The organism is Rhodococcus sp. 05-2254-5 (assembly GCF_002258575.1).
In the GTDB taxonomy this organism is placed as follows: Bacteria; Actinomycetota; Actinomycetes; order Mycobacteriales; family Mycobacteriaceae; genus Rhodococcoides; species Rhodococcoides fascians.
Genome location: NZ_NOZG01000008.1, coordinates 1 through 57,671 on the forward strand (window position 1 = coordinate 1; position 57,671 = coordinate 57,671).

46 protein-coding genes, 3 tRNA genes and 1 riboswitch (1 of these 50 running past the window's edge) are annotated in these 57,671 nt (G+C 64.8%); of the genes, 23 read left to right on the forward strand and 26 right to left on the reverse strand.

Translation table 11 applies throughout. The annotated features are described in order from the left end of the window. Positions 1 to 64 precede the first annotated feature (64 nt). The 4 genes from CH278_RS09125 to CH278_RS09140 form a co-directional block, all read right to left on the reverse strand. Positions 65 to 853, reverse strand: a complete 789-nt coding sequence (locus CH278_RS09125; RefSeq protein ID WP_032389467.1) for an ABC transporter ATP-binding protein — start codon at positions 851 to 853, stop codon at positions 65 to 67. Then, positions 850 to 1,875 carry a FecCD family ABC transporter permease gene (locus CH278_RS09130; protein WP_032373568.1) on the reverse strand — a complete coding sequence of 342 codons (1,026 nt, stop codon included), beginning with the start codon at positions 1,873 to 1,875 and terminating at the stop codon, positions 850 to 852. The genes CH278_RS09125 and CH278_RS09130 overlap by 4 nt, the downstream gene beginning before the upstream one ends. Beyond that, complete coding sequence (locus CH278_RS09135) at positions 1,872 to 2,900, reverse strand: ABC transporter substrate-binding protein (RefSeq protein WP_032400908.1); 1,029 nt, start codon at positions 2,898 to 2,900, stop codon at positions 1,872 to 1,874. Before CH278_RS09135 ends, CH278_RS09130 begins: the two co-directional genes overlap by 4 nt. Beyond that, a riboswitch (cobalamin riboswitch) is annotated at positions 2,888 to 3,084 on the reverse strand. Its footprint overlaps the gene before it by 13 nt. Then, positions 3,076 to 4,275, reverse strand: a complete 1,200-nt coding sequence (locus CH278_RS09140) for an MFS transporter (protein WP_094621742.1) — start codon at positions 4,273 to 4,275, stop codon at positions 3,076 to 3,078. It overlaps the preceding riboswitch by 9 nt. Positions 4,276 to 4,321: 46 nt before the next feature. Here CH278_RS09140 and CH278_RS09145 point away from each other — a divergent pair, with 46 nt between their 5' ends. From CH278_RS09145 to CH278_RS09160, 4 genes are all read left to right on the forward strand, one after another. Next, positions 4,322 to 5,368, forward strand: a complete 1,047-nt coding sequence (locus CH278_RS09145) for a substrate-binding domain-containing protein (RefSeq protein ID WP_256991930.1) — start codon at positions 4,322 to 4,324, stop codon at positions 5,366 to 5,368. A gap of 83 nt (positions 5,369 to 5,451) precedes the next feature. Continuing rightward, positions 5,452 to 6,807 carry a putative bifunctional diguanylate cyclase/phosphodiesterase gene (locus tag CH278_RS09150; protein ID WP_052060782.1) on the forward strand — a complete coding sequence of 452 codons (1,356 nt, stop codon included), beginning with the start codon at positions 5,452 to 5,454 and terminating at the stop codon, positions 6,805 to 6,807. 10 nt (positions 6,808 to 6,817) lie between these two features. After that, positions 6,818 to 7,237, forward strand: a complete 420-nt coding sequence (locus CH278_RS09155) for a TIGR03668 family PPOX class F420-dependent oxidoreductase (RefSeq protein WP_032373384.1) — start codon at positions 6,818 to 6,820, stop codon at positions 7,235 to 7,237. A 226-nt stretch (positions 7,238 to 7,463) separates the two neighbouring features. Beyond that, positions 7,464 to 8,018 carry a GNAT family N-acetyltransferase gene (locus CH278_RS09160; protein ID WP_032407765.1) on the forward strand — a complete coding sequence of 185 codons (555 nt, stop codon included), beginning with the start codon at positions 7,464 to 7,466 and terminating at the stop codon, positions 8,016 to 8,018. Here the strand turns inward: CH278_RS09160 and CH278_RS09165 are convergent. Then, positions 8,000 to 8,971 carry a hypothetical protein gene (locus tag CH278_RS09165; protein ID WP_032367600.1) on the reverse strand — a complete coding sequence of 324 codons (972 nt, stop codon included), beginning with the start codon at positions 8,969 to 8,971 and terminating at the stop codon, positions 8,000 to 8,002. The two genes, CH278_RS09160 and CH278_RS09165, sit on opposite strands and share 19 nt — an antisense overlap. Before the next feature lie 304 nt (positions 8,972 to 9,275). On the opposite strand from CH278_RS09165, the gene lysX reads away from it, so the two are divergent. From lysX to CH278_RS27955, 5 genes are all read left to right on the forward strand, one after another. Then, positions 9,276 to 12,587, forward strand: a complete 3,312-nt coding sequence (gene lysX, locus CH278_RS09170) for a bifunctional lysylphosphatidylglycerol synthetase/lysine--tRNA ligase LysX (RefSeq protein WP_094621743.1) — start codon at positions 9,276 to 9,278, stop codon at positions 12,585 to 12,587. Between the two features lie 109 nt (positions 12,588 to 12,696). After that, complete coding sequence (locus tag CH278_RS09175) at positions 12,697 to 13,593, forward strand: alpha/beta fold hydrolase (protein WP_179274541.1); 897 nt, start codon at positions 12,697 to 12,699, stop codon at positions 13,591 to 13,593. A gap of 100 nt (positions 13,594 to 13,693) precedes the next feature. Beyond that, positions 13,694 to 14,698 carry a beta-ketoacyl-ACP synthase III gene (locus CH278_RS09180; RefSeq protein ID WP_027494965.1) on the forward strand — a complete coding sequence of 335 codons (1,005 nt, stop codon included), beginning with the start codon at positions 13,694 to 13,696 and terminating at the stop codon, positions 14,696 to 14,698. Positions 14,699 to 14,877: 179 nt separating this feature from the next. Next, positions 14,878 to 15,279 (forward strand): PPOX class F420-dependent oxidoreductase, encoded by a 402-nt coding sequence (locus CH278_RS09185; RefSeq protein WP_032367602.1) that lies wholly within the window; start codon positions 14,878 to 14,880, stop codon positions 15,277 to 15,279. A gap of 50 nt (positions 15,280 to 15,329) precedes the next feature. Further along, entirely contained in the window at positions 15,330 to 15,830 is a 501-nt protein-coding gene (locus CH278_RS27955; RefSeq protein WP_094621744.1) for a DUF4190 domain-containing protein, read from the forward strand. Here CH278_RS27955 and CH278_RS09195 read toward each other — a convergent pair. Next, the gene (locus tag CH278_RS09195) at positions 15,816 to 17,048 is read right to left on the reverse strand and encodes an MFS transporter (protein WP_094621745.1); all 1,233 of its coding nucleotides are present in this window, start codon (positions 17,046 to 17,048) and stop codon (positions 15,816 to 15,818) included. The two genes, CH278_RS27955 and CH278_RS09195, sit on opposite strands and share 15 nt — an antisense overlap. Positions 17,049 to 17,130: 82 nt before the next feature. Between CH278_RS09195 and CH278_RS09200 the strand changes: the two genes are divergently transcribed. From CH278_RS09200 to CH278_RS09210, 3 genes are all read left to right on the forward strand, one after another. Beyond that, positions 17,131 to 18,042, forward strand: coding sequence for a LysR family transcriptional regulator (locus CH278_RS09200; RefSeq protein ID WP_094621746.1), 912 nt, complete (start codon positions 17,131 to 17,133; stop codon positions 18,040 to 18,042). 4 nt (positions 18,043 to 18,046) lie between these two features. Continuing rightward, positions 18,047 to 18,661, forward strand: coding sequence for a histidine phosphatase family protein (locus CH278_RS09205; RefSeq protein ID WP_027494969.1), 615 nt, complete (start codon positions 18,047 to 18,049; stop codon positions 18,659 to 18,661). Positions 18,662 to 18,757: 96 nt separating this feature from the next. Beyond that, entirely contained in the window at positions 18,758 to 20,254 is a 1,497-nt protein-coding gene (locus CH278_RS09210; protein ID WP_230595160.1) for a phage infection protein, read from the forward strand. On the opposite strand, the gene CH278_RS09215 is transcribed toward CH278_RS09210, so the two are convergent. Beyond that, positions 20,189 to 20,482 (reverse strand): putative quinol monooxygenase, encoded by a 294-nt coding sequence (locus CH278_RS09215; protein WP_176458028.1) that lies wholly within the window; start codon positions 20,480 to 20,482, stop codon positions 20,189 to 20,191. The two genes, CH278_RS09210 and CH278_RS09215, sit on opposite strands and share 66 nt — an antisense overlap. A gap of 102 nt (positions 20,483 to 20,584) precedes the next feature. Here CH278_RS09215 and CH278_RS09220 point away from each other — a divergent pair, with 102 nt between their 5' ends. Further along, positions 20,585 to 22,111 (forward strand): MFS transporter, encoded by a 1,527-nt coding sequence (locus tag CH278_RS09220; protein ID WP_094621748.1) that lies wholly within the window; start codon positions 20,585 to 20,587, stop codon positions 22,109 to 22,111. Here the strand turns inward: CH278_RS09220 and CH278_RS09225 are convergent, their stop codons facing one another. The 4 genes from CH278_RS09225 to CH278_RS09240 all read right to left on the reverse strand — a co-directional run bounded on the left by CH278_RS09225 (position 22,112) and on the right by CH278_RS09240 (position 29,824). Then, on the reverse strand, positions 22,112 to 23,014 hold the full coding sequence (locus CH278_RS09225; protein WP_094621749.1) for a cutinase family protein: 903 nt from the start codon (positions 23,012 to 23,014) through the stop codon (positions 22,112 to 22,114). A gap of 266 nt (positions 23,015 to 23,280) precedes the next feature. Further along, the gene (locus CH278_RS09230) at positions 23,281 to 24,732 is read right to left on the reverse strand and encodes a glutamate synthase subunit beta (protein ID WP_027494974.1); all 1,452 of its coding nucleotides are present in this window, start codon (positions 24,730 to 24,732) and stop codon (positions 23,281 to 23,283) included. Next, positions 24,725 to 29,314 carry a glutamate synthase large subunit gene (gene gltB, locus CH278_RS09235; protein WP_032385264.1) on the reverse strand — a complete coding sequence of 1,530 codons (4,590 nt, stop codon included), beginning with the start codon at positions 29,312 to 29,314 and terminating at the stop codon, positions 24,725 to 24,727. Before gltB ends, CH278_RS09230 begins: the two co-directional genes overlap by 8 nt. 424 nt (positions 29,315 to 29,738) lie before the next feature. Beyond that, positions 29,739 to 29,824: transfer RNA gene (locus tag CH278_RS09240), tRNA-Leu, on the reverse strand. A 207-nt stretch (positions 29,825 to 30,031) separates the two neighbouring features. Here CH278_RS09240 and CH278_RS09245 point away from each other — a divergent pair. From CH278_RS09245 to pknB, 7 genes are all read left to right on the forward strand, one after another. Next, entirely contained in the window at positions 30,032 to 31,501 is a 1,470-nt protein-coding gene (locus CH278_RS09245) for a DUF3662 and FHA domain-containing protein (protein WP_094621750.1), read from the forward strand. Positions 31,502 to 31,681: 180 nt separating this feature from the next. Beyond that, on the forward strand, positions 31,682 to 32,146 hold the full coding sequence (locus tag CH278_RS09250) for an FHA domain-containing protein FhaB/FipA (RefSeq protein WP_027494977.1): 465 nt from the start codon (positions 31,682 to 31,684) through the stop codon (positions 32,144 to 32,146). Further along, positions 32,143 to 33,588, forward strand: a complete 1,446-nt coding sequence (locus CH278_RS09255; RefSeq protein WP_094621751.1) for a PP2C family protein-serine/threonine phosphatase — start codon at positions 32,143 to 32,145, stop codon at positions 33,586 to 33,588. The genes CH278_RS09250 and CH278_RS09255 overlap by 4 nt, the downstream gene beginning before the upstream one ends. Continuing rightward, positions 33,585 to 35,042 carry an FtsW/RodA/SpoVE family cell cycle protein gene (locus CH278_RS09260; protein WP_027494979.1) on the forward strand — a complete coding sequence of 486 codons (1,458 nt, stop codon included), beginning with the start codon at positions 33,585 to 33,587 and terminating at the stop codon, positions 35,040 to 35,042. The genes CH278_RS09255 and CH278_RS09260 overlap by 4 nt, the downstream gene beginning before the upstream one ends. Beyond that, entirely contained in the window at positions 35,039 to 36,523 is a 1,485-nt protein-coding gene (locus CH278_RS09265) for a peptidoglycan D,D-transpeptidase FtsI family protein (RefSeq protein ID WP_032367613.1), read from the forward strand. The genes CH278_RS09260 and CH278_RS09265 overlap by 4 nt, the downstream gene beginning before the upstream one ends. A gap of 6 nt (positions 36,524 to 36,529) precedes the next feature. Next, complete coding sequence (locus CH278_RS09270) at positions 36,530 to 37,906, forward strand: serine/threonine-protein kinase (protein WP_032373396.1); 1,377 nt, start codon at positions 36,530 to 36,532, stop codon at positions 37,904 to 37,906. Next, positions 37,903 to 39,837 carry a Stk1 family PASTA domain-containing Ser/Thr kinase gene (gene pknB, locus CH278_RS09275; RefSeq protein ID WP_032373397.1) on the forward strand — a complete coding sequence of 645 codons (1,935 nt, stop codon included), beginning with the start codon at positions 37,903 to 37,905 and terminating at the stop codon, positions 39,835 to 39,837. Before CH278_RS09270 ends, pknB begins: the two co-directional genes overlap by 4 nt. 3 nt (positions 39,838 to 39,840) lie before the next feature. On the opposite strand, the gene CH278_RS09280 is transcribed toward pknB, so the two are convergent. Together CH278_RS09280 and CH278_RS09285 are read right to left on the reverse strand one after the other, a co-directional pair. Continuing rightward, entirely contained in the window at positions 39,841 to 40,482 is a 642-nt protein-coding gene (locus tag CH278_RS09280) for an aminodeoxychorismate/anthranilate synthase component II (RefSeq protein WP_032371409.1), read from the reverse strand. A 13-nt stretch (positions 40,483 to 40,495) separates the two neighbouring features. Then, positions 40,496 to 41,242: a DUF881 domain-containing protein gene (locus CH278_RS09285; protein ID WP_032373398.1), complete on the reverse strand. Its 747-nt coding sequence runs from the start codon at positions 41,240 to 41,242 to the stop codon at positions 40,496 to 40,498. A gap of 203 nt (positions 41,243 to 41,445) precedes the next feature. Here CH278_RS09285 and crgA point away from each other — a divergent pair, with 203 nt between their 5' ends. Together crgA and CH278_RS09295 are read left to right on the forward strand one after the other, a co-directional pair. Next, entirely contained in the window at positions 41,446 to 41,709 is a 264-nt protein-coding gene (gene crgA / locus CH278_RS09290) for a cell division protein CrgA (protein ID WP_027494985.1), read from the forward strand. 36 nt (positions 41,710 to 41,745) lie between these two features. Then, positions 41,746 to 42,231: a PH domain-containing protein gene (locus CH278_RS09295; protein ID WP_094621752.1), complete on the forward strand. Its 486-nt coding sequence runs from the start codon at positions 41,746 to 41,748 to the stop codon at positions 42,229 to 42,231. Positions 42,232 to 42,450: 219 nt separating this feature from the next. Here the strand turns inward: CH278_RS09295 and CH278_RS09300 are convergent, their stop codons facing one another. Then, positions 42,451 to 43,368 (reverse strand): rhomboid family intramembrane serine protease, encoded by a 918-nt coding sequence (locus tag CH278_RS09300; protein ID WP_094621753.1) that lies wholly within the window; start codon positions 43,366 to 43,368, stop codon positions 42,451 to 42,453. 24 nt (positions 43,369 to 43,392) lie between these two features. Next, complete coding sequence (locus CH278_RS09305) at positions 43,393 to 43,929, reverse strand: peptidylprolyl isomerase (RefSeq protein ID WP_094621787.1); 537 nt, start codon at positions 43,927 to 43,929, stop codon at positions 43,393 to 43,395. A gap of 82 nt (positions 43,930 to 44,011) precedes the next feature. Between CH278_RS09305 and CH278_RS09310 the strand changes: the two genes are divergently transcribed. Beyond that, positions 44,012 to 44,401, forward strand: coding sequence for a hypothetical protein (locus tag CH278_RS09310; RefSeq protein ID WP_032371407.1), 390 nt, complete (start codon positions 44,012 to 44,014; stop codon positions 44,399 to 44,401). Here CH278_RS09310 and CH278_RS09315 read toward each other — a convergent pair. The 11 genes from CH278_RS09315 to CH278_RS09365 all read right to left on the reverse strand — a co-directional run. Beyond that, complete coding sequence (locus CH278_RS09315) at positions 44,390 to 46,021, reverse strand: alpha/beta hydrolase (protein ID WP_094621754.1); 1,632 nt, start codon at positions 46,019 to 46,021, stop codon at positions 44,390 to 44,392. The genes CH278_RS09310 and CH278_RS09315 overlap by 12 nt on opposite strands. Positions 46,022 to 46,144: 123 nt before the next feature. Then, a complete protein-coding gene (locus tag CH278_RS09320; RefSeq protein WP_256991929.1) occupies positions 46,145 to 47,140 on the reverse strand; it encodes a GGDEF domain-containing protein in 996 nt (331 codons plus the stop codon). A 196-nt stretch (positions 47,141 to 47,336) separates the two neighbouring features. After that, the gene (locus tag CH278_RS09325) at positions 47,337 to 48,287 is read right to left on the reverse strand and encodes an acyl-ACP desaturase (protein WP_032371603.1); all 951 of its coding nucleotides are present in this window, start codon (positions 48,285 to 48,287) and stop codon (positions 47,337 to 47,339) included. A 392-nt stretch (positions 48,288 to 48,679) separates the two neighbouring features. Beyond that, a tRNA-Ala gene (locus tag CH278_RS09330) sits at positions 48,680 to 48,752 on the reverse strand. A gap of 190 nt (positions 48,753 to 48,942) precedes the next feature. After that, a tRNA-Ile gene (locus CH278_RS09335) sits at positions 48,943 to 49,016 on the reverse strand. 109 nt (positions 49,017 to 49,125) lie between these two features. After that, on the reverse strand, positions 49,126 to 50,502 hold the full coding sequence (locus CH278_RS27430) for a DUF3566 domain-containing protein (RefSeq protein WP_179274540.1): 1,377 nt from the start codon (positions 50,500 to 50,502) through the stop codon (positions 49,126 to 49,128). Further along, positions 50,503 to 53,046 (reverse strand): DNA gyrase subunit A, encoded by a 2,544-nt coding sequence (gene gyrA, locus CH278_RS09345; RefSeq protein WP_027494992.1) that lies wholly within the window; start codon positions 53,044 to 53,046, stop codon positions 50,503 to 50,505. 65 nt (positions 53,047 to 53,111) lie between these two features. After that, on the reverse strand, positions 53,112 to 55,154 hold the full coding sequence (gene gyrB / locus CH278_RS09350) for a DNA topoisomerase (ATP-hydrolyzing) subunit B (RefSeq protein ID WP_027494993.1): 2,043 nt from the start codon (positions 55,152 to 55,154) through the stop codon (positions 53,112 to 53,114). Positions 55,155 to 55,409: 255 nt separating this feature from the next. Continuing rightward, on the reverse strand, positions 55,410 to 56,507 hold the full coding sequence (locus CH278_RS09355; RefSeq protein ID WP_373557323.1) for a PDR/VanB family oxidoreductase: 1,098 nt from the start codon (positions 56,505 to 56,507) through the stop codon (positions 55,410 to 55,412). A gap of 32 nt (positions 56,508 to 56,539) precedes the next feature. Continuing rightward, complete coding sequence (locus CH278_RS09360; protein ID WP_094621756.1) at positions 56,540 to 57,457, reverse strand: metal-dependent hydrolase; 918 nt, start codon at positions 57,455 to 57,457, stop codon at positions 56,540 to 56,542. Positions 57,458 to 57,624: 167 nt separating this feature from the next. Beyond that, positions 57,625 to 57,671 carry the 3' end of a DUF721 family protein gene (locus CH278_RS09365; RefSeq protein ID WP_094621757.1) on the reverse strand. Its footprint extends 514 nt past the window's final position, so 47 of the gene's 561 nt are visible here — the last part of the coding sequence; its start codon lies off the right edge, out of view; its stop codon occupies positions 57,625 to 57,627.

Below are 57,671 nucleotides of genomic sequence, written 5' to 3' on the forward strand. Positions count from 1 at the left end.
CCCCAGTTCGCCCCTTCCCCCCGGTACTCAATGTGACATCTAGTGGCCTTTTCGGGGGTCAATGTCACATCGAGTGGACTCCGGGGGCGGTCGGTCGGGGGCGGCGATAGGTAACCTGGGGGTAGTCGTCAGTATGCGAGACGCTGGCGTGCACGTTGTACACCTCGCGCACCAGGTGTTCGGTGATCACTTCGTGTGGGGTTCCCGATGCCACGATGCTGCCGTTGTTCAGGACGATGATGCGGTTGCAGAACATGGCGGCGAGGTTGAGGTCGTGGAGGGCGATGTAACTGCTCAGGGGTAGTCCTGCGACGAGGGTGAGGATGTCGAGTTGGTGTTGGATGTCGAGGTGGTTGGTCGGCTCGTCGAGCAGTAGTTCGGTGGGTTGTTGAGCGAGGGCCCGTGCGATCTGGGCGCGTTGGCGCTCTCCACCGGAGAGGGTGTGCCAGCGTCGGGTGGCTTTCGACGCCATGGCGGTGTCGGTGAGTGCCTGTTCGATCGCGGCGTCGTCGGCGGCTGTGTCTCCGCCGAGGATGCCGTGGTGTGGGATGCGGCCCAGGCGTACGACGTCGCGGACGGTGATGTCGACGTCGGTGTCGGAGTGTTGGTCGACCATCGCTACGCGGCGGGCGATGCTGCGACGACGTTGGGTGCGCAGGTTCTTTCCGTCGAGCAGCACGTCGCCGCTGTCGGGTGCCACGATACCGGCGAGGATGCGCAGTAGCGACGATTTGCCGGAGCCGTTGGGGCCGATGAGCCCGATGGTCTCGCCCGGTTCCGGTGCGAAGCTGATGTCGTCGAGAATCGGGTTCCCACCGCGGGTCCACTGGATGTTGTTGACGTGCAACGTCATCGGGATCTCCTGAGTCGAAACAGAATGAGCGCGAATGCCGGCACGCCGATGAGTGCGGTCACCACTCCGACGGGTATTTCCTGCGGCGCGAACAGCGTTCGGGCGATGGTGTCGACCCACACCATGAAGATCGCGCCGATGACCACCGTCGTCGGCAGCAGTCGTCGATGCCGTGCGCCGACGAGAAAACGGGCGGCGTGCGGCAGAACGAGACCCACGAACCCGATGGCTCCGGCGGCGCTGACGAGCGAGGCCGTGATCAGTGCGGTGATGACCAACAACAGGATTCGCACCCACTTGACCGGAACACCGAGGGACGCGGCCGCGTCGTGCCCGAATGTGAAGGCGTCGAGGGCCGAGGTGTTGAACAGACACACCACCATTCCGAGCAGCGCAACCGATCCGCACAGCACCACGTCCGTCCAGTCGGCACCGCTCAGCGATCCGAGAAGCCAGAACAGCACGCCGCGTGTCTGTTCGGCGTCGGCCGAGGAAATGACGATGAACGACGTCAAGGCCGAGAACAGCTGCGTCCCCGCGACCCCGGCCAGCACCACGCGGTCGTTTCCGCCGCCTGCGCCTGCGGCCAGCAGCATCACCAGGACGAACGAGAGCAGCGCACCGGCGAATGCCCCTGTGGACAAGGACAAAGCGCCACCGCCGACGCCGAGAACCGCGACGAGGACCGCTCCGGTGGATGCACCGGACGAAATGCCCAGGACGAAGGGATCGGCGAGGGGGTTACGCAGCAGTGATTGCATGATCGCCCCGCACAGCGCGAGACCCGCGCCGCACACGGCGGCCAGCAAGGTCCGGGGCAGGCGCAGCTCCCAGACGATTCCGTCCTGGATGCGACCGACTCCCGAACTCCCGATACCCATGTGCGTCAGTATCACTCGATACACGTCGGGCACCGACACGTTCGCGGGTCCGATGGTGACGGCGACGCCGATCGAGAGCACCAACAACGCCGATCCTGCGAGCAGTAGTGGGACGAGCACCCCGCGATCGGTGCGGCTCATCGCGACGCCATTCCCCAATCCTGCAGGGCGGCCGCAACTTTCTCGACACCGTCGATCGTCCGAATGGACGGGTTCAGATCGGCACCGTTGACGACGATGTACCGCTTGTTCTCGACGGCGGGCATTCGGCTCGTGACCGAATTCGACTCCAGGAAGCCGATTTTGCTGTCCAGGGCGTCCCCGGCGATACTGCGTCGACTCAGATCTGCGAGCACCAGTGCAGTCGGGTTGCGATCGAGCACACTCTCCCAATTGACCTGTGGCCATTCGTCGGTGGTGTCGGCATAGATGTTCTCGGCGCCGACGGAGTCGGTGATGATGCCCGACGATCCGCAGCAACCGGCCATGTACGGCGTATCGGTGTCGGCGAACCAGTAGGCCAACGACACACCTGACGCGTCGACCGAACCGGAGGCCTTCTCGAACCGATCCTGCAGTTCGGCGACCAGGCGCTCGCCACGGTCTCGTACGTCGAAGACCGCCGCGAGATCACGAATCTCCCGATAGACGGTGTCGATCACCAGCGGCTCCGTGCGAGCACCGTCGGAATTGACGCTCTCGTCCGTCTTGCCCTGACAGTCGGTGGGCGAGAGGTAGTTCGGGACGCCGAGTTGCTCGAACCTGCTCCGATCTGCGACTCCCCCGGGTCCGAGGGTGCCGCCGAAGGACGCGGTCACGAAGTCGGGCTCGGTATCCAACACGACCTCGAGCGATGGCTTGTTGTCTGCGAGCCTCGGCACCCTGGCGTTCTCGGATTCGAGGTTCGAGCGGACCGGGTCGGTCCAGGTGGCGGTGCCCACCATCCGGTCTGCGAGGCCGAGCGAGAGCAGTATTTCCGTCGAGCTCTGGTTCAACGACACCGCGCGTTGCGGTGGTGCGTCGACGACGACGTCGCGTCCGCAGTTCTCGATGGTCAGGGGATAGTTCCCGGAGGTGACGGTGGACGCGTCGGGGGTCGACGCGGTCGAACAACCGGAGACCAGAAGGATGGAGACAGCGCCTAGCGCGGCGAGAGAGGTACGCATCGAAGAGCTTCCTGCTTGGGGCTCGTGTCGCGGAGCCGCGGGTGGGGTTCGATCACGACGTCCGAGCATTCGGACTTCGAGCTCTCACCCGTCACCGTTGCGCGCCAGCTCCGGAATTGCACCGGATTCCCTCGTTCGTCGCGTGCTGACCCTATCGCGCGAGAGCGCCGAGAGGTCAGTGCGCCGGCGTCGAGACCGGTACCGACGGATACCAGCTCGGAAAGGCTCTGCGCGCGACCACTACGACGGTGAGTGCCACAGCCACCAGGATCGTCGCCGCAGCGGTCACCGCCCCGATACCCCTGGCGTCGACGACGACGCCTCCCACCAGGGCCCCGGTGGCAATGGCCAGTTGGAAGGCGACGACGTAGATCGCCGACGCCTTGTCGGCGTCGGCAGGGGCGGCCCGAACCACGGCGGACTGGATGCAGACCGGCAGTGTGGTGAATGCCAGACCCCACAACGCGATCGCCCCGACAGCAAGGACGGCCAGGCTGCCCGGTGCTGCGCTGAGGGTGCCCCACAGGATCGCCGTCGCAGCCGCGACGGCACCCAGAGCTGCGATGGTGGAGGGCCGCGGCCAACGGTCGTACGTTCTGCCGATCACCCAGATACCGACGACCCCGAACAAACCGTAGAGCATCAACATCAGCGTCAGAGTGGTTCCGGCCGAACCGATTGCGCGATCGACGATGAGCGAGAAGTACGTGTACGCGGCGAAATGGCCGAGGACGGCCAGGAACGTCACTCCACACAGGATCGCCAGGGTGCCGTCGAGCACCCGCGGTGATTTCTTGTTGCCCGCAGCTGCCCGGGTGACCGGTAGTGCGGGGAGGACGAAGTAGAGCGCCACCGCGATAGCGGCGGCGACGACACCGAGAATCGTTGCAGCAGTGCGCCACCCGAACCACTGACCCATGGCCGCGGTGATCGGATTACCGGCGACCAACGCCAACGAGGTGCCGGCGTACACCGTGGCGATCGCTTTTCCTTGCTTACCGGGAAGTGCGAGTGACGCCGCGACGGGTGCGACCACGGCCCAGAAGACTCCGTGGGTGGCCGCGCACAGCATCCTCGACAGCACCAGCATCGGGTACCCGACGGACACCGCAGAGAGCAGTTGCGAAAAGGCCAGTGCTGCAACGGTGATGACGACGACCCGTCGCCGCGGCCAGTCGCGTACGAACCTGATCAACGGCATGGTCATGACGGCGACGCCGTATGCGTAGAAGGTCAGCAGCAGACCGACTGCGGATTCGCCGACGCCGAGATCGCCGGAGATCTCCGGAAGCAGGCCCACGGGCAACGTTTCGGCCGTGACATAGATGAAGGCGGCTGCACCGAGGACCAGCAGCTTGGGGAGGGGCGACGACATGGTGTGTATCGTTACACAGATCGTCGACGCACGCTAAGGTGGCCCCGTGAACAATCGGGTGACGATGGCCGACGTCGCGGCGTCCGCGGGAGTCTCCACCATGAGCGTCTCGTACACCTACAACCAACCCGACCGCGTCTCGCCTGCCACCCGAGACCGCGTCCACGCTGCGGCGGCGGCCCTCGGATACGCAGGTCCCAACCGTGCGGCACGCTCGCTCCGCAGCGGAAAGCACAACAGCATCGGCGTCGTCCTGGGTGAAAAACTCACCTACGCCTTCGAGGATCCCCAGGCCCGACGGTTCCTCTCGGGCATCGCCGACGCGTGTCTCGACGCCGACACCGCGCTGGTGATGTTGCCGAACCTGCACCGCGACAGCGATATTGCGAGAATTCGCGACGCGCAGGTCGACGGCTACGTCGTCTGGACCACCGGCGTCGACGACCCCGTCCTCGACGTGCTCGTCGGCACCGGTCGACCCACCTGCGTCCAGGGCGGGCCCCAGCATCCGGGATTGAACTCCATCGGAATCGACGACCGCGCTGCAGCCGACGCGATCGCCACCATTGCTCTGCGCAATCGACGTCGGCCCGCGATCGTTGCGCTACGACCCGATTCGCGACGCGAATCGACGGTGGTGCACGGCGCCGACGCGTCGGGCATCTCGATGCCGGTGACCCGCGCACGACTCGAGGGCTACCGCGATGCGTGCGTGCGTCGAGGAATCGAGTGGTCGACGGTGCCGACGCTGTTCACCACCCACAATTCGCGCGAAGAGGGCGCACGGGCAGCGCGACTGTTGTTGCGCGACAACGTCGTCGATGTGATATTCGCGATGAGCGACGAACTCGCCTTCGGCGCACTCGACGCGGCGACGGGTGCCGGTATCGACATTCCCGGCCACGTCGCGCTGACCGGATGGGACGACTCCTCTGCAGCGGCGGCGGCCCACTTGACCACCGTCGCGCAATCGTTGTTCGACCAGGGCCGAGCGGCGGCCCGATGGGTGCTCGGTCTCAGCGACGTCGTCAACGCGGCGGTGTGGAACATCGAGACGCGAGGGTCGACGGGCACGCTGCGTGAGGGCCAGTAAAAAGGGCGCACTCCCCGTTTATAGGCGTTAAGCAAACTCTTCGGCTAGTATCGCCGGTGGCCGTCCGGCTACGAGGGGGCACTGTGAGTCGAGAACACGACACGCCGCTCCGCCGTGCCGACCCCAACCCGACGCTCGACGCCCTCACCGGGCTTGCGAACCGGGACGAGATTCTGGCCACCATCACTGCCGCGCTGGTCGACCTAGGCCCTGACCAGCACTTCAGCGTCCTCCTCGTCGACATCGACGGCTTCCGTGAATTCAACGACGCGCTCGGACCGGCCCAGGGCGACGAGCTGCTGTGCATGGTCGCCGACCGACTCACCGCATCGACCCGACCCGGCGACACCATCGGCCGACTCACCGGGGACGAATTCGTCATCGTCGCCTACGGCTGCCATTCCCTGGCAGCCCGAGCAATGGCCGCGGGATTCGCCAGCATCTTCGAGCCCCCCTTCGAGCTCGGCGGCCGTCAACTCACCCTTACCGCCAGCGTCGGTGTCGCGTCCACCACCGGCAGCACCGATCGCGCCACCCAGCTGGTGCACAACGCCACCGCCGCGATGCACGCCGCCAAAGCCACCGGCCGCAACCGGCATCACATCTTCACCGACGAGCTGCACCACACCAACCGCACTCGGCTCGAGCTCCTCGAACGACTGCGCGGAGTCGCCATGACCGCGCGCGAGCTCACCATGGTCTACCAACCCATCGTCGAACTCGCGACCGGAGCCGTGGTCGGAGCCGAAGCCCTCGTTCGCTGGAACCACCCCGAGCTCGGACTCCTGATGCCCGACGCCTTCATCCCCCTCGCCGAAGACAACGACCTGATAATCCCCCTGAGCATGTGGATTCTCACCGACGTCGCGGCAACCATCGCCGACTGGCAATCCCGCGCGATCATGCTCCAGGTCGGTGTCAACGTCAGCCCCGCACACTTCGCCGCAGGAACCCTGGCCACCGACGTCATCGACATCGTCGACACCCACGGCATCGAACGCGGTCGACTCGCACTCGAACTCGCCGAATCGCAGACGCTGCACGACCTCGACGCCGTGCACTACCAACTCCGCGACGTCCAACGCCACGGCGTCCTCATCGCCATCGACGACTTCGGCTCCGGCTTCTCCTCCCTCGAACGACTCGCCACCCTCCCCGTCGACATCCTCAAAATCGACAGATCCCTCACCCAACACCTCGACAGCACCAACCTCCACCGACGCCGCGCCATGACCACCCTCTGCACCGCCCTCGTCGACGTCACCACCACCCTCGGCAAAGACACCGTCATCGAAGGCATCGAGACCACCGAACAACTCCGAATCTGCACCGACATGGGCGTAACCTTCGGCCAAGGACACCTCCTCGGACGACCCATGCCCGTCGCCGAACTGGAGCAATACATCACCCGACACAGCAGCCACAGCGAATCCGCATGAGGAACCGAACGTGAAGATAGACAACGAAATTCAACGCTTCACCGACGCACCCCGGGCCCAACTCTCCACCATCAACCCCAACGGCACCCCACACCTGGTCCCCATCGTCTACGCCGTCGCACCCACCGGCGACCGCATCTACACAGCCATCGACTGGAAACCCAAAACCACCCAGAAACTGCAGCGACTCGACAACATTCGCGCCGACCCCGCCGTCAGCCTCATCGTCGACCACTACTCCGACGACTGGTCCCAACTCTGGTGGATCCGCGCCGACGGCAACGCCCGCATCGTCGACGCGGGCAGCGCCGAAGGCACAGTCGGTACCGACACCCTCGTCGCGAAATACAGCCAATACAAGAACAACCGACCCGAGGGCCCGGTCATCGTCATCGACAAACTGTCCTGGAGATCGTGGTCCGCTTCCTGATCGTTTTACTTCCTCTCCCCCAAGCATCGCCCACCCCACCGCCAGACCTCTACCGCCTGACCACTCCCGGCTGACCACTCCCGTCTGACACCACTACCGTCTGACCACTCAATGTGACATCCGGTGGCCCTTTCGACCGTCAATGGCACATCGAGTGGACTGCACGTGGGTCGGAGGGCACCGAAAACCAGTGGAATTGGCACTAGCAGGGAGTCAGACTGTCGCAATGCTCAGCAAACCTCCCGTTCGGATTGTCACCGACCGTCTCGTGGTTCGACGCGAGACGGCAGACGATGCTGTCGTCATTGCCGAAACGATCGAGCGAAATCGGGTCCGCCTGCTGCCGTGGCTCGGTTGGGCCACCGAGGACGCTGCCGACAGGTCGGCGCAGATCGTCCGCATCGCGGAAAGCCGGAAGCTGTGGGACGCCGACGAAATGTACGACTACGGCATTTTCGGTCGATCCACCAGCGCATTCCTGGGGAAGATTGCATTGCACCGACGAGTCGGACCGGGTGGGATCGAAATCGGGTACTGGCTCGACAGTGCAGCCGAGGGTGACGGCATCATCTCGGAAGCCACCGCGACCCTCACGCAAGAGGCATTGAAACTCGCCGACGTCGATCGCGTCGAAATTCATTGTGATGCAGCCAATTCGAGGAGTCGAGCCGTTCCGCGGCGGCTGGGTTTCGTCCTCGACAGGATCGAGCCGCGAGCTTTGGCCGCTGCGGCCGAAACCGGAGACCACATGATTTGGGTGTATCAGCCCGATCGGCGGTAGGACGGGTCGACGGTGACGTGGGGGCGCGGACGCGCGAGCGCCTGTCGGTACCGGGACCGCAGGTCGGAGAGAACACGTTCCGGATCGTCGCGAATATCGCTCGGCAGGTGAGTCACGACAATGATGCCGGCGTTCTGAGCGCGCTCCCGTCGTTCCACGGTGGCGCGGTGCGCCGCGGGTGACAGGTGATATTCGAGCGAGTCGATCTCCCAGTCGAGGGCGACGTCGTCGAGCCAATTGTCGGCCACCAGTAGCAACCTGCCCGACTCGTCGCGTACCGCGACATTGTGAGTCATCGGGGGAAGACCGCTGCGTGCGTACAACTTCTGCGCGTGTGCTTCGGCAACGGAGTGCGCGCCGGCGGCCAGTTCGCGAAGTACTCGACGAGGCATCGCGGTTCCACGCGTGGTGCCGGCGTCCAGTTCCTTCATGATCGCCTCGATCGTTGCGGCACCCCGCTGAACGACACTGGCAACGAGCGCCATGCACTGCTCGGCGTTCTTCATGCGGCGAATTGCGTCGCACAAACACCGAACAACCGGCGCGACGGGAAGACCCGACTTACTTTCCGCCGTTGGCATCCGCCACGTACGTTCCACCGCGGCGAAGCTCACGGACCTGCGGTGCTGCGCCTCGGGAATGAGCACGAACGTCTCCTCGAACGAGCCGGATGTACCGAGACCATGCAACGCCAGCCCGGCCCGACCACTGATGACGCCATCACGACCGCAGTAGATGGACGCGGCAACCGCCCGCTCCAAGGGCGTCAGCGAACGGTTCTTCAAGAACACCAGGCCAGGTAGCGCCCGTGACCAGATACCGTCCGGCAGCGTGCGCCGAACAATCGTCTTCGACGCGACGCCGAGTTCGAGAAGATGAGCAGTCCGCACCAGCCCGCGATCCGATGCGGCCGCAATTACCCTCGCATCGACCCGTGCGCCGCCCCTCTTCATACAGACGATCCTGCACGCTCGGCCGGACACCGATCGCACCCGACGTCGCACTATCAACAGCCCTGTGGATAACCGAATACCTGTGGACAAACGCATACAGGAGGGGTCGCCCACACTCTGACTCGAGCACGGCCAGGCGCGCTCTCGTGACCGGCCGCGAGTCCACTCGATGTGCCATTGACTGCCGGAAAGGCCACCAAATGTCACATTGAGTGGACGGCGGGGCGGCAACAGGCAAACCACCCACCTCAGCGGGGATACCGTCTATCTTGCAACTCGTGCGTTCTTATTTCGGGAGTGAGACATGACGGCGACAGCAGTTCCCTCGGATCGGTCGGGTACCACGGCACCACGGTCGTTTTCGCCGCCGCAGCGCGGTCGGTTGAGTGAGGTTCCGCATATCGCGGGGCTGGTGCTCGGTGTGTTCGCGGCGGCGTTGTTTCTGTGGAGTCTGTCGCCCACTTTGCGGTATCTGGTTCATGCGCCGCGGGAGTATGTCGACACGTATTACTTCGATGCTCCGGATACGAGTTTGTCGTGGGCTCTCGTTGTCGGGTTGTTGGCGGCGGCGTTGGCGAGTCGGAAGCGTATTGCGTGGTGGTTGCTGACGATCTATTTGGTGTTGTTGGCGATCACGAATGTCGCGGAGGGCATCGAGGACAAGAACGTCAGTTCGTGGATTGCGTTGGCGGTTCATGTCGTAGTGACAGGTCTGCTGATCGCGTCGCGCAAGGAGTTCTACACGCGGGTTCGGCGTGGTGCGGTGTGGAAGGCGCTCGGGGTGCTCGTGCTGGGAGCTGCCGTCGGGACGATTGTCGGGTGGGCGTTGGTGGCGTTGTTCCCGGGTTCGTTGCCGGAGGGTCAAACGTTCCTGTGGGCGTTCAACAGGGTGACGGCGTTGGCGACGGTGGACAACGAGCAGTTCGACGGTAGGCCGAACGGTTTCGTCAATACGGCGTTGGGACTGTTCGGAGCGCTGGCGTTGCTCGGTGCCGTGGTCACGTTGTTCCGGTCGCAACGGTCGAGCAATGCGTTGACCGGGCGTGACGAGTCGGCTCTGCGCGGCCTGCTCGACAAGTGGGGTGCCGACGATTCCCTCGGTTACTTCGCGACCCGCCGCGACAAGGGCGTCATCTTCGCCACCAGCGGCAAGGCGGCGGTGACGTATCGCGTCGAGGTCGGGGTGTGTCTGGCCAGTGGTGACCCGATCGGCAACCCCGAGGCGTGGCCACATGCGATATCCGAGTGGCTCGACCTGGCCGAGAAGTACGGCTGGACCCCAGCTGTCATGGGGGCCAGCGAGATCGGGGCCACGGCCTACAAGCGGGCCGGCCTGAGTGTTCTCGAACTCGGCGACGAAGCAATCCTGAAAACCAAAGATTTCAACCTCAATGGACGCGAGATGCGTCCCGTGCGTCAGGCCGTCAACCGGGCTCGTAAAGCGGGTGTCGTGGTCACCGTGCGTCGTCATCGCGATATTTCGGCCGAGGAGATGGACGAGATCATTGCGTGCGCGGATGCGTGGCGCGATACCGAGACCGAGCGTGGTTTCTCGATGGCGCTGGGCCGGTTGGGCGATCCGCTCGACGGCGATTGTCTTCTGGTGCAGGCGGTTCAGGGCGAGAAGATAGTCGGTGTTCTGTCGCTGGTGCCGTGGGGTCGTACCGGCGCGTCGCTGGACCTGATGCGCCGCGATCCGGCGTCGCCGAACGGTGTCATCGAGTTGATGGTGACCGAACTTGCCACCGGCGCAGATCATTTCGGTGTCAGCAAGATTTCGCTGAACTTCGCGGTGTTCCGTGCTGCATTCGAGGAGGGCAGTCGGATCGGGGCCGGTCCGGTCCTGCGAATCTGGCGCAGCGTATTGGTGTTCTTCTCGCGCTGGTGGCAGCTCGAGGCGCTGTATCGCTCGAATGTGAAGTACTTGCCGGAATGGGAGCCGCGCTACCTGTGCTTCGCCGACAATCGGGTGCTGCCGAAGGTCGGTGTCGCGTCGGCCATCGCCGAAGGCTTCTTGACTCTGCCGACTTTTCGGCGCGCCTCGAAGCACACCGGGTCCCACGTCGCGGTGCCCGCAGCGTTGGTCGACGCCGAGGACATTCATCCCGACGGCAGCGGACCCGAGACTCCTGCAGACGACACCGTGCCCGGCCGCAAACGTCCCGACCAGGTACGCGTGCGCATGGCCAAACTCGATCGTCTCGAAAGTGACGGCATCGAGGGCTATCCCTTCGCCTATCCCCCGACGCACACCGTCGGTGAAGCGGCGGCATCGCCCCAGGGCACGACCGTCCGAATCGCGGGTCGAATACTGCGCATTCGCGACTACGGCGGCGTGTCGTTCGCCGTCATCCGGGACTGGTCGGCCGATATTCAGGTGCTGTTCGACCGCGAACGCGTCGGCGACAGAATCGAGGAATTCGATGCCGACTTCGACCTGGGTGACCTCATCGAAGTCAGTGGCACCATCGGATACAGCAGGCGTGGTGAGCTGTCGCTGCTCGCCACCGAGTGGCGAATGAACGCCAAATGCCTGCACCCTCTGCCCGACAAGTACCGCGGTCTGACCGATCCGGAAGCGCGAGTACGGCAGCGGTACGTGGACCTGGCGATCAACCGCGATGCGCGCGCGCTGATGATCGCACGCTCGAATGTGGTGAAGTCGCTTCGTGATTCACTGAGCGACCGCGGCTACATGGAGGTCGAGACACCGATCCTGCAGCAGGTACACGGCGGTGCGAACGCTGCCCCGTTCGTCACCCACATCAACGCCTACAACCTGGATCTTTATCTGCGCATCGCGCCGGAGCTCTATCTCAAGCGGCTGTGCGTCGGCGGCATGGAAAAGGTCTTCGAGATCGGGCGAGTGTTCCGCAACGAGGGAGCGGACTTCAAGCACAATCCGGAGTTCACGATCCTCGAGGCGTACGAGGCACACAGTGACTACGAGCGCGCAATGGTGTTGTGCCGCGAACTGATTCAGCGTGCAGCCGTGGCAGCGCACGGCCGCGAAATCATTCTGCGTCCCGACGGCCCGGACGGCGAGATGATCGAGATCGACATCTCCGGAGAATGGCCCGTCAAGACACTGCACGGTGCCGTCGCCGAAAAATTGGGTGTTCCCGTCGAGCCGTCGACGCCCCTGGACGAGCTGCAGCGGCTGTGCGACGAGAACGCCATCCCCTACGAGAAGTCGTGGGACGCGGGTGCCGTCGCCCAGGGCATGTACGAGCACCTGGTGGAGGACTACACCGAATTCCCCACCTTCTACAAGGACTTCCCGACGTCGATGTCGCCGTTGACGAGACCGCATCGGAGCATCCCCGGCGTCGCCGAAAAGTGGGACCTGGTGGCGTGGGGGGTCGAACTGGGCACGGCCTACAGCGAGCTGACCGATCCCGTCGATCAACGTCGACGCCTCACCGAGCAGTCGTTGCTGGCTGCGGGTGGCGACGAAGAAGCGATGAGCTTGGACGAGGACTTCCTGCAGGCGCTCGAGCACGGGATGCCCCCGACCGGCGGCCTCGGCATGGGCGTCGACCGCGTCGTCATGCTCATCACCGGCGGCAGCATTCGCGAGACACTCGCGTTTCCGCTGGCCAAACCGCGTCAATGACGGTCCTCCCGAGGCGATCCTTCGCGCGAAAGTTGCAAAACGGGGCGAATGATGGAAACTGGAGACTCAAACAGACCTTGAGTCGGCTATGCATGGTGGGGACGAAAACATGGATCACGGGAACCGAACTGAGCGCGAGGCATTGTTTCCCGTGAAACATCCTCCCGGGCAGTACGTCGAAGTAGACGGGCAACGTCTGCATCTGTTCGTCCGGGGAACCGGCCCCACGATCGTTCTCTGCGGCGGCCTGGGCAGTAACTGGTTCGACTGGAACGACACCGTCGATATCTTGAGCGCCCGCCATCATGTCGTGGTTCTCGACCGCCCCGGCTTCGGACTCAGCGACCCTCTACCCGATGGCGCCACTCCCAACGTCCGCGGCGAGGCCGACAGGATCGTCGGCGTCCTCGACGCGCTCGGTGTCACCGAGCCGGCCGTCGTCGCGGGTCACTCGATTGCCGGCTTCTACGCAGAAGCAGTGGCCCGGCTGTACCCGTCGCGCATACGTGGTGTTCTTCTCCTGGACTCGAGCGCCGAGTCCGACCCCCGCCGCATCCTTCCGGCGGCTCTGCGAGTGCGCGCAGCGCATTCCCTGTCGACGCTACTGAGCCGCACGGGCCTTCAGCGGCTCGTCGGCCCGCGCGTCCGACCGATACTCAACCAGGCGACGCCGCCCGACGGGACACCGAAGGACGTCGTCGACTGGGTCGACGACATCTACCGCAGGCCTACCTATCTCACGGCTGCACTCGTCGAAGATGTCGTCTACCCGGACCTCGCGGCCGAATTGAACCGACTTCGGAAGCGATTGCCACTCGTTGTTCCCGTTATCGTCGCGGCCGCCCACACCGGACGCCCGTCCCCGTGGGGACGCAGATGGATCAAGACCCAGCGCAAGCTGGCCACATACTTGCGAGCGGATTTCACCGTCGTCATACCCGCCCATCACCACGCCATGATCGACAAACCCGCCGAGGTCGCGGCGCTCATCACCGAACTGGTGTGAACCTTTCCCGTCGACGCACGTAACGTGTGTCGACGAGCCCGTAGCCCAAGACCCGAGCCGAAGCTCGGCGATGGCGCGGTAGCACGAGAGGAAATTGAAGATGGGTGCGATCAGCACAACGCAAGGTCGACAGTCGAAGATGCTCGGTCTGGGCGTTCACCGCCCCGAACGAATAGTCACCAACGATGAGATCTGCGAGTTCATCGACTCCAGTGACGAGTGGATTCAGACGCGATCGGGCATCAAGAACCGCCGATTCGCCGACCCCGAAGAAAACGTCGTCCAGATGTCGATCTCGGCAGGCCGAAAAGCACTCGAAGCCAGCGGCATCTCTGCCGAGCAGGTCGACACCGTCATCGTCGCGACCTCCACACACCTCGAACTGACACCCCAAGCAGCCGCCAAGGTTGCCCACGGACTCGGCACCAAAGGACCGGCCGCGTTCGACATCTGCGCCGGATGCGCAGGCTTCTGCTACGCACTCGCCGTCGCATCGGACCTGGTCAAGGCCGGAACCTCGCAGTACGTCCTCGTCATCGGAGCCGAGCAGCTCAGCGTCACCACCGACCCGTACGACCGCACCACCCGCTTCATCTTCGCCGACGGTGCCGGAGCCGTCGTCGTCGGACAGAGCGACGAAACCGAAATCGGACCCGCCGTATGGGGATCCGACGGCTCGCAGTCCGACGCCATCGTGCAGACCACGGACTGGTACGAATACATCACGACAGCCAACATGGAACGACCCTGGATCAGGATGAACGGAATCTCAGTCTTCCGCTGGGCTGCATTCGAGATGGGCAAGGCCGCGCAGAAGGTACTCGACGTCGCCGGCATCAAAACCGACGAACTGCACGCCTTCATCCCTCACCAGGCCAACAGCCGCATCACCGATCTGCTGGCGAAGAGCCTCAACCTGGACGAGGGCACCGCCGTCGCCAACGACATCGCCGAAACCGGCAACACCTCCGCGGCGTCCATCCCCCTGGCAATGGAAGAACTACTGCGCACCGGAAAAGCCAAAGCAGGCGACACAGCGCTGCTCCTCGCCTTCGGTGCAGGACTGTCCTACGCCGGACAGGTCGTCAAACTCCCGAAGCTGTAATCACTCCACCCGTCCGCAGCCCACACCCACCCGCAGTCCACCTATCCGCAGTCCACTCGATGTGACATTCAGTGGCCTTTTCGGCAGTCAATGTCACGTTGAGTGGACTCGGGCCGGGCGGGGGGTGAGCGTGGGCCGAGGGTCTGGCCGAGTCAGCTTTCGGGTCGTAGGGTTGGTTCATGCCCAAGCCTCCGTTGCCCGTTGATGCTGTCGAGTTGCTGAAGAAGGCGAATCCCGCTGTCATGGCGGTGGTTCGTGCCGATGGAACTCCGATCACCGCGCCCACGTGGTATTTGTGGGAGGACGGGAAGATCGTGCTCAATTTCGATGCTTCACGTAAGCGGCTGGAGCACATTCGGGCGAATCCCAAGGTCTCGATTTCGGTGATGGACGAGGCCAGTTGGTATACGCATGTGACGGTGCACGGTTCGATCGAATTGCAGGACGACCCGGATCTGGTGGATATCGATCGCATCGCGACGCATTACACCGGCGAGCGGTATCCGGTTCGCGATCAGCCGCGCGTGACCGGTTACGTGACCGTCGACGCGTATGTGGGCTGGGGCAAGGTCGGTTCGTAGACGTCGCGTTGCCGCTTGCGACGGCCCAATTCAGGTGCAAGACTCCCGCAATGGTCAATCCGCAGGGTGAAGGTAGCGACGCGTTCGAGAAGGACGAGCCGTACGGGGGTCAGCAGTACCCGCCGTATCAGGACCCGAACACGAGCTACCAGAACCCGCAGCACGGACAACCTCAGTACCAAAATCCTCAATACCCGAACCCTCAGTACGGACAACCCCAGTACGGACAACCCCAGTACGGACAGCCGCAATACGGTCAGGCCCCGTATGTCGGAGCGGGTTTTCGGCCGGCACCCGCCACGAACACGTTGGCGATCGTGTCGCTCGTGTTGGCGGTGTTGGGTCTGACGTTCATCCCGCTGATCGCGTCGGTGTGTGCGGTGGTGTGTGGCCACGTTGCGAAGGGCCAGATCAAGCGCACCGGCGAGGGCGGGTCAGGATTCGCGACGGCAGGTCTGATCGTCGGCTACGTGTCGGTCGCCCTGTTCGTCCTCGTCGTGGCTGCTATTTTCATCTTCGCGATAGCAGCCTCGAATTCATCCACGTATTGAGTTCGGTTGCTGCGCCAGTCGGCCGTTCATCGCTGCGGCCCACAGGCCGGCGATGACTGCCAACGCAATGACGAACAGCGCCAAGGCGTTCCATCCGAGTGACTGAAAGACCACTCCGCCGTGCCAGCCGACGACGGACGATCCTCCGTAATAGAACAGGTTGTACAGCGATGTCGCCTGCGCCCGTCCGTGGACGGCTCGCTGGCCGGTCCATCCCGACGCGATGGCGTGGGCGGCGAAGAATCCCATCGTGAAGATCACCAGCCCGGTGAGGATCACGGCCAGGTTCGACGCCATCGTCAGTGCGACTCCGACGATCATGGTGGCGGTCGATCCGGCGAGGACGATCGACCGGCCGTGCTTCGTCGCCAACTTCCCCGCCACTCGCGAGGACACCGTGCCACTGAGGTAGGCCACGAAGATCAGGCTGATCAGAGACTGTGGAAGTCCGAAAGGTGCTGCCTCGAGCCGGAATCCGAGGAAGTTGTAGACCGCGACGAATCCTCCCATCAGCAGGAACCCCTGGCCGTACAGCGCCAGCATCCCCGGCTCTCGAAGATTCACCCACAACCGACCGGGTAGGTCACCGATCTTGCTGTGCACGAGGGTGGTTCGCGGCCGCGGTGCCAACCACACGAACAGTCCCGCTGCCAACGCCGCGATGACCGACACGGTCAGGGTTCCGATTCGCCAGTTGGTCTGTTCTGCAACGGGTCCTGAAACTATTCGCCCCAGCAGCCCACCGAGCGTCGTACCGGACACGTAGGTTGCCGCCGCCAACGCGGTGTGATTGCGGTGCACCTCCTCGCTGAGATAGGCGATCGCGATGGCCGGAAGTCCCCCCAGCGCAGCACCTTCGAAGAATCGCAGGACCAGCAGCACCTCGAGCGAAGGCGACAGAGGCACCAGCAAACCCAGTGTCGTCGCGACGAGTATCGAGGCGGTCATCGCTCGAACGCGTCCGATTCGGTCGGCCGCGACCGACCACGGAATGACCGACACCGCGACGCCGACGGTCGCCAGGCCGACGGCGAGCGAGGACTGCGACGGGGTGATGTCGAGACTGGACGCGATCAGCGGCAGAATCCCCTGTACCGAGTAGAGCTGCGCGAACGTCGCCACTCCGGCGAACAGCAGCGCCAACACGAGACGCCGGTACTCGGTCGATCCCTTGGGATGCCCCTCCCACTCCAGGACCTCGGGCTGCGTCGTAGTCATGTCAAAGACGTTAGAAGCGCTCACGGTATACGTCCAATGCATGAGAGACCGACGATCGATACGTCAGCGATATGCTTCACCCATGCGCCGCGAGACCACCGAGCTGCTACCACTTCTGCCGACCCTGGTCGCGGTGGCGGACACCGAGCACATCACTGACGCCGCCCACGTCCTGGGAGTCCCGCAACCCACCGTCAGTCGGCAGGTCGCCCGCGCGTCGGCGATCCTCGGCGTCGACATCGTGGAACGACGGGGCCGCGGCATCGTGCTGACCAGTACCGGCCGCGTCCTCATCCCGTATCTTCAACGAGCCCTGAGCGACATCGACGCCGGTATCGACGCCATGACCGAGCACGACGCCCGAGCGCGTGGCCGAATAGCCGTCGCGTTCCAGAACACACTCGGTGAGGACGTCGTGCCCGCACTGATCCGGCACTTTCGCGTCGACCATCCCGCGGTGACGTTCGATCTGGACCAAGGCGCACGTGCGCGCTGCCTGGACCGGCTCGCAGACCGCACGTCCGACCTGGCGTTCGTGTCTTTGAGCGCCGAACACACCGACACGAATTCCTTCCAGCTGTACGACGAGCGGCTGATGCTGGTCGTCCCCGAACATCACCGTCTCGCGTCGCGAAAGACGGTCGATCTCGCCGATACCGCCGACGAGAACTACATCGCCATGGGCCACGGATACGGAATGCGCTCGATCTGTGACGAGCTGTGGGCCGATGCCGGATTCAGCCCGCGCATCGCGTTCGAGGGACAGGACACCCATACAGTGCGCGGACTCGTCGGCGCCGGCCTCGGCATCGCCATCCTGCCGCGGATCCGTGCACACGGCGCCGAGGGTGGAACGGTCGACGTGGGACTTACCCAACCGACTGCGCGCAGGCGAATCGGCATGGTGTGGGAGCCGGGGACGGACATGCCCCGCCAGGTGGCGGCCTTCCGCTCGATGGTGCAACGCAGTGGACGCACACTCGTGATTAGGTGAGTCGATGCAACTGGTTCTGGTACGGCACGCCCTTCCGCGACGATCGGAGTCCTCGGCCGATCCCGATCTCGACGAACTGGGCGTCGAGCAATCCCGCCGAGTGCCGGATGCGCTGGCACGCTTCACGGTGTCCCGAGTCGTGTCGAGTTCGCAGCAACGCGCGATCCGGACCGCGCAGCCACTCGCCGAACGGCTCGGTCTCGAGATCACGACCGACGACCGTCTGACCGAGTACGACCGGGACTTCGGCGGCTACGTCCCGATCGAGGCCGCGAAGACCGAATTTCGCGACGCCTACGACCGCATCAAGGCCGGTCACCTACCCGAGCAGGTCGACGAGCAGGCCTTCCGCCGGCGAGTTCTCGACGGAGTGGACGATATCGTCTCGGCCGCCGCGCACTCCGATACCGTCGTCCTCTTCGCTCACGGCGGCGTCGTCAACATGCTGTTGCAAGACATTCTCCAGACCCCGAAAGTGCTCGGATTTCCCATCGACTACTGCTCGGTGACGCGTGTGCTCTTCTCCCGCAGCGGTGCCCGATCGGTCTCGTCGGTCAACGAGACCGCCCATGTGTGGGACCTGTTGCCGCGCAACCGACAATCCACAGAGACCTCTTAAAGTCCCTGGTAGAGGTGCAGAACGGCCGCTGTGGATCGCTCCGAGTGGTCGGTGCGGCCGGCGGTGGCAGTTAGCCTCGAAGTCATCATGGGTGAAATGCGTATCTTCCGACGTCCTGCCGTTGCTCTCGTCGCACTGGCGTTCCCTCTGGTGGCTGTGGGTGCGTTCGCACTCGGCACCGGCTACGACCTGGGCGGAGAATCGACCACGACGACCGCCGTTGTCGCAGACACTCAGCAGGCCCCGGCCGAGGCACAGCAGACGGCCGATCCCCTGTCCAAGGCCAGGAGCAGCCTCAACAGCGCCTCGCTCCCGATCACCTTTCTCTCCAGCGGCATCGGTCAGCTGACCGAAGGCGGAACGCAGCTCAACGACGGCGTCGGCCAGCTCGCCGACGGCATCACCCAGGCTCACGACGGAACCATCCAGCTCGCCGACGGTTTCGGCCAGTACCGCGACGGCATCGGCCAGCTCGGTGACGGCGCATCGCAGATCAGCGGGGGTGTCGACCAGGTCGTCGACCAGCTCGCCGGATTCGGAGCTCTGCAGGCCGACTTCACGGCAAAGCTCGCCGCCACGGCAGACACGGTCGATCGCTTCCCGCATCCGGGGTCCGACGCGATTTCCGGCGAGATCCGCGGAGTGATCGACAACCTCAACACTCAGGCGTTCGGTCCCGATACGCTCGCTCAGCTGCAGACCCTCAAGGGTGGTGCTCAGCAGCTGTCGACCGAACTGAACGACCCCAACAGTCAGTTCCTCGGTGCCACCGCGCAGCTCGGCGACGCAACCGTGCAGTTGCGTGACGGACTCGGCCAGCTCGACGACGGCGGGCAGCAACTCAAAGCCGGCACCGATCAGCTCGTGACGTCGGTGAAACCCGTCGAGGGAATCGTCAACGGCATCGCCACCAATGTGCGCGACGCCTCCGCCGCCCTCCCGGCAAAAGCGGCGGCCACGACCGATGACGCCACCTCCGACCAGAACGTTGCAGCGACTGCGACGAGCACCGGCATCGGTGCCACCCCGTATCTGATCGCCGCCCTCGTGGCACTCGGAGCTCTCGGCTGCGTCAGCCTCGTGCGGGTCCTGGGCAGGGACACCAAGCCGCGGTGGCTCGCCGTCGGAGCGGCCGTCGCCGCAGTGGGTGTCAGCGCGGCCGTCGCATTCGCCTTCGCCACCGACGCCGCCCTCGGACCGGTGATCGGAGCCGGCGCGTTCCTCATCGTGTCGGCCGCGGCTTATCTCGCCACCGCAGGCGCAATTCAACGAGTGCTCGGTGCCGTCGTCGGGCAGATCGTCAACGTCGTCGCCCTCGTGGTGCAGGTCGTCGTCTGCGGATTCGCGTACGCATCGACGGCACCGATCTGGGGAGACGTCGCAGCCTTCATGCCGATGAGCTACACCGCCGCCGGTGCCCGCATCATCGCGTCGGGAGAGATGAGCGGGACCGGGTGGCTGGCGATCGGTGCCACGGTGGCGCTGCTTGCCGTCTCGGCACTCGTGTACGTCAGCGCGCGGGCCGGCTCAGCCGATGGGCCGGAGCGGATGGATGGCGGGCGGGGCCGCGAGATGGGCACCGAATTCGCTTAGCGCCTGCTGCAGGTGCGGGGTCTGCATGTGGCCGTCGAGGTCCTCCTGCGACTTCCATACCTCGATGGTGATGAAGGTGCCCGGCTCGACCGCCGACTCGAACAACTTGTAGGAGACGTTGCCGCTCTCCTTGCGTGACTCGGCGACCAGAGCGACGAGCCCGTCGCGCACGGTGTCGATTGCGTCCGGCTTGGCGGTGATCGTCGCGACTACCTCGAGATCGTTGATCATGCGGAATCGGTTCCTTCGTTCGGCGAGACACACTCTTCCTCACCGAACGTACTCCCGACCCACCTAAGGTGAGGTGTCCACGCGGGAAGGGAAGAAGCAGTGAATCAGACGGCAACCGAGGATCGCGCCACGAAGAAGGAATGGCTCGGCCTCGCGGTACTGGTGGTGCCGATCCTCGTGGTCTCCATGGACATGTCGGTGCTGTATCTCGCGCTGCCCTTCATGACCGCCGATCTCGAACCCACCAGCAACCAGACCCTGTGGATCCTCGACATCTACGGATTTCTGCTGGCCGGTCTGCTGATCACCATGGGCTCACTCGGCGACCGTATCGGACGCCGGACCCTGCTGATGGTCGGCGCGGTGGTCTTCGGCGCGGCATCGCTTGCCGCGACGTTCTCCACCTCCCCCGAGATGCTGCTCGTCGCACGTGCACTGCTGGGAGTCGGCGGAGCCACCATTGCGCCGAGCACACTGTCGTTGATCCGCAACATGTTTCACAACCCTGCACAGCGCAAGGAAGCGATCGGCCTGTGGACAGCCGGTTTCGCAGGCGGCGCAGCAGTGGGCCCGGTTGTCGGAGGCGTTCTGCTGGAACACTTCTGGTGGGGTTCGGTCTTCCTGATCAACATCCCCATCATGGTCGTGCTCTTCGTTGCGGCCCCGCTACTGGTCCCCGAGTTCAAGGACAGCGACCCCGGAAAGTTCGACCCGATCAGCGTGATCCTCGCGATCTCGTCGATGCTCTCGATCGTGTTCGCCATCAAGCACGGGGCCCAGGACGGTATCGACGCCACGACGATCACCACCACGATCCTCGGCCTGGCACTCGGCTTCGTGTTCGTCATCCGGCAACGCAAGGCATCGAACCCGCTCATCGACGTGACGCTCTTCGCCGAACGTGCTTTCAGCGCTGCAGTCGTCGTGCAATTTCTGGTCATCTTCTCCATGACCGGCTTCAGCCTGTTCGCCTCCCAGTACCTGCAGCTGGTTCTCGGACTCGGACCACTCCGCGCCGGACTGTGGTTGCTGATTCCCGCTGCCGCAGCGGCGGCCGGTGCCGTCACCGCACCGACGATGAGCAAGGTGATCCCCACCGGCACCATCATTTCGGCGGGCCTGCTGTCCATCGTCTTCGGTTGCGTCGCACTGATATTCGTGCTATCCGACTCCGGCCTGCCGCTGCTGCTGACCGGAATGGCCCTGGTCACGTTCGGGATCGGAGCAGCATCGACTCTGAACTCCGACATCGTGCTGACCGCTGCGGCCCCCGAAAAGGCCGGGGCTGCATCGGCATTGTCGGAAACCGGGGCCGAGCTCGGCGGTGCCGTCGGCATCGCGATTCTCGGCACCATCGGCAGCACCGTCTATCGACACCGCATGGAGGACGCCATCCCGGCGGGCACATCGGCCGAGATCGCCGATCCGGCCCGCGAAACCATCGGCGGCGCAATAGCCGTGGCCGACTATCTGCCGGAGCCGTTCGCATCGCAGTTGACCGACGTCGCGCACTCGTCCTTCATCGACGGCTTCAACCTCGCCGCCGGTACGAGCGCCGTGCTGATGTTCGTCAGTGCCGTCGTCGTGTTCCTGTTGCTCCGTCGGGTTCCTGCTAGTACGTCGTAGTCAGACCGCGTCGGCGAGGTAACGCGCCAACCACCGCGTCGCCGACACTCCGTCTCCGACGTCGTAGGTCTGATATTCCTGGTGGATGCCCGAGCGGTAGAAGGCCTCGATCTCCCGCTGACGCTGGGCGTTGGCCTGGTCCGACAGCTGCCCCTGCAGTACGGGTAATCCACCGGACGCAGCGAGGTCGGCGATCAACGATTGTGCTTCCTGGGTGTACTGATCTGCGACGTCGGGCGCGGGGTTGGACGACACGGCGAGGAAGCCCGCGAGCCGCGCCACGTAGTCGTCCTTGGGTGTCGAGCAATACAGATCGCCGACGGCGCAGAACGTGCGCACCACCGGACTGACGTAGCCGAATCCACCGACCCTGGGTCCACCGACGCCGGTACCCACCACAGGGGGACCGACCAGGGCGTCGGTGTCCGATCGCTTCGGGTCGGAGACGAGCCCGACCGCCACCACCTTGTCGGCCGGAACCACCCCGAGACCGGTTCCGATGGACGCGGCGAGATCACCGGCCGCGTCCGCTCCCTGGCTGTAGCCGATGATGCCCAATTTCGTTGCGCCGCAGCGATCCGCCATCGCCTTCAGCATGCCGCCTGCGTTGGTGACGGCAGCAGCACGGGACTGCCCGTACACCTCGCCCTCCCACGGGAACGCGGTGGCGGGATACGAGACGTACTCGGTGCGGATGTCGCCACCGAGACGATCGGTGACGTCGGTCAGCATCCCCGGCTTCGGGGCAGCACCGGAGCTGGTCTCCCACGTTCCCGGAATCGCGACGACGTACATCGAGGGACAACCGCCGGGATCGGCGACGGCGGGCGATGCCCCGACGACCAGACCGGACGCAACAGCTGCAGCGACGCCGACACCGGCGCAGAATTTCTTGACACTCATGGGGGAGGGGGCCTCACTGGGTGATCGAACGCTTCTTGTGTTCGATCACCACAATGACAGCGGCCTGTGACCATCCGATGCCCACATGGTTAACGGACGTAACCGTGCGTCACACGGTTCGCCGCCACCCGTCGGGATCAATCGCCGCCCGTCGGGATCGGTAGCCCCCCTCGGGATCGGTCGCCCCCGTCGGGATCAATGCGGCTTTCAGTCGCTCAGAGTGCAACAAAGGGACATTGATCCCGACGGGACGGGCGAAAAACTACCTACCGCTGGGGCGCCTGGGTGGGCACGATCGGCGACGGCAGTGCCGTTGCTCCCTGCAGGAAGGTGTCGACGGCGGCCGCGCAGGAGCGGCCCTCGGCGATGGCCCACACGATGAGCGACTGACCGCGGCCCATGTCTCCGGCGACGAAGACGCCGGGCACGTTGGTGACCCACTCGTTGGTGCGCTCGACGTTTCCGCGCTGGTTGAAGTCGACGCCCAGGTCGGTCAGCAGACCGCCCTTGTCGGGTCCGACGAAGCCCATGGCGAGGAGCACGAGATCGGCTTCGAGCGTGAACTCGCTGCCTTCGATCTTCTCGAACTTGCCGGCCTTGAATTCGACCTCGCAGGCTTCGAGTGCGGTGACCTTGCCGTTCTCACCGACGAAACGCTCGGTGTTGACGGAGAAGACGCGCTCGCCGCCTTCCTCGTGTGCGGACGCGACGCGGTACATCAGCGGGTACGTCGGCCACGGGGTGGAGGTGGCACGCTCCTCGGGCGGACGCGCCATGATCTCGAACTGGTGGACGCTTTCGGCGCCCTGACGGTGCGAGGTGCCCAGGCAGTCGGCTCCGGTATCGCCGCCGCCGATGATGACGACCTTCTTGCCCTCGGCACTGACAGGCGGCTGCTCGAAGTCGCCCTGCTGGACGCGGTTGGCGTGCGGCAGGAACTCCATGGCCTGGTAGATGCCGTCGAGCTCGCGGCCCTCGATGGGCAGGTCGCGCCAGGCGGTGGCACCGCCGGAGAGGACGACGGCGTCGAACTGCTCACGCAGTTCATCGGCCGAGATGTCCACGCCCACATCGACGCCCGTGCGGAAGACGGTGCCCTCGGCCTCCATCTGCGCGAGCCGACGATCGATGTGGCGCTTCTCCATCTTGAACTCGGGAATGCCGTAGCGCAGCAATCCGCCGATGCGATCGGCACGCTCGAACACCGTGACGGTGTGGCCGGCGCGGGTGAGCTGCTGCGCTGCAGCAAGTCCGGCGGGTCCGGAGCCGACAACGGCGACGGTCTTGCCGGTCAGGTGCGTCGGGTAGACCGGCGTGACCCAGCCTTCCTCGAAGGCCTTGTCGATGATCTCGACCTCGACCTGCTTGATGGTCACCGGATCCTGGTTGATACCCAGGACACACGCCGCCTCGCACGGAGCGGGGCACAACCGTCCGGTGAATTCCGGAAAGTTGTTGGTGGCGTGCAGGCGATCGATGCTGTCGCGCCAGCGATCCTTGAACACCAGGTCGTTCCACTCGGGAATCAGGTTCCCGAGGGGACAACCGTTGTGGCAGAACGGAATGCCACAGTCCATGCATCGGCTGGCCTGGGTGCGCAGAGTGTCCTTCGAGAAGTCCTCGTAGACCTCTTTCCAGTCCATCAGGCGCAGATCGACGGGCCGCCGCTTGGGTACCTCGCGAACCGTGTTCTTCAAAAATCCCTGTGGGTCACCCACGAGCTGCCTCCATGATCGCTTCGTCCACGTCCGCGCCGTTCTTCTCGGCTTCGGAGATGGCCAGCAGTACCTTCTTGTAGTCGCGAGGCATGACCTTCACGAAATGGTTCACCTGCTGTGACCAATCCGCGAGGATCCGCTCGGCCACCTCGGAGCCGGTCTGCTCCTGGTGACGAGTGACGATGTCCTTCAACCAGGTGAATTCGTCGCCCTCGAGCTCGTCGATGTCGACCAGCTCGGTGTTGAGGTTGGCCTCGAACGTCTTGTTCGGATCGAAGATGAACGCGACGCCGCCGGACATGCCGGCACCGAAGTTTCGTCCCGTCGTGCCGAGGATGACGACCTTGCCGCCGGTCATGTACTCGCAGCCGTGATCGCCGACGCCTTCGACGACAGCAACGGCTCCGGAGTTACGAACCGCGAACCGCTCGCCGACGACGCCGCGGATCAGGGCTTCACCGCTGGTGGCACCGAACAGGAACACGTTGCCGCCGATGATGTTGTCCTCGGCCACGAATCCCTTCGGAGCGTTCAGCGACGGTCGCAGCACGAGATGTCCACCGGACAGGCCCTTGCCGACGAAGTCGTTGGCATCTCCGTTGAGGCGCAACGTCATACCGGAGGGCACGAACGCACCGAAACTGTTGCCGGCCGAGCCGGTGAACGTGATCTCGATGGTGTCGTCCGGGAGGCCGACGCCGCCGTAGGCCTTGGTCACCTCGTGTCCGAGCATCGTGCCGACGGTGCGGTTGACGTTGGTGATCTTGGACTCGAACGCGACCTTCTCGCCCTTGTCCAACGCGTTGCGGCTGGCCGAGATGAGCTGCTGATCGAGGGCCTTGTCGAGACCGTGATCCTGAACGCCTGTGTTGTACAGGTTCTGGTTCATGAACGCCGATTCGACCTCTTCGAGGATCGGCGACAGATCGAGCTTCGACGCCTTCCAGTGCTCCTTGGCCGCGGTCGTGTCGAGCAGACCGACCTGGCCGACGGCCTCGTCGAGGGTACGGAAGCCGAGCTCGGCCATGAGCTCGCGCACCTCTTCGGCGATGAACATGAAGAAGTTCTCGACGAACTCGGGCTTGCCAGCAAAACGCTTGCGCAGCAACGGGTTCTGTGTCGCAACGCCGACGGGGCAGGTATCGAGGTGGCAGACGCGCATCATGATGCAGCCCGACACGACGAGCGGAGCGGTGGCGAAACCGAACTCCTCGCCGCCGAGCAGAGCAGCGACCATGACGTCGCGGCCGGTCTTGAGCTGGCCGTCCACCTGCACGACGATGCGATCGCGAAGACCGTTGAGCAGCAACGTCTGCTGGGTCTCGGCCAAGCCGAGCTCCCACGGTCCACCTGCGTGCTTGACCGACGTCAGCGGCGTCGCGCCGGTGCCGCCGTCATGGCCCGAGATGAGCACCACGTCCGCGTGCGCCTTGGACACACCCGCCGCGACGGTGCCGACTCCGACCTCGGAGACCAGCTTGACGTGAATACGAGCCGACGGGTTCGCGTTCTTCAGGTCGTGGATCAGCTGCGCCAGATCCTCGATCGAGTAGATGTCGTGGTGCGGCGGCGGCGAGATCAGACCGACACCCGGCGTCGAGTGCCGAACCTCGGCGACCCACGGGTACACCTTGTGAGCCGGAAGCTGGCCGCCCTCACCGGGCTTGGCTCCCTGCGCCATCTTGATCTGGATGTCGGTGCAGTTCGTCAGGTAGTGCGAGGTGACGCCGAAACGTCCAGACGCGACCTGCTTGATGGCACTGCGTCGCCAATCGCCGTTCTCGTCCGGCTCGAAGCGCGAGACGTCCTCGCCGCCCTCACCGGAGTTCGAGCGTCCACCGAGACGGTTCATTGCGATGGCAAGGGTCTCGTGTGCCTCGGCCGAGATGGAGCCGTAGCTCATCGCACCCGTGGAGAAACGCTTGACGATCTCGCTGGCCGGCTCGACCTCGTCGATCGAAATCGCCTGTCGCTCTTCGGTCTTGAAGCGGAACAGACCGCGCAGCGACGCGAGCCGCTCGGACTGGTCGTCGACCATCTTCGTGTATTCCTTGAAGATGTCGTACTGACCGGTGCGGGTGGAGTGCTGCAGCTTGAAGACGGTGTCGGGGTTGAAGAGGTGGTACTCCCCTTCCCGACGCCACTGGTACTCGCCGCCCGTCTCGAGCTCACGGTGTGCGCGTTCCTGACGGTTGTCGAGGTACGCGACGCCATGTCGCGCTGCGACGTCGTCGGCGACCTGATCGAGATCGATACCGCCGAGATGGCTGTTGAGCCCGGTGAAGTACTCGTCGACCAGTTCCTGCGACAGGCCGATGACCTGGAACAGCTGGGCTCCGGTGTACGACGCGAGAGTCGAGATGCCCATCTTGGACATCACCTTCAGCACGCCCTTGCCTGCGGCCTTGATGTAGTTGCCGACGGCCTTGTCGAAGTCGATGCCGGTGAGGGCACCGCGCTCGATCATGTCCTCGATCGACTCGAAGGCCATGTACGGATTGACCGCTGCCGCACCGAATCCGATGAGCAGAGCCATGTGGTGGACCTCGCGGGCGTCACCGGCTTCGATGATCAGACCGACCTTGGTGCGGGTCTTCTCACGAACGAGATGGTGGTGCACTGCCGAGGTGAGGAGCAGGGACGGAATCGGAGCGAGCTTCTCACTGGACTCTCGGTCGGAGAGCACGATGATCCGCGCCCCGCCCGAAATGGCAGCGGAAACCTGAGCGCGGATGGCCTCCAACGCCTTTCGGAGACCTTCACCACCCTCGGCAACCGGGTACAGGCCACGCACGACCACCGAGCGCAGCTCTTCCTGCGTGCCCTCGTCGTTGATGTGGACGAGCTTGGCGAGGTCGTCGTTGTGCAGGATCGGCTGGGGTAGCACGATCTGCTTGCAGCCGTCGGCACCCGGGTTGAGCAGATCACCCTCGGGACCGATGGTGCCGCCGAGGCTGGTGACGATCTCTTCACGGATCGCGTCGAGCGGCGGGTTGGTGACCTGGGCGAACAGCTGCGAGAAGTAGTCGAACAACATCCGCGGACGTGCCGACAGCACGGCGATCGGGGTATCGGTACCCATCGAACCGATGGCCTCGGCACCGGACTTCGCCATCGGCGAGACCAGCACGTTCAGTTCCTCGGTGGTGTATCCGAAGATCTGCTGGCGGATCAGCACGCGATCGTGCGGCATGTGCACGTGCGGCCGCTCGGGCAGATCGTCGATCGACGTCAGGCCCTCGTCGAGCCACTGCTGGTACGGGTGCTCGGCGGCGAGTTCGTCCTTGATCTCGTCGTCGGAGACGATGCGGCCCTGTGCGGTGTCCACCAGGAACATCCGGCCCGGCTGCAGACGCACCTTGCGGACGACCTTGGACGGGTCGATGTCCAGCACGCCGACCTCGGAAGCCATGACGACCAAGCCGTCGTCGGTGACCCACAGGCGGCTGGGGCGAAGACCGTTGCGGTCCAGAACTGCGCCGATGACGGTCCCGTCGGTGAAGCACACCGAGGCCGGTCCGTCCCAGGGCTCCATAAGCGAGGAGTGGTACTTGTAGAACGCCCGGCGTGCGGGGTCCATGGACTCGTGCCGCTCCCAGGCCTCGGGAATCATCATCAGCACGGCATGCGGCAGGCTGCGGCCGCCGAGGTGCAGCAGTTCGAGCACCTCGTCGAAACGTGCTGTGTCACTGGCTCCGTGGGTGACGACGGGGAAGATCTTCTCGAGCGCTTCCGAGCCACCGAACACGTCGGAGGTGATGAGGGCCTCGCGGGCGCGCATCCAGTTCTCGTTGCCGGTCGCGGTGTTGATCTCACCGTTGTGTGCGACCCGGCGGAACGGGTGGGCCAACGGCCACGACGGGAACGTGTTGGTCGAGAAACGCGAATGCACAAGTCCCAGTGCACTTTCGACGCGCTCGTCCTGCAGGTCGAGGTAGAAGCCCTTGAGCTGGGGCGTGGTCAGCATGCCCTTGTAGACGAACGTCTGCGAGGACAGTGACGGGAAGTACACGGTCTCGCGACCGGGGCCGTCCTTGCCTGCGCCCTCTTCACCCAACTCGTGTTCGACGCGCTTGCGAATGACGAAGGCACGACGCTCGAGTTCGAGGTCGGTGATCGCCGCGTCGGGAGCGGAGAAGAACAACTGACGGAACGTCGGCATCGCGTCGCGCGCCAACGCGCCCAAGGAGGAGTCGTCGGTGGGGACCTCACGCCATCCGAGGACGGTCATGCCTTCGCTCTCGACGATGCGCTCGACACCCTCGCACGCGCGTGCGGCGTCGCTGCGGCCCTGCGGCAGGAATGCGACACCTGTTGCGTAGGCACCGGGTGCGGGGAGCTCGAAATCTACGACGGCGCGGAAGAACGCGTCCGGTACCTGGATCAGAATGCCCGCACCGTCGCCGGTGTTCGGTTCGGAGCCCGCGGCACCGCGGTGCTCGAGGTTGACCAGTGCGGTGATCGCCTTCTCGACGATGTCGCGACTGCGGCGACCGTGCATGTCCACCACGAATGCGACACCACAGGAGTCGTGTTCGTTGACGGGATCGTAGAGGCCTTGCGGGCCCGGAGTGTGCTTCATACCTAGCCTTCGGATAAGTCCAGCCTTGAAACTCGTCGGCGACGGTGTGGTGTAACCGGCTGCTCGAACGGCCTGCGGTGCGTCCTCGCCGTTGAAGCAGCACCTGTCGATCTTCCACGCTTTCCTCTGCACGGGCGGGTGGGCTCGTGGTAGAAAAGTGAAGGTCTCGACGGATCAGGCCGTGGTGAGGCCGATCCAATTACGAACGATAAGTCAGTACCAGGGTGCTCTCGCAAATAAGGTAAGCCTACTTCGGGCTCTCACCTGCGATTTTCCACCGAATCGACGGGGTCCGGAATCCGGCTCTGCATCGACACGTCGACATCGTTGTCGAACTACACGAATGTAAGGCATCACCCGCGCTCACGCGCCGGGGTTCGAAGAAACTACTGGCCGCAGCGATCGAGATCAGCTGCGGCCAGTGTGGTGGGCGGAGGGGGACTTGAACCCCCACGTCCCGAAGGACACTGGCACCTGAAGCCAGCGCGTCTGCCATTCCGCCACCCGCCCGGGTGACGGCGAGAACACTAACACGCACCCCGCCGTGCTCGAAAATCGCCGCCTCGAGCTGCCCTGAGCAACCGGCGGCACAGCGTTGCTGTCGGCCGCACCGTATATCATGCTTGCAGCGCGACTTCGTGATGACACGCGGCCGTCGCACCGTTGTAGGCAACAGGCACCACAGGGTGGAAGAACACAGTGAGAGGAGGGGTCACGATGGGCATCGTTCAGCGTTTCGAACGCAAGCTGCAGAGCGCTGTCGGCGACGTCTTCGCCCGCGTGTTCGGCGGCGGCGTCGTACCGGCCGAAGTCGAGGCGGCGCTGCAACAGGAGGCGTCCGATCTCGTTCGCCCCTTGGACGGCGGTCATTACCTGGCACCCAACAACTACGTGATCACGATCAACAGCTCGGATCACGAGGAACTTGCCGGTGATCGCGAGCTCACGGTCAAGGCTTTCTCGCGTCACCTGGACGATTACATCCGTGATCAGGGGTGGCAGACCTACGGTGACGTGGTGGTTCGCTTCGAACCGTCGCCCACCCTTCACACCGGACAGTTCCGGGCCAGTGGCTCGGTCGATCCCGATGTGGGACGATCGGCGATTGCTGCGCAGAACAGCTCTGTTCAGCAGAACGCGTCGGCACAGCCAGCCCGTCCCGTCCCTTCAGCCACGCAGCGACCGACTGCCCCACCGATGTCGATACCAGGAGCCGGCCACATGACGCAGAACCCAGGCTACGACCCGCAGCGCGACCCCGCGGACGGACATCGTCCGGATCCGCGCGCGCGCAACGGATACGCCGGTGGCCAGGATCCCCGCTACGCGGCGCGTGAGCAGAACGGATACGACGCGCAGGGTTATGCGCCCGCCGATCGAGATCAGCGCTACGACCAGCAGCCGTACAATGCCCAGGGCTACGAGAACCAGGGCTACGACGAGCAGCCGTACGCCCAGCACGGCCAGGCCTACAGCGCCGCCGGCGGCCAGGAGCAGGGATACGACCAGGCCTACGGAGCACCCAACGGTCAGGAGCAGGGTTACGACGCCCAGGGCTACGACCGAGCGGGCTACAACGCCCAGGGTTACGACGCGCAGGGCTACAACGCCCAGGGTTACGACGCGCAGGGCTACAACGGTGCCGGTTACGACTACAACGGTGGCGAGCAGGGCGGTGCTTACAGCGAGGCTCCCTATCAGGAGCAGGCGTACGGCGAGCCCGCCGGCCGCTATGCCGAGCCGCAGGGTGCCGGTTACCCACAGCAGGGCTACCAGCAGCCCGCCTACGACTACCCGCCCGCCCAAGCGCCCTACGGCCGCGGCTACCCCCAGGGTGCCGGTGATCGCGGGGACGGCTACGGCTACGACCAGCCGGCGTCCTACGCAGGTCAGTCCCAGGCGCTCGCCGCGACCCTTCAGCTCGAGGACGGCAGCGGCCGCTACTTCCAGCTCCGGGACGGACAGAACATCATCGGGCGCGGCCAGGACGCCCAGTTCCGCCTCCCCGACACCGGAGTGTCACGCCGACACATCGAGATTCGCTGGGACGGCCGAGTGGCCATGCTGTCGGATCTGGGATCCACCAACGGAACCACCGTCAACGGTGCACCCGTCCAGGATTGGCAACTGGCCGACGGCGACGTGATCCGCGCCGGTCACTCCGAGATTCTGGTCCGGATCGTCTGATCACCGGAGTGGCCCGGCCGACCGAGATGTTCGTCTCCTCGACTCGCAGGTTCGCCCACCCGTATGTCGTCCACACGAGCGACTGCACCCTATGATGCTGCGAGACAACCATGTCTGTCGCGCCGCCGCGTCGGATTGTGGGGGATGCAGGTCCGATCGCGAAGGAGGAGGTGAATCGTCGTGCAGGGATTGATTTTGCAACTGACCAGGGCAGGTTTTCTGCTTCTGTTGTGGTTCTTCGTCTGGGCCGTTCTTCGGACGCTGCGCAGTGACATCTATGCCGCAGCCGGTATGCGTGTGCCCGCCCGCTACTCCGGTGGCTCGAAGGTGCTCCCGTCGTTCAACAAGCAGAAGGTGGCGAAGTACCTCGTGGTGACCCAGGGCGGCCTCGCCGGCACGCGCATCTCGCTCGGCACTCAGCCGGTTCTGATCGGACGCGCAGACGATTCGACTCTCGTTCTGACAGACGACTATTCGTCCACCAGGCACGCTCGCCTCTCGCCTCGCGGCGGAGATTGGTACGTCGAAGACCTGGGCTCGACCAACGGCACCTACCTCGATCGAGCCAAGGTCACCACCGCTGTACGCGTTCCACTGGGAACTCCGGTTCGCGTCGGCAAGACCGTGATCGAGTTGCGCCCGTGACCCTTGTTCTCCGCTACGCCGCCCGCAGCGATCGCGGTCTCGTTCGCTCCAACAACGAGGACTCCGTCTACGCAGGTGCGCGACTGTTGGCTCTGGCCGACGGCATGGGCGGTCACGCCGCAGGCGAAGTGGCCTCGCAGTTGATGATCGCCGCGCTGGCGCACCTCGACGACGACGAACCGGGCGAGGATCTGCTCGGCAAACTCGAAGCCGCCACCCGCGAGGGCAACGCCTCCATCGCCGACCAGGTGGAAGACGAGCCCGAACTCGACGGCATGGGAACCACGCTGACCGCAATCCTGTTCGCGGGCAAGCGAATGGGTCTGGTGCACATCGGTGACTCGCGTGCCTACATGCTGCGCGCCGGCTCGCTCACTCAGATCACCCGCGACGATACGTTCGTCCAGTCACTGGTCGACGAAGGCCGCATCACCGCCGAACAGGCGCACACGCACCCGCAACGCTCACTGATCATGAGGGCGCTGACCGGTAACGAGATCGAGCCGACGCTCACCGTCCGCGAGGTCCGTGCCGGCGACCGCTACCTGTTGTGCTCCGACGGTTTGTCGGACGTCGTGAGCGACGAAACCATCGAGAACACCCTCGCCGAGGGCGAGACCGGGCCGTGCGCCGACCGCCTCATCGAACTAGCCCTGCGCAGCGGTGGCCCGGACAACGTCACCGTCGTCGTCGCCGACGTCATCGACCTCGACTACGGCCAGAGCCACCCGATTCTCGGCGGCGCAGCCAGCACCGAGGACGAAGAAGACGCTCCGCCGCCGAACACTGCAGCGGGCCGCGCCGCCGCCATGCGTCCCCCGCGCACGACGCCCAAGCGCGTGACCGCCCCTGTGGTGACACCGGAGAAGAAGTCGCACAAACTGCGGTGGTCGCTGATCGCGCTGACCCTGATCGTGTTGGCCGGAATCGGTGTCGTGGTTGCCAATTCGGTGATCAAGGGCAATTACTACGTCGGTGCCGACAACAGCAAGGTCACCGTGCTGCGCGGTCTCCCCGGTTCCGTTCTCGGGTACTCGTTGCAGAGCGTGGAATTGATCGGCTGCCTCGACGACAACGGTGGCGTCACATTGACTGCACCCGACGCCGCGCCGGCCGATTGCGTCCCGTTCGAGATCGACGACCTGTTGCCGGCCGCGCGCGAGCAGGTGACCGCAGGACTCCCGTCGGGCTCTCTCGACGACGCCCGCGGTCAGGTGCAACGGTTGGCCTCGGGAGACCTACTGGAGGTCTGCGAGACCGAGCCGGCAGTGACCACCACAGCCGCACCCGCCCCGACGACGCCGATCATCGCGCCCCCCGGAGTGCCGTTGCCTCCGCCCGCGCCGGAGCCCGTTCCGGAAGCTGCCCCGACCACTACCGCCGTGCCGACACCGACCGTCGCGCAGATCCCAGGCCAGAACTGCAGGACCGGTACTCGATGAGTTCCAATCCGTCCGCAGGAGGCTCCTTTCCGAGTCCTCCCGGTGGGTTCGCTCCCGCACCGATCCAGTCGAATCGTCGCAATGTCGAATTGCTGCTGCTCGGTGCCGCGGTCCTGATCACCACCATCTCGTTGATCCTCGTCGAAGCCAGCCAGGAACAGACGATCACCTGGGACCTGGCCAAGTACGCGCTGGCCTACCTCGCACTGGTGACGGTGGCGCACTTGGCCGTACGACGGTTCGCCCCCTATGCGGATCCGCTGCTGCTGCCGATCGTCGCGCTGCTCAACGGTCTCGGCCTGGTGCTGATCCATCGACTGGACCTGGCCGATCAGCAACAGGCGCAGTACCTCGGCAACCCCATTCCCTCGCCCGACGCCAACCAGCAGGTGCTGTGGACGACGCTGGCCATCGCCGGCTTCGTGGCACTGCTGGTGCTGCTGCGCGACTACCGCACCCTGGCTCGCTACGGGTACACCCTTGGCCTGGCCGGCTTGATCCTTCTCGCCATTCCCGCGCTGCTGCCGTCGGCGTTCTCCGAGGTCAACGGATCCAAGATCTGGATTCGGTTGCCCGGCTTCAGTTTGCAGCCCGGTGAATTCGCCAAGATTCTGCTGCTGATCTTCTTCGCGTCACTGCTGGTGTCCAAGCGCGAACTGTTCACCACGGCAGGCAAACACTGGCTCGGCATGGACTTCCCGCGCGCTCGCGATCTCGGGCCCATCATCGTCGTGTGGATCGTCTCGGTCGCGGTGCTCGTGTTCGAGAAGGACCTGGGCACGTCGCTGCTGATCTTCAGCACCGTTCTGGTGATGATCTACATCGCCACCGAACGTGTCGGCTGGATCATCATCGGCAGCGGTCTGCTGATGGTCGGATTCTTCTTCGCCTACCAGGCGTTCAGCCACGTGCGCGTGCGGACACTGACCTGGCTGGACCCGTTCGCGGACTACAACGACACCGGCTACCAGATTTCCCAGTCGCTGTTCGGTCTGGCCACCGGTGGGCTCGCCGGCACCGGCCTCGGCAGCGGTCGCCCGTCGCAGGTTCCGTTCCCCAAGACCGACTTCATCATCGCCACCGTCGGCGAGGAACTCGGCCTCATCGGTTTGGCCGCAGTGCTGATCCTGTATCTGCTGTTCGTCATTCGCGGAATGCGTACTGCGCTCGCCGTCCGAGACAGCTTCGGCAAGTTGCTCGCCGCCGGGCTCTCGTTCACCGTCGCCGTCCAGCTGTTCGTCGTCGTCGGCGGCGTCACCAAACTCATCCCGCTGACCGGTCTGACCACCCCGTACATGTCGTACGGAGGATCCTCGTTGCTGGCGAACTACCTGTTGGTGGCCTTGCTGATCAAGATCTCCGACGCAGCGCGTGAGCCTGCGACCCCCAAGAAGAAGCCCGCTGTGGCCGCCCCGATCGCCGAGGCGCCGACCGAAATGGTGAAGCGCGCATGAACACTCCCCTACGCCGCGTCTCCATCGCCATCATGGTGATGGTGGTCGCCCTGCTCGCCAACGCGACCTACGTTCAGGTCATCAAGGCCGACGACCTGCGCACCGACCCGCGGAACTCCCGCGTTCTGCTCGACGAGTACTCACGTCAGCGCGGTCAGATCTCGGCCGGTGGCCAGGTTCTCGCATCGTCGGTTGCCACCGACGATCGCTACAAGTACCTGCGCACGTACCCGCAGAATTCGATCTCCCCCGCGAGCCCGCAGGCCAACGCTCCGATCACCGGCTTCTATTCGATGCTGTACTCGAGCACCGGTCTCGAACGCGCCGAGGACCCGGTACTCAACGGATCCGACGACCGGTTGTTCGGCGGACGCCTGTTCGACCTCATCTCCGGCCGTGATCCCCGCGGCGGCAACGTCGTCACCACCATCGACCCGGTCGTCCAACAGGTGGCGTACGACCAGCTGACCGCCAAGGGATACACCGGCTCCGTCGTGGCCCTCGACCCCGCCACCGGCAACATTCTCGCCATGGCCAGCACACCGAGCTACGACCCCAACCTGCTGGCCAGCCACGACGGCAGCACCACGTCGACCGCCTGGGAGAACCTGAGCGACGATCCGGGCAAGCCGCTGGTGAACCGCGCGATCTCGCAGACCTACCCACCGGGATCGACGTTCAAGGTCATCACGACCGCCGCAGCGCTCCAGGCGGGTGCCACTCCGGACGATCAACTCACGGCCGCGTCGAACATCACCCTTCCGGGAACGTCGACGACGCTCGAGAACTACAACGGTTCGACGTGCGGAGGCGGTCAGACCGCCTCGCTACGTGAGGCATTCGCACGGTCGTGCAACACCGCCTTCGTCGAACTGGGCATCGACACCGGTGCCGACAAGATGCGCGAGACCGCCGCCAAGTTCGGTATCGGAGAGGACACCAGCATCCCGCTCACCGTCGCCGACAGCACCATCGGATCGATCGACGACGACGCAGCTCTCGGCCAGTCCAGCATCGGTCAGCGCGACGTGGCGCTGACCCCGCTGCAGGACGCCGTCATTGCCGCGACCGTCGCCAACGGCGGTGTACGAATGGCCCCGAACCTGGTGCAGCAGTTGCAGTCTCCCGACCTGTCGGACCTGTCCAGCTACCAACCCCAATCGATGGGCGAGGCGATCAGCTCCGATACGGCCGCGACCCTGACCGATCTGATGATCGGTTCCGAGAACAACACCAGCGGGGAAGGCAAGATCCCCGGTGTGCAGATCGCGTCGAAAACCGGTACCGCAGAACATGGTTCGGATCCTCGCAACACCCCGCCCCACGCGTGGTACATCGGATTCGCACCGGCGAAGGACCCCAAGGTCGCCATCGCCGTCATCGTCGAGGACGGCGGAGATCGAGCCCTCGCCGCCACCGGCGGTTCGGTCGCAGCACCCATCGGCCGCGCCGTCATCGCCGCCGCATTGCAGGGGAGGTGAGCATCGGTGCCACTGAGTAACGGAGCCGTCATCGCGCAGCGCTACAGACTGCTGCGCCTCATCGCCACCGGCGGCATGGGACAGGTCTGGGAGGCGATGGACAATCGCCTCGACCGCCGTGTCGCCGTAAAGGTACTCAAAGCCGAGTTCTCCGAGGACCCGGAGTTCCTGCAGCGCTTCAGGTTCGAGGCCCGTACCACCGCTCAGCTGAACTACCCCGGAATCGCCGGGGTGTACGACTACGGCGAGACCCGCGACGGTGCAGGCGAATCGCTCGCCTACCTGGTGATGGAACTGGTCAACGGTGAACCCCTCAACGCAGTGCTGGGTCGCATGTCGCGCCTGCCGCTCGGCCACGCCCTCGACATGCTCGAGCAGACCGGGCGCGCGCTGCAGATCGCGCACACCGCAGGGGTTGTGCACCGCGACGTCAAGCCCGGCAACATCTTGATCACCCCCACCGGGCAGGTCAAGATCACCGACTTCGGCATCGCCAAGGCCGTCGACGCCTCCCCGGTCACCAAGACCGGAATGGTCATGGGCACCGCCCAGTACATCGCTCCCGAGCAAGCCCTCGGCGAAGAGGCGACCTCGGCATCCGACGTCTACTCACTCGGCGTCGTCGGATACGAAGTACTCGCGGGCACACGGCCTTTCGTGGGCGACGGCGCCTTGACCGTCGCCATGAAACACGTCCGCGAAGCACCGGCACCCATGCCGGTCGACCTACCCCCTGCCGTCCGTGAGCTCATCGAGATCACGATGGTCAAGGATCCGGCCGCCCGGTACGCCAACGGCGGTGAATTCGCCGACGCCGTCGCCGCAGTTCGGGCCGGCCGCCGGCCGCCGGCACCCGGCAACTCGCGCGGCACCGGAACCGGGAGAGTCATGATGCCCGGCGTCGTGCCCAGCCCGCAGCCGCCTCCGCCGTCGAGCACCCAGATGATGCCGACCTCGCAACGGGATTACCGGGGCCCGGCTACCGGCACTGCAGCTGCAGCGGTTCCCGAGCAGACCGGCATGTCCTCGGCACAGAAGGCGTTGGCCTGGGGCGGCGGCGCGCTCCTGCTGTTGGCCATCCTGATCGGCGGTTACGTACTGCTGACCGGTGGCAGGGACGACTCGCCGACACCGTTCGTGCAGCCGACGACCACCACGCAGCCGACGACCACGACCACAACGACCACCGAGCCGACGACCACCACCGAAGAAACCACGACCACCGAAGAAACGACGACCACCACCACGACGACCACGACCACCTCGGAGGAGCCGACGACCACCGAAGAGAGCACGACGACCTCGGCGCAGCCCACCCAGACGACGACTCGCAGGCCGCTGATCGAGATTCCGTTCCCGCAAGCACCACAAGGACAACGATGACGACTCCCCGTACGCTCTCCTCTCGCTACGAGCTGGGCGAGATACTCGGTTTCGGCGGTATGTCCGAGGTTCACCTCGCTCGGGACACACGACTCGATCGTGACGTCGCCATCAAGGTTCTGCGCGCCGACCTCGCTCGCGACCCCACGTTCTACCTCAGGTTCCGACGTGAGGCGCAGAACGCTGCTGCGCTCAATCACCCCGCCATCGTCGCCGTCTACGACACCGGTGAAGCGGAGACCGAAGCCGGTCCGCTCCCGTTCATCGTCATGGAATACGTCGACGGCGACACGCTGCGCGACATCGTGCGCGCCGAAGGACCCATGGAGCCGCGTCGGGCCATGGAGGTCATCGCCGACGTCTGTGCTGCGCTCGATTTCAGCCACCGCAACGGCATCGTGCACCGCGACGTCAAACCCGCCAACATCATGATCAACAACGCCGGCGCGGTGAAGGTGATGGACTTCGGCATCGCCCGCGCCATCGCCGATTCGTCCTCGCCGATGACTCAGACCGCGGCCGTGATCGGAACCGCGCAGTACCTCTCGCCCGAGCAGGCCCGTGGAGAACAGGTCGATGCGCGTTCGGACGTCTACTCGCTCGGCTGCGTGCTGTTCGAGATCCTGACCGGCGAGCCGCCGTTCAAGGGGGATTCGCCGGTCGCCGTCGCCTACCAGCACGTCCGTGAAGACCCCCAGCTGCCATCGCTCGTCAACGACACCGTCCCACGCGAACTCGACTCGATCATCCTCAAGGCAATGGCCAAGAACCCGGCCAATCGCTACCAGAGCGCCGCCGAGATGCGTACCGACCTGGTCCGCGTTCTGGGTGGACAGCGTCCGAGTGCGCCCATGGTGATGAACGACGAGGATCGAACCACCATCCTCGGCTCCGTCGATTCTCGTCAGGCCGATTTCTCCGGCAAGGACAAGCCCGCCGCTACCGCGGCACCTCGGTCGTCGCGCCACACGGAGGACTACGAGGAACCGAAGAACCGCCGCGGCCTCAAGATCGCGTTGATCTCGGCGGCCGCGATCATCGTCGTCGCTATCGTCGGTGCCTTCCTGTGGTCGCTCGGTCCCGGTGCCGACCCCAAGACCGTCGCCGTGCCCACCGTCGTAGGACTGTCCGCAGACGAGGCGCAGCGTCAACTCGAAGAAGCCGGCCTGCGAGTGAGCATCCAGGAGAAGCCCGACGCGGCGATTCCGGAAGGCTCGGCCATCGGCACCAATCCGGCGGCCGGATCACAGACCGAATCGCCGGGGAACATCCAGCTCGACGTGTCCTCCGGACCGCAGCAGGTGCAGGTTCCTCGACTGACCGGCCTCACCCAGCAGCAGGCGTCGGATGCACTGAACGAGGTGGGCCTCCAGCTCGATGCCACCGTCGCCCGTGCTCCGTCGTCACCCGAGAACCTCGACAAGGTCGTCGAGCAGAATCCGTCCTCGGGCGTGAGCATGAACGCGAACTCGCAGGTTCGCATCACCCTGGGCACCGGGCCCGCGCAGGTGCGGATGCCCGACGTCGTGGGGCAACTCGTGAACGTGGCGCAGCCGAACGTCGAGGGAGCCGGACTGCGCGTCCAGGTGCAGAACATCGACTCGGGACAGCCGACGGGTCAGGTCGTCTCCACAGACCCCGTGGGCGGCACCAATGTCACCGAGAACACCGTGGTCACGCTGCGCGTGTCGAACGGCGACAAGATCCCCATGCCCGACCTCGCCGGTCTGACCGAGGCACAGGCGTTGGCCGCGCTGCAGTCGGCCGGCTGGACGGGCACGGCAGCGGAACTGACGGCGACGAGGGAAGCGACGCTGGATCCGTTGATGGTCGGGCGAGTGGTGAATCAGACGCAGCCGGCAGGATCCGAGATCAGCAAGTCCGACACCGTCACGATCAGCATCGGTGCCCTGGGTATCCCCGGGCGTTAGCGATCAGGCGAAGGCCTCGGCGACCTGCGCCTCCAGGGTTCCCACCAAACCGGAATCGGTGGGCATACCGCACACCGCGAGCCAGTTGGCCAGCATCCGGTGCCCGCCCTCGGTGAGGATGGACTCCGGATGGAACTGCACGCCGTGAATGGGTAGCTCGGTGTGCCTCATGGCCATCACCAGACCGGACTCGGTACGGCCGATGATCTCGAGCTCCGCTGGGATGGTGTCCTCGCGGACGGTCAGCGAGTGATAGCGGGTGGCCGTGAACGGCTCGCCCATCCCCTCCAGGACGCCGACGCCGGTGTGATGGACGAGGCTGGTCTTACCGTGCAGCAGCTCCGGGGCCTTCTCGACCGTGGCACCGAACGCGGCTCCGATGGCCTGATGGCCCAGACACACACCGAGCAGGGGGGTTTTGGCCCGCGCGCTCGCCGAGACCAGGTCCATCGTGGCCCCGGCGCGCTGCGGGGTTCCCGGGCCCGGGCTGAGCAGAATGCCGTCGAACTCCGCGGCGACAGCGTCGCGATCGGCGAGTCGCTCGTCGTCGTTGCGCCACACCTCGACCTCGGCGTTCAACTGGCCCAGGTACTGGACGAGGTTGAAGACGAAGCTGTCGTAGTTGTCGACGACGAGAATGCGCATGTCGACAGCGTACTCAGCGCGGCTCCGCGAAACGCATGCGCACCGATTCGGTGTACGCCGGAACCGAGAGGTTCTGGTAGGCCGCGACCTCGTAGCGCAGGCCGTAGCGCAACGCATACTGCTCGTACAGCCGCACCCCGGGCTCGTTGTCCAGCGCCGCCCGCAGTCGATCCGGGTCGCCGAGAGCCGTCATCACGTACGGCGGACTGTACGTCCGGCCGCCCAGCAGCAGTGTGTTCCCGATACACCGCGGCGCTGACGACGCCACCAGACGCTGATCCTGCATCGCCATCGCCGACGCACCACCGGCCCACAGGGCGTTGAGGACACTCTGCACGTCGACCTGATGAACCACCAGGTCGTCCGGAGACGCGTCGGACGCATACGACCCGTCGGGACCGCGTGGAGCGTCGGCCATCGTCACCGTCAACCCCGTGCCGGACGCCGCCTCCCGGCCCGCCGCGTCCGAGAGGGCGTCGACCCGGGCCAACGCGTCGGCCACCTCGGAGTCGCCCGCCGCCGTACGTTGCTGCAGGAGATCGACCTGCTGCTCCAGCGCATCTCTACTGCGCAGCGCATCGTCGCTGCTTCGCTGGGCCGAATCGACCAGATCGGCGAGCCGTGTCGTGTCACCGCCCCGCAACTCGTTGCCGTCCGAGGCATGCCTCGTGGTTCCGAGCAGCAGACCGACCACAGCGCACACCGCCACAGCGAGCACCCACCATCGGGTCTCGGAGGAATCGGTCGATCGTCGTCTCACAGAGTGCTCGCCACTGTTCGGTAGGTCGGTGCTGCGCTGATCTGAGTTAGCGTGTACTACAAACCGGGTGGATGACCGCCACGGCTCTCCGGGAGACAATAACCTGGGGATGCACGCAACTCGATCGATCCACAGGTTGTCACCGTCAGTTGTCCACAGGCACGGCGCACGCCGATGACCGTCAAGAACACGAAGAGGACGCAATGCCGAAGTCGAAGGTACGGAAGAAGAACGACTACACGATCAACCCGGCCAACCGCACGCCGGTAAAGGTCAACGCCGGCCCGTCGCCGGTCTGGTACGTGGTCCTGATGCTCGGATTCATGCTGGTAGGGCTGCTGTGGCTGATCGTGTACTACCTGGCCCAGGAAGACATCTCGTTCATCGGCAACCTCGGTGCGTACAACTTCCTCATCGGATTCGGCTTCATGGTCGTCGGCCTCGTCATGACCATGCGATGGCGCTGAGAGCCGGCCGAGTTACACCCATGTCATTCATCCCCAATGTGGATAAACCCTGTGGATAACTTTCCCAACCATCCACAGGGTGTGTACGAACACCGATGGGCGACGCCGGCCGTAGCCGTCGGCGCGCTGGTGGCAGGCGGTATCGCACTCGCCATCGGTGCCGTCCTCGCCTCCTCGGACGCCGCCGGAACCTTCCTCGTCGGACTCGCCGCCGTCGGAACCTGGGTGATGGCAGCCCTCGCGGCCGCACAACGCCCCCGACTCGCCATCACACCCGACGGCTCCCTGGTGATGAAACGACTCACCGGCACACGTACGTACTCGCGCGCCGACATCGTCCAAATCAAAGTGGTCCGCTACCCGAGACTGGGACGACGAGTGCCGATGCTCGAACTGGACGTCCGCCTACCCGACGAGGACGACGATCGACTCATCATCTTCGGTCGATGGGACCTGGGAGCCGACCCACGCGACGTGTTCGAGGTACTCGACACCTACGGTCTGGTGCCGCCGAACAACTGACCGCCCACCGTCCCCGACCCCCTCCGGGGGGTACTCAATGTGACGTTCAGTGGCCTTTTCGGGGGTCAATGGCACATCTGGTGGACCAGTGAGCCGTCGCAAAGCCGCCGGACACCAGCCGGCAGCCCATGGTGATTGCCGAGCACGCGATCGGCATCACCGGGAGTCAATGTGACGTCCAGTGGCCTTTTCGGGGGTCAATGGCACATTTAGTGGACTTCAGAGGCCCATCTGCGCGCGCAGGTCGAGGACTCGGACCGCGATGGTGCCCAGGGCAATCAGGGCTACTGCGGCCACGGAGAGCCAGGCGAGGGATATCCCGGCACGAGGCTGCGCGCTGTTGCGGTTGGGTAGGAACACCAATCCGGCGGTGGCTGCCGCTCCGGCGACCAGTCCGCCCATGTGGCCCCACAGCGAGATGCTGGGGATGGAGATGCTGATGAAGATGTTCAGCGCGATCACGACCAGGACCGGGGTCGGGGAGCGCTTGAGTCGCAGCAAAATGACGGCCTGTGCGCCGAGCAATCCGAATACGGCACCCGACGCGCCGGCGGTGGCGGCGAGGGGGTTCTCGAACAGCAGGACCGATGCGCTGCCGCCGAGCAGCGACAGGAAGTAGACGGCGAGATAGCGGCTACGGCCCAGCACCAGTTCGACGTCTCGGCCGATGATGTAGAGGGCGAACATGTTCACCAGCAAGTGAATGGGTCCTATGTGGATGAACCCACTGCTGAGGAGGCGCCACACATCACCGTCCGCGACCAGCAGGCTGTTCAGTGCCCAGGCGTCGGCCAGCGAGGATCCACGGAAATTGCTCATGAGGTCGCCGGATTGAGCGGCGGTGATGCCGAAGATCACGACGTTGATCGCGATCAGCGCGAAGGTCAGGGGTGTCTTGGCGGAGCGTGTCATCGGCGCGCCGGCGACCGTACGTGCGGTCCGGACGTTCTTGTTGCCGTCGCGCACACAGTCGACACAGTGTTGCCCTACGGCCGCGGGCTGCAGGCACTGTGGGCACGCGGGCCGGCCGCATCGAGAGCAGGCCAGGCCGGTCGGGCGATCGGGATGTCTGACGCACACCGACTGAGGTGGGTTGGGCTGGTCGCCGTACGCGCCACCCCAGCCGGGGTTTGTCATCGTGTAATTCCTTCTACAACCGAATCAGGCGATGGTGATGCTGTTGATGACGACCTCTTCCACCGGGCGATCGCCGCGGCCGACCTGCGTGCTCGAGATGGCGTCGACGACCTTCTTGGACGCCTCGTCGGTGACCTCACCGAAGATGCTGTGCTTGCGGTTGAGGTGCGGGGTCTTGCCGGTGGTGATGAAGAACTGCGAGCCGTTGGTGCCGGGGCCTGCGTTGGCCATGGCCAGCAGGTACGGGCGGTCGAAGGAGAGCTCCGGGTGGAACTCGTCCTCGAACTTGTAGCCCGGTCCGCCGGTGCCGGTTCCGGTCGGGTCGCCGCCCTGGATCATGAAACCGTCGATGACGCGGTGGAAGACTGCGCCGTCGTAGAACGGTCCGGTCTTGGCACCCGACGCGTTCTGCGTCGTGTATTCCTTCGACCCGTCCGCGAGACCGACGAAGTTCGCGACGGTCTTGGGGGCGTGATTGCCGAACAGTTCGATGACGATGTCGCCGCGGTTGGTGTGCAGCGTTGCCGTTTGGGTCTTGTTTGGTGAAGTCACGCTCACCATCGTGCCATCTCGAGCGACCGGGTAGTTCACAGGTGGTGTATCGGGAGGGTCGATCGGGGCGCTGTTGTGGAACAGTGAGGGCATGACGAGCACAACGAAAACCGAGCGGGTTCACTCCTCCACCGGTACGGCGGCGTCGACGCTGCTCGGTGCCGCTTCCGTCGTGAGCAAGGGCCCTGCCGGAGTGGGCCTGTTGCTCGCCAAGCGCGGCTACGGTCTGGCGCGTAAGCAGGCTGCGCAGCGTCGCGCGGCAACCGCCGAGCGCATTGCCCGGGCCGATCTGACCAAGGCAGCTCTCACGGCTGATCGGACGCCGGGAAACAAGCGTCGCGTCCTGGCGCTCGGAGCTGCCGCTGTCGTCGTCGGAGGTGTCGTGTTCTACCTCAGCCGTCGCCGCCACGAAGTGCCGCCGCCCGCAGATGCGCCGCCCAGCCTGGTCGATTACGAAGACGAGTCGACGTCACAGGTATAGCAGCTTCTGTAGTAGATCGAACAGGCCCGGCCGGGGCCTGGTTTCTGCATCGTCACCCCGGCCGGCGACGACCAGCGCGACGTTGTGTTCGACGCTCGAACCGTCCGTGAGGTAGTCGCCGTGACCTGTGGTGCCCGGACGCCCGTCGCCCTCGTCGGTCGCCAGTTGGGTCACTCCATCGAGTGTGCCGGGATCGCGACCGAAGGCACCGATGTCAGCAACGATGTCCCCGCGCGCCTCCGCCGCGAAAACGTGACCGTCGGGAACCTGTAGGTCGGTCACACTGTCGGTGCCGAGGCCAGGTGATCCGAGGGCCACGAACTCGTCGACGCCGGTGCTTTCGTGCAGGGCAGCGGCTGCGGTCAATGATCCGTACGAGTGTGCGAGCACCGACAGATGTGGATCGTTCGACCGGGCCGCATCGAGGCCCTCCAGAAAGGGCGCCAATCGCGTCGCCCCTGCGTGCGCTGCTGCGTCGGATACGACGGTTCGATGGGGATCGAGCAGGCCCCATCCCAGCTGTGGTGCCTGGTAGTTCATCCACGTCACGGCTGCGACGGTGGGCGGCGGATCCTCCGAAAATGTCTGTTCCACAGTATTTTTGAGGTTTTCCAGGTCGCCGTCGTAACGTACCGCGTCTCCGTGGACGGTCGAGCCGAGGCCGGGTACGAACACCGCCACGTGTGTTGCCGTGTCGACGTCACCTATCGCAATCGCGGCAGTGGTCTCTGCATACGTCGAATTGTCGAGCGCCAACAGTTGCCTGTCACCCTGCGCCAGAGTGCTCTCGATCGCGTCGAGCGAACGCAACCGTGTTAGCGTCTGTTCCAAGCCGGCGTCGGCATCACTGAACATTCCTCCGAAAGTGTTGTCCTGCAACTGTTTTCTGAGTTCATCCGCCACAGCCTGCAGTCGGAGGCGCTCACTGGCAAGTACCCGACGGTTCGCTGAATCCCGAATTCGACCCGGCACGCCGTCGAGATTACCGATGAGAGCCGGGTGCTCGACGAGCAGTCGAGTGCGCTCGGCGGGCGAGAGTGCGCTCCAGAACGCCGCATTCGTGGCCGGGCTCCCGTCGACCGGCACTACCGATACCCCTGCTGTTCTCACGCTCCCCGGCGAGATGTCGCCGGTGAGGCGTCGGGCAAGGTCGTCGTCGAACGCGGTCGCGGCTCGCATCAGTTGGGTGATGCGTTCGGCCAACTCGGTGCAGCGGCGACGCCGATCGCGAATGGTCGACGACAAGTCCTGCTGCGCAACCGAATACGACGTCAGCACGTCGGTCACCGAACCGTCGCGTCGGATATCGAAGTGCTCGCGCGTGGCGTTCGATTCCAGAGCGGTCAGCGCCGAGACGAGTCCGGCCATGTCGATGGCCGCCGGAGCGGTGCACAGCGCTACCCGCAGTAGCTCCGTCGCACAGTCCCCCACCTGCGCACGGAGAGCTCCGATGGCATCTCGGTATGCCGTTGCCGCGGGGCCCTGCCATCCGTCGTCGACGACGGTCTCCAGCAGTGAACTGTGCACGGCGGTCAATTCGCGCCAACTGTGCATGAACCGATTCGAGACGGCGGTCAACGCCTGACTGTCCCATGATCTGACGTCGTCGAGCGTGACCATCGCAATCCCTCCCGCAGAGTTGTCGTCGTACTCGACGAGTCAACGTCAGCGAGACGGTGCAGCGAGAAATCTATCCCCAGGCTGTGGATGAAATCTGGGGATGACGGGCATATCGGTGTATCGCTACACGATTCTGCGTACCGGCCCGCGATGTCCGTCGCCGGGCTCGGTATGGCGAGACGCCTTCGGGGGACGACTCCGCTTGGCGCGGTACAGGTCTGCGTCCGCGGCGCGGTAGATCTCACCCCACCGGCGGCCGGCAGGCATACAGGCCAGACCGACGCTCCACTCGGCTCGATGGGATCGGCGCAAGCCGTCGATGACCTGCCAGGCTTCGGCCTCGAGAACCCCTGGCATGAACAGGACGAATTCGTCTCCGCCGAGCCGGCCCAGAACATCCCGTTTCGTCAGTTGCCCCTTCCACGCCTTCGAGACGCGAGTGAGCAACACGTCGCCGGCAATGTGGCCGTACTCGTCGTTGATCTCCTTGAAGTTGTCGAGATCGAGCACCGCCAGACTGACCGTCAGACCACGAGCGGCGCACGCGGGCAACATCTTCTCGATCTTCGACTCGAAACCGAATCGATTGAGCAGGCCCGTCAACGCGTCATGAGTGGCCGAATACCGCATTCGACGCGCGAACACACCGAACACTTCCGTTGCGCCGACGATGCCCAGGGCGACCAGAATGTAGCTGATGAAGGGCGTGCCGTAGGGGGCGACGGCGGCACCCACGACCGCAGACACGGCCAGCACCGCAACCCATATTCCAGCGTCGCGCTCGGACCAGAACGCCCCGATGTGCATGCCGAGGAACATCGCCGCTTGCACGCAGATCAAGAACGCGGGCATCGTGTTACTACTACCCAATGCACAGGCAAGCGCGCCCACCGACAGAGCGGTGGCGATCCCGACCGCATGCTTGGGACTCGGCGCTCCTGCCCGGGCGAGAACAACGATCGCCGCCGGCCCCAGAACCACTGCGAGCGCGGCGAAGAGCTGCTGCGGGTCGGACAGGTCCGACCACGATGCAATGCCGTTCGCGATGTAGAGAACCGTGGTCACCGCGGCGAATACCGCCAGCATCCGGCCGGACTCGTCGAACCTGAATCTGCTCACCAGCAGACACCGTCGACTACGCGTGACGCCTCACCGAGGCACGCAACGAACCGGACACCACCGCTCACGCGATTCCCCCCAGGCACCATCGGCCCTCCCCACGCACTACGACCATCGCCTCATCGGGCCCACCCGTGACCGGACTCTAACACCTCCGAGCTTCGATCACGACCCGCAGCAGCGATTCCGTAGCAGGTCAGGACGCTTTCTCGGCCCGCGCTGCCTCCCGCGCCAACAGGCGATCGCGTGATTCCTCGAACTTCGTCGCCTTCGCCTCGAGATCCTGGACGAATGCGGCCAGACGATCGCGATCGCGTTCGCCCTCACCACTGAAGTCGTTGCGCTCGAGGATGTTCCATTTCCGCAACACCGGCATCAGCACCTCGTCCAAATGCTGGCGGAGATCGTAGATCCCGTGCTTCGCCAGGATCATGGCGTTCTTGCGGAAGTTCGGCATGTTCAGTCCCGGCATCTGAAAGTCCGTCGCGACATCGGCGATGGCACGGACCATCTGGTCCGGGACCAGGTCGAGCGACGCCTCGCCGAGGTTCCGGTAGAAGATCATGTGCAAATTCTCGTCGGCGGCCACCCTGGCCAGCATTCGATCGGCGATCGGGTCACCACAGGCCAGACCCGTGTTGCGGTGGGACACGCGCGTCGCGAGCTCCTGGAACGTCACGTACGCCACCGAATGCAAGAAGTTGGAGCCGTCCATCGGGGCATCGACTCCGACCGTCATGTGGTGCATCCGAGCCCGCTCTAGCTCGACCGGGTCGACGGCGCGTGTGACGACCAGATAGTCGCGCATCACGATCCCGTGACGGTTCTCCTCCGCGGTCCAACGGCCCACCCAGGTGCCCCAGGCTCCGTCCAACGAGAAGTTGTCGGCCAGACCGCGGTGGTACGACGGCAGATTGTCTTCGGTCAACAGATTGGTGATCATCGCTGTACGAGCCAACTCCGACAAAGACGACTGCTCCAGCGACCAGTCCTCTCCGCCCATCGCCGCAAAATTGCGACCCAGATCCCACGGCACGTAATCATGCGGATGCCACTCCTTCGCCATCGACAGATGGCGATTCAGGTTGGCTTCCAACGTGCCGTCGAGTTCGGTCAACAGCTCTTCATGATCGAGAACACGCGTCATCTGTGGGGCTCCTCCGAGAAATATGAGACGCCCGAACCGAAGACCGATCCGAGACGCCGAAGTCGAACGACGGCACACCCCCCTGCGGTGCGCCGCCGCGACCTGTCCCGTCGATCAGAGAACCGACGCTGCTGTACCCGAAGAACGCTAGGGACCGCGGACGTGATGCGAAACGAATCCAACAATGATCTGGATATCTGGGCACCGATCTCGACAGCGGTTGGTCCGAGTCACAACAGTGGTCGATGCATCCCTGCCACCCGGCCGGGACTCGATGTCACGTTCGGTGGACTTTTCGGGGGTCAATGTCACATCTAGTGGACTTGGGGTGAGCGGCAGTCGAGGGTGGGATCGAAAAAGGACGCCCATCGGAATGGACGTCCTTTTGATTGTGGAGCCTAGGAGATTCGAACTCCTGACATCTGCCTTGCAAAGGCAGCGCTCTACCAACTGAGCTAAGGCCCCGGGTGTTGCTGTCGAACGTGCACGAACTTTACACGTTCTCTCCGAGCGATTGTCACCCGGTGGAGATGCTGTGCCAGACGCCTTCCGAGCTGCGCGTGGAGCGCACCTTCGATACTGTCAGCACTGCGATCACCACCGAAGCAACAAGAAGAAGGATTTTCACGTCCTGCCTCTTTTCGTTCGTTCGGTGTGGGCCTAGGAGGACTTGAACCTCCGACCTCTTCCTTATCAGGGAAGCGCTCTAACCGCCTGAGCTATAGGCCCTCGATACTGCTTCGGGGCGAAGAATTGCTCTCCTCGAACCGAGGGATGAGATTACCGTATCGGGCCGCTGTCTTCCAAAACGGCCCGATACGGCAGTCGTCCGTGCTGGTCAGTCGCGATCTGCCAGCGTCACTTCGACGCCGCCGACCAGGTCCGACGACAGGTTGTAGATGAAGGCCCCGATCGTGGTGAGTGCGGTGAACAGTACGACATTGATCACACCGATCACTGCGGCGTAGCCGAACACCTGACCGGCGCTGACGAGTCCGCCGTCGCCGGATTCGTTGACGATCTCGGTGAAGGCACTGTTGAGTCGGTCCCACACACCCATGCCGTCGAGCACGGCGTACAGCAGGCCGACGGCCACCATCCACACGAAGAACAGCGACACAGCGATGACCAGTGCGATCTTGAGCGTCGACCAAGGATCGATCTTACGAATCTGGATCGTCGCCCGCAGAGGATCGCCGTCCGCGCTGGGTACCGCCGTGATGGCGGTGGGGGCTGCGCGATCGGCTGCCGTCGGCTCGGGATGCCGGGTGGCGGACAGATCCGGCATGTCCTTCGCCAGATCCTTGCGCTCGATGTGCCGAGTCGGTCCGTCGATCACGGCCGCCTTCGACCGCGCTGCCTCGCGTCGTTCGGTCTTGTCCTCACCCGATTCACGCTCGCCCGATTCACGCTCACCCGATTCGCGCTGGCCCGGCGCTGCCGAGGCGGCTGCAGCTGCCGCTGTCGAACGATCGAACTCACCTGTCGCCGGCAGTGCGGTGCCGCGCCCGGACAGGTTCGTCTGCGGTTGGTTCTGGGGCTGCTGACGGTCGTCGGGCCCCTGCTGTGCCGGACGCTGGCCGGGGCCGCGCTGCCAGGGCGGAATGCCGGAACCGCCCTGCGGGCCGTCTCCGCGCTGAGTCGGTATCGCCTGGGTCGGTGCCGGAGCCTTCGACTCGGCCGACCCCTCGGCGACCGGCGCTGCGTCATTGGCGGGACGCGGCGGCGATGCAGGACCGGACGGTCCCTGACCCTGCGGCGGCTGGCCGTTGGCGGGGCGACCGCCGTCGGCGTTTGCGGTACCCGGCTCACCGGGCCGACCGTTGGCCGCCTGGGGCGGGCGAGACTGAGCCGGTCCCTGCGGTGCCGGTCCCTGCTGAGGTGCTCGCGGCGGCGGTCCCTGAGGTGCCGGCTGACCCTGAGAACCCGGCTGACCCTGCGGTGCCGGTGGGCGCTGCGGCGGCGGTCCCTGCGTCGGACGAGGCGGGCCGGCCGGACCACCCTGTGTCGGGCGTGCCGGTGGCCGAGCACCCTGCTGCGGTGCCGGTCCTCGCCCGGCCGCGGGAGCCGGACGCGTCGCCGGCTGGGGGCGACTTCCCGGTCGGGCACCTTCGGGGGGTGCCGGACGCGATGGCTGCTCGGTCTGCGCAGCGTCCCTGCCGTCCGGTCCACCCGTGGGGCCGGGCCTGCTGCCAGGCCGGTTGGGAGTGCTCACTTACGACTCCTTCGGTGCATCGTCTTCGGGACCTGCTGCGTCCGGTTCGATCTCGTCGGCGTTGCGCGCTATCGCGAGCAGTGTGTCGCCTTCACCGAGATTCATCAACCGCACGCCCTTGGTCTGTCGGCCGGCTTTCCGAACCTGCTTGGCAGCGGTCCGGATGACGCCACCACTGGACGTGATGGCGTACAGCTCGTCCTCGTCGTCGACGATGAGAGCTCCCACCAGCGTGCCACGCTTGGGGTCGTACTGGATTGTCAGTACTCCCTTTCCGCCGCGGCCCTGCTGCGGGTAGTCCTCCATCGCGGTGCGCTTGGAATAACCGCCCGACGTCGCGACCAGCAGGAACTTGTTCTCGCTGACCACGTTGAGCGAGAGCAGCTCGTCTTCGCCGTTGAAACGCATGCCCTGGACACCGGAGGTGGCGCGGCCCATGGGTCGCAGTACCTCGTCGGTAGCCGAGAATCGGATCGATTGGCCCTGAGCAGAGACGAGCAGCAGGTCGTCGTCGGACGACGCCAGAACTGCTCCGACCAGCTCGTCCTCACCGCGGAGGTTGACGGCCACGATGCCGCCGCTGCGGTTGGAGTCGAAGTCGGTCAGACGCGACTTCTTGACCAGACCGCCCTTGGTGGCGAGCACCAGGTAGGGAGCATCTTCGTAGGTCTTGATCTGGATGACCTGCGCGATGCGTTCGTCGGGCTGGAACGCCAGCAGGTTCGCGACGTGCTGTCCGCGCGCCGTGCGGTTGGCCTCGGGCAGCTCGTACGCCTTGGCCCGGTAGACACGTCCCTTGGTGGTGAAGAACAGGATCCAGTCGTGCGTCGAGCAGACGAAGAACTTGCTGACGATGTCGTCCTGCTTGAGGCCTGCTCCCTGCACGCCCTTGCCGCCGCGCTTCTGCGACCGGTACAGATCGGTTCTGGTGCGCTTGGCGTAACCGGTCTCGGTGATCGTGACGACCACGTTCTCCCGGGCGATCAGATCTTCGTCGTTGACGTCGCCGTCGGCAGCGATGATGCGCGTGCGACGGTCGTCGCCGAACTTCTCGACGATCTCGGCCAGTTCGTCTCGCACGATCTGACGCTGACGCTCCGGCTTGGCCAGAATGTCCTGCAGGTCGGCGATGGTGCGTTCGAGTTCGGCCAACTCGTCGATGATCTTCTGGCGCTCGAGGGCTGCGAGGCGCCGCAGCTGCATGTCGAGAATTGCCTGCGCCTGGATCTCGTCGATGTCGAGCAGATCGATCAAGCCCTGCTTGGCGAGATCGACCGTCTGCGACGCACGGATGAGGGCGATGACCTCGTCCAACGCGTCGAGCGCCTTCACGAGGCCGCGCAGGATGTGGGCCCGCTCCTCGGCTCTGCGCAGGCGGTACCGAGTACGACGAACGATCACGTCGAGTTGGTGAGTGACGTAGTACCGGATCATCTGATCGAGCCGCAGGGTGCGCGGCACGCCGTCGACGATCGAGAGCATGTTGGCACCGAAGCTGGTCTGCAGCTGCGAGTGCTTGTACAGGTTGTTGAGCACGACCTTGGCGACGGCGTCGCGCTTGATCGTCACGACGATGCGCATACCGACGCGGTCCGAGGACTCGTCGTCGATCTTCGAGATACCGGACAACTTGCCGTCGCGGACCTGCTCGGCGATCGAGGTGATCAGGTTGTCGGGGTTGACCTGGAAAGGCAGTTCGGTGATGACGATCGTCGTGCGACCGTTGGAGTCTTCCTCGATCTCGACGACGCCGCGCATGCGGATCGAACCGCGGCCGGTCGAGTACGCATCCTGAATTCCCTGGCCGCCGACGATGAGTCCGTGGGTGGGGAAGTCCGGACCCTTGACGCGTTCCATGCAGGCCGCGAGAGTCGCTTCCTCGTCGGCCTCGAAGTTGTCGAGGGCCCAGAACACCGCGTCGCCGAGTTCACGCAGGTTGTGCGGCGGAATGTTGGTGGCCATACCGACGGCGATACCGTTGGAGCCGTTCATCAACAGGTTCGGCACACGCGACGGAAGTACCGTCGGCTCTTGGGTTTTGCCGTCGTAGTTGGGGATGAAGTCGACGGTTTCCTCGTCGATGTCGCGCAGCATCTCCATCGCGAGCGGGGTCAGGCGCGCTTCGGTGTATCGCATGGCGGCGGCGCCGTCGTTGCCGCGGGAGCCGAAGTTGCCCTGGCCGTCGACCAGTGGGTACCGCATCGACCACGGCTGAGCCAGACGCACGAGCGCGTCGTAGATCGAGGTGTCGCCGTGGGGATGGTAGTTACCCATCGTTTCGGCAACGGGCCGTGCGGATTTCACGTAGCTACGGTCGGGACGGAAGCCCGAGTCGTACATCGCGTACAGCACACGTCGGTGCACCGGCTTGAGACCGTCGCGGACCTCGGGAAGCGCGCGGCCGACGATGACGCTCATGGCGTAATCGATGTAGCTGCGCTGCATTTCCTGCTGGATGTCGACCGGATCGATCCGGTCGCCGCCCTCGGCGTTGGTGGTCGAGCCCGGCGGGGGCCCGACCGGCGGTTCGGTGATGTCAGACATAGAAGATCTCCTCGAAAACGGTCGTCGGACGCACCGACACTGAGTGCGGTGCGTCCGAGAAACGACTAAACGTCAAGAAAGCGAACATCTTTCGCGTTACGCGCGATGAAGCTTCGGCGGGCGGACACGTCCTCGCCCATCAGGACGCTGAACAGTTCGTCCGCGGCCGCGGCATCGTCGAGAGTGACCAGACGAAGAACTCGCACTGCCGGGTCCATCGTGGTTTCCCACAGCTCCTTGGCGTTCATCTCGCCGAGGCCTTTGTAGCGCTGGACGCCGTCCTCGACGTTGATCTTGCGCTTGTTGGCGATACCGGCCTCGAGCAGACCGTCGCGCTCGCGGTCGGAGTACGCGAAATCCGGTTCGCCGCGGCTCCACTTGAGCTTGTACAGCGGCGGCATGGCCAGGTAGACGTGACCGTTCTCGATCAGCGGCCGCATGAACCGGAACAGCAGGGTCATCAGCAGGGTGGAGATGTGCTGGCCGTCGACGTCGGCGTCGGCCATCAGCACGATCTTGTGATAGCGCAGCTTGGCGATGTCGAACTCGTCGTGAATGCCGGTGCCGAACGCGGTGATGATCGACTGGACCTCGTTGTTCTTGAGGACGCGGTCGATGCGGGCCTTCTCGACGTTGATGATCTTTCCGCGCAGCGGCAGGATCGCCTGGAACATCGAGTCACGGCCGGATTTGGCCGAGCCGCCGGCGGAGTCGCCCTCCACGATGTAGATCTCGGACTTGCTCGGATCGTTCGAGCGGCAGTCTGCGAGCTTGCCGGGCAGGCCACCGATATCGGTTGCGCTCTTGCGCCGCACCAACTCTCGCGCCTTACGCGCGGCCATGCGGGCCTGCGCGGACGAGACCGCCTTGTTGATGATTGTCTTGGCATCGGCCGGGTTGGACTCGAACCAGTGCGAGAGGTGCTCGTTGCACGCCTTCTGCACGAACGAGCGAATCTCGGTGTTGCCGAGCTTGGTCTTGGTCTGTCCCTCGAACTGGGGCTCCCCGACTCGCACCGAGATGACGGCGGCGAGGCCTTCGCGGATGTCGTCGCCGGTGAGCTTGACGTCCTTTTCCTTGACCAGTTTCTTCTCGATGGCGTACTTGTTCACCGTCGACGTCAGCGCGGTACGGAAACCCTCTTCGTGGGTACCGCCCTCGTGCGTGTTGATCGTGTTGGCGAAGGTGTGCACCGATTCGGAGTAACCAGCGTTCCACTGCATGGCGATCTCGACCTCGTGGCCCTCACCCTTGCCGGTGAAGCCGACGACCGAGTTGTGAATCGCGGTCTTGGTGCGGTTGATGTGCTTGACGAAGTCCACCAGACCGTCGGGGTAGTGGTACGTCCGCTTACGAACCTTGGCCGGCTTCGCGTTGGCCGCGTCGGCCTGCTCTTCCTCGGCGGTCTTGGGTGCCTCGGCGGTCTCGCCGAGTTCTTCCTCGGTCGCGTCGGTGGCCGCCACTCGCTCGTCGGTGAAGTTGATGGTCAGTCCCTTGTTGAGGAACGCCATCTCCTGCAGGCGACGGTGCACGGTCTCGAAGCTGTAATCGAGGGTCTCGAAGATCTTGCCGTCGGCCCAGAACCGCACCGTGGTGCCGGTCTCCGTGGTGTCGCCGACGGTCTCGAGTGGGCCGGGCTTGGCGTAATCGTACGTCTGCTTGTAGCGGTGACCGTCACGCGCGATCTGCAGTTCGACCTTGGTCGAGAGTGCGTTCACGACGGAGATACCGACGCCGTGCAGACCGCCGGAGACGGCGTAGGAGTCGGAGTCGAACTTGCCACCGGCGTGCAGCTGGGTCATGACGACCTCGACGGTGGGAACACCGGAGGAGTGCATGGCGACGGGGATGCCGCGGCCGTCGTCCTTGACCTCGACGCTGCCGTCTTCGTGGATGGTGACGTCGACGGTGGAGGCGTAGCCGGCCATGGCCTCGTCGACGGAGTTGTCGACGACCTCCCAGATCAGGTGGTGCAGGCCTCGTTCACCGGTGGAACCGATGTACATACCGGGCCTCTTACGGACTGCTTCCAGGCCCTCGAGGACCGTGATGGACGAAGCGCCGTAATCCTTGCTGTTCTCACTGTTACCTGACTTCTGGGCAGCCACGGTTAGCTGGTTCTCCTTCTACGCGTCCACTACCCCGCTCACACCTGCTGTAGGTGCTACCGCAGGGTCGGCACGGTCGTTTCCGCCGTGCCCGGTCCATGCGTTTGTTCCGGGCTTGATGTCGTACCGGTCCATAGTACTGGGTGGCTGCGACAGCATGGGGACGATGACACCCCTAAAGGGCCCCTGATTGCTTCACAGGCGCATTTTCTCGACATCGGACGACAAAGATGAAGGGTAAAACCGGCGATTCGGCTACAGATCGAGGACGATCCGTTCTCCGTCCGACCGCGAGACACAGATCAACATCTCGTGCCGCTGCTCCTCGGTCGTCAACCGATTCTCTCGATGCTGTGGTGTTCCGCTGAGCACTCGCACCCGGCACGTGCCGCAGAAACCCTGCTGACACGAGTACGCGACATCCGGCCTGATGCGTCGAATGGCATGCAGCGCAGTCTCTTCCGCACCGACCGACAGAATTTCGCCGGAATCGACGAGCTGCACTTCGAATTCCGTCCCGTTCTTCACCGGCGGCGGTGAGAAGCGCTCGAAGTGCAGATGCGTGGCCGGGAGGGCGTCGAACGAGGCGCGAACGAGGTCGATCATCGGCGGCGGACCACATACGTAGACCGAACCGCCGGGGGCCGTCGATCCCAACAGATCCATGCTCGACGGCATGCCGTCCACGTCGTCGGTGCGCACGGTGACCCGGGCGGGATCCCAGCCCTCGATCTCGTCGAGAAACGGCATCGACTCGCGGGAGCGGCCGCAGTAGACGAGGTGCCAGTCCATGCCCAGATCGCGGGCACGGCGCACCATCGAGATGATCGCGGTGATGCCGATTCCACCGGCGACGAACACTGCCTGTTCGGACGGTACGAACGGAAACCCGTTGCGCGGCCCCCTGATCGACACCGCAGTGCCGACCGTCAGCGCGTGCATCTCCGGAGATCCGCCGCCGCCGTCCGGCACGAGTCGTACTGCGATCGAGTACGTGTCGTCACTGGGCAATCCGCACAGGGAGTACTGCCGACGCCGACCGGAGGGAAGGTAGAAATCCAAGTGCATTCCCGGTGCCCACGGCGGCATAGCCGACCCGTCAGCGGCGGCGAAGGTCAGCTGGACGACCTGTTCGTCGATGCACAGAACGTCACGGGAGACCAGTGTCAGTTCTCGGGTACGCGCGACGGGAGGCGCCGCGAACGAGGCGTCGTACTCACCGTTGTCGAGGAGGGCGAACCACTTGTCCAGTGCATCGGTGACCAGCGACACCGTCTGATCCGGCTCGTCACGCCCGTACAGATTCTGTGGAATTGTGCGGCCTACTCGGAACGAGTCGACCTTTCGAGCCATCGCGTCGAGCCTGCTCCGCAACGTGCGTTTGGTCATCGATCAGCGGACCGCGCCGCCGGCGAGGTGGCGAGATACTGCACGGCCTGGGCCGTCGAGCCTTCCTGAGACGGGTGATATGTGCTCTTGAAGTACCGAAGGGACGCCTTGACCATGGACATCGGCGTCGGAAACAGACCGGCCTTGGCGACGCGTCGGAATTCACGGAACGACGGCGTGCGCTCCTTCGGCGACAGATGCGCCAACGTCGGATCCTGGTTCATGAGGTAGCGCACGCCGCGCGTCCAAAACCAGACGAGAGTGGGTGCAATGACCACGTAGGTACGGATACGCCGGGCCGGCCGAACGTCGAAGTAGCGCATCACCTCGTACGCCACCGAACGATGCTCCACTTCTTCGGCGCCGTGCCACCGCAACAGATCGAGCATGACCGGATCGACGTCGGCTTCGTCGAGCTCGCGCGCGTTGAGAACCCAGTCGCCGAGGAACGCGGTCAGATGCTCGGCGGCCGCGATCAAGGCCAGCCGCTCCACCAGGCTGTTCTGGCCGTGGCCCGAGCGATTGCCGAGTGCGCGTCCGAACAGGAACTTCATCTGGTCGACGTACGGATCGACATCGATGCCGTGGGCCCGAAGCTGATCGTGGACCTCGGTGTGGGCCTGTGCATGCATGGCTTCCTGGCCGATGAAGCCGATCACGTCGTCGCGCAACTGATCGTCGTGGATGAGCGGCAACGCCTCTTTGAACGTGCGCACGAACCACTCCTCGCCCTCGGGCAGAAGCAGGTGCATCACGTTGATCAGATGGGTGGCCAGGGGATTGCCGTCCATATAGTGCAGCGGCAGAGTTTCCCAATCGAATTCGACGTTCCGAGCGTGCAGAACCACTCTGTCTTCGGGGGTCCCATCGACGTCGACCGCCGTTGTCGACGCCTTCTTCGTAGGTGCAGACACAACTTCTCCTCGTCCGATGGCCGCATGGAACAGTATTCGGTCCCCCGACCGTTGCGTGTCCCGAATCACGCTACGCATACCAACTGTCTCACAGCAACACTGCCCCCAACATCTGTTGAGGATCACCTGGACCAGGGGCTACGTCGAACGCGCATTGGGAACAGTCACTATCCGTAGGTGTCCCGCGGACCACGACCTTTGACATGTCGCTCGC

Excerpts from the sequence above, each read along its gene's own strand:
- crgA (WP_027494985.1), top strand. The coding sequence starts at position 41,446 with ATGCCGAAGTCGAAGGTACGGAAGAAGAACGACTACACGATCAACCCG.
- CH278_RS09280 (WP_032371409.1), bottom strand. The coding sequence starts at position 40,482 with ATGCGCATTCTCGTCGTCGACAACTACGACAGCTTCGTCTTCAACCTC.
- lysX (WP_094621743.1), top strand. The coding sequence starts at position 9,276 with ATGACGGCGACAGCAGTTCCCTCGGATCGGTCGGGTACCACGGCACCA.
- CH278_RS09210 (WP_230595160.1), top strand. The coding sequence starts at position 18,758 with ATGCGTATCTTCCGACGTCCTGCCGTTGCTCTCGTCGCACTGGCGTTC.
- CH278_RS09165 (WP_032367600.1), bottom strand. The coding sequence starts at position 8,971 with ATGAAGAGGGGCGGCGCACGGGTCGATGCGAGGGTAATTGCGGCCGCA.
- CH278_RS09200 (WP_094621746.1), top strand. The coding sequence starts at position 17,131 with ATGCGCCGCGAGACCACCGAGCTGCTACCACTTCTGCCGACCCTGGTC.
- CH278_RS09315 (WP_094621754.1), bottom strand. The coding sequence starts at position 46,021 with ATGGTCACGCTCGACGACGTCAGATCATGGGACAGTCAGGCGTTGACC.
- CH278_RS09180 (WP_027494965.1), top strand. The coding sequence starts at position 13,694 with ATGGGTGCGATCAGCACAACGCAAGGTCGACAGTCGAAGATGCTCGGT.
- CH278_RS09300 (WP_094621753.1), bottom strand. The coding sequence starts at position 43,368 with ATGACAAACCCCGGCTGGGGTGGCGCGTACGGCGACCAGCCCAACCCA.
- CH278_RS09140 (WP_094621742.1), bottom strand. The coding sequence starts at position 4,275 with ATGTCGTCGCCCCTCCCCAAGCTGCTGGTCCTCGGTGCAGCCGCCTTC.
- CH278_RS09175 (WP_179274541.1), top strand. The coding sequence starts at position 12,697 with ATGGATCACGGGAACCGAACTGAGCGCGAGGCATTGTTTCCCGTGAAA.
- gyrA (WP_027494992.1), bottom strand. The coding sequence starts at position 53,046 with ATGTCTGACATCACCGAACCGCCGGTCGGGCCCCCGCCGGGCTCGACC.
- CH278_RS09355 (WP_373557323.1), bottom strand. The coding sequence starts at position 56,507 with ATGGCTCGAAAGGTCGACTCGTTCCGAGTAGGCCGCACAATTCCACAG.
- pknB (WP_032373397.1), top strand. The coding sequence starts at position 37,903 with ATGACGACTCCCCGTACGCTCTCCTCTCGCTACGAGCTGGGCGAGATA.
- CH278_RS09310 (WP_032371407.1), top strand. The coding sequence starts at position 44,012 with ATGACGAGCACAACGAAAACCGAGCGGGTTCACTCCTCCACCGGTACG.
- CH278_RS09160 (WP_032407765.1), top strand. The coding sequence starts at position 7,464 with ATGCTCAGCAAACCTCCCGTTCGGATTGTCACCGACCGTCTCGTGGTT.
- CH278_RS09205 (WP_027494969.1), top strand. The coding sequence starts at position 18,047 with ATGCAACTGGTTCTGGTACGGCACGCCCTTCCGCGACGATCGGAGTCC.
- CH278_RS09185 (WP_032367602.1), top strand. The coding sequence starts at position 14,878 with ATGCCCAAGCCTCCGTTGCCCGTTGATGCTGTCGAGTTGCTGAAGAAG.
- CH278_RS09195 (WP_094621745.1), bottom strand. The coding sequence starts at position 17,048 with ATGACTACGACGCAGCCCGAGGTCCTGGAGTGGGAGGGGCATCCCAAG.
- CH278_RS09295 (WP_094621752.1), top strand. The coding sequence starts at position 41,746 with ATGTGGATAAACCCTGTGGATAACTTTCCCAACCATCCACAGGGTGTG.
- gltB (WP_032385264.1), bottom strand. The coding sequence starts at position 29,314 with ATGAAGCACACTCCGGGCCCGCAAGGCCTCTACGATCCCGTCAACGAA.
- CH278_RS09225 (WP_094621749.1), bottom strand. The coding sequence starts at position 23,014 with ATGAGTGTCAAGAAATTCTGCGCCGGTGTCGGCGTCGCTGCAGCTGTT.
- CH278_RS09265 (WP_032367613.1), top strand. The coding sequence starts at position 35,039 with ATGAACACTCCCCTACGCCGCGTCTCCATCGCCATCATGGTGATGGTG.
- CH278_RS09135 (WP_032400908.1), bottom strand. The coding sequence starts at position 2,900 with ATGCGTACCTCTCTCGCCGCGCTAGGCGCTGTCTCCATCCTTCTGGTC.
- CH278_RS09325 (WP_032371603.1), bottom strand. The coding sequence starts at position 48,287 with ATGACGCGTGTTCTCGATCATGAAGAGCTGTTGACCGAACTCGACGGC.
- CH278_RS09260 (WP_027494979.1), top strand. The coding sequence starts at position 33,585 with ATGAGTTCCAATCCGTCCGCAGGAGGCTCCTTTCCGAGTCCTCCCGGT.
- CH278_RS09125 (WP_032389467.1), bottom strand. The coding sequence starts at position 853 with ATGACGTTGCACGTCAACAACATCCAGTGGACCCGCGGTGGGAACCCG.
- CH278_RS09245 (WP_094621750.1), top strand. The coding sequence starts at position 30,032 with ATGGGCATCGTTCAGCGTTTCGAACGCAAGCTGCAGAGCGCTGTCGGC.
- CH278_RS09130 (WP_032373568.1), bottom strand. The coding sequence starts at position 1,875 with ATGAGCCGCACCGATCGCGGGGTGCTCGTCCCACTACTGCTCGCAGGA.
- CH278_RS09305 (WP_094621787.1), bottom strand. The coding sequence starts at position 43,929 with ATGGTGAGCGTGACTTCACCAAACAAGACCCAAACGGCAACGCTGCAC.
- CH278_RS27955 (WP_094621744.1), top strand. The coding sequence starts at position 15,330 with ATGGTCAATCCGCAGGGTGAAGGTAGCGACGCGTTCGAGAAGGACGAG.